Origin of the sequence: Ectothiorhodospira shaposhnikovii (assembly GCF_016584105.1) — a bacterium.
GTDB classification, from domain to species: domain Bacteria; phylum Pseudomonadota; class Gammaproteobacteria; order Ectothiorhodospirales; family Ectothiorhodospiraceae; genus Ectothiorhodospira; species Ectothiorhodospira shaposhnikovii.
Map to the genome: position 1 here is coordinate 1 of NZ_NRSM01000026.1, position 52,388 is coordinate 52,388.

Annotated in this window: 49 protein-coding genes and 2 tRNA genes; 17 read left to right on the top strand and 34 right to left on the bottom strand. The window is 63.0% G+C overall.

Annotated elements, in window-relative coordinates; translation table 11 throughout:
• From CKO35_RS13315 to CKO35_RS13325, 3 genes are all read right to left on the bottom strand, one after another.
• Positions 1 to 189 (bottom strand): transposase (locus tag CKO35_RS13315; RefSeq protein ID WP_200173378.1); only part of this gene is annotated, 189 nt, incomplete at its 3' end.
• 20 nt (positions 190 to 209) lie between these two features.
• A complete protein-coding gene (locus tag CKO35_RS13320; RefSeq protein ID WP_274600847.1) occupies positions 210 to 2,084 on the bottom strand; it encodes an efflux RND transporter permease subunit in 1,875 nt (624 codons plus the stop codon).
• Between the two features lie 16 nt (positions 2,085 to 2,100).
• Entirely contained in the window at positions 2,101 to 3,252 is a 1,152-nt protein-coding gene (locus tag CKO35_RS13325) for an efflux RND transporter periplasmic adaptor subunit (RefSeq protein ID WP_200176635.1), read from the bottom strand.
• A gap of 162 nt (positions 3,253 to 3,414) precedes the next feature.
• On the opposite strand from CKO35_RS13325, the gene CKO35_RS13330 reads away from it, so the two are divergent.
• The 3 genes from CKO35_RS13330 to CKO35_RS13340 all read left to right on the top strand — a co-directional run bounded on the left by CKO35_RS13330 (position 3,415) and on the right by CKO35_RS13340 (position 7,923).
• Positions 3,415 to 4,149, top strand: a complete 735-nt coding sequence (locus tag CKO35_RS13330) for a response regulator (RefSeq protein WP_200176636.1) — start codon at positions 3,415 to 3,417, stop codon at positions 4,147 to 4,149.
• Complete coding sequence (locus CKO35_RS13335) at positions 4,146 to 5,213, top strand: ATP-binding protein (RefSeq protein WP_200176637.1); 1,068 nt, start codon at positions 4,146 to 4,148, stop codon at positions 5,211 to 5,213. The genes CKO35_RS13330 and CKO35_RS13335 overlap by 4 nt, the downstream gene beginning before the upstream one ends.
• A 637-nt stretch (positions 5,214 to 5,850) precedes the next feature.
• A complete protein-coding gene (locus CKO35_RS13340) occupies positions 5,851 to 7,923 on the top strand; it encodes a TonB-dependent receptor (RefSeq protein ID WP_200176638.1) in 2,073 nt (690 codons plus the stop codon).
• A gap of 45 nt (positions 7,924 to 7,968) precedes the next feature.
• Here CKO35_RS13340 and CKO35_RS13345 read toward each other — a convergent pair whose 3' ends face one another.
• On the bottom strand, positions 7,969 to 8,904 hold the full coding sequence (locus tag CKO35_RS13345; RefSeq protein ID WP_200176639.1) for a helix-turn-helix domain-containing protein: 936 nt from the start codon (positions 8,902 to 8,904) through the stop codon (positions 7,969 to 7,971).
• A 306-nt stretch (positions 8,905 to 9,210) separates the two neighbouring features.
• On the opposite strand from CKO35_RS13345, the gene CKO35_RS13350 reads away from it, so the two are divergent.
• Positions 9,211 to 10,902 (top strand): ATP-binding cassette domain-containing protein, encoded by a 1,692-nt coding sequence (locus CKO35_RS13350; protein ID WP_200176640.1) that lies wholly within the window; start codon positions 9,211 to 9,213, stop codon positions 10,900 to 10,902.
• Entirely contained in the window at positions 10,886 to 12,649 is a 1,764-nt protein-coding gene (locus CKO35_RS13355) for an ABC transporter ATP-binding protein (protein WP_200176641.1), read from the top strand. The genes CKO35_RS13350 and CKO35_RS13355 overlap by 17 nt, the downstream gene beginning before the upstream one ends.
• Before the next feature lie 283 nt (positions 12,650 to 12,932).
• On the opposite strand, the gene CKO35_RS13360 is transcribed toward CKO35_RS13355, so the two are convergent.
• From CKO35_RS13360 to CKO35_RS13445, 18 genes are all read right to left on the bottom strand, one after another.
• A tRNA-Lys gene (locus CKO35_RS13360) sits at positions 12,933 to 13,008 on the bottom strand.
• A 158-nt stretch (positions 13,009 to 13,166) separates the two neighbouring features.
• Positions 13,167 to 14,435, bottom strand: a complete 1,269-nt coding sequence (locus CKO35_RS13365) for a YeeE/YedE family protein (RefSeq protein ID WP_200176642.1) — start codon at positions 14,433 to 14,435, stop codon at positions 13,167 to 13,169.
• 201 nt (positions 14,436 to 14,636) lie between these two features.
• On the bottom strand, positions 14,637 to 15,308 hold the full coding sequence (gene queC, locus CKO35_RS13370) for a 7-cyano-7-deazaguanine synthase QueC (protein WP_200176643.1): 672 nt from the start codon (positions 15,306 to 15,308) through the stop codon (positions 14,637 to 14,639).
• 152 nt (positions 15,309 to 15,460) lie between these two features.
• Positions 15,461 to 16,111 (bottom strand): 7-carboxy-7-deazaguanine synthase QueE, encoded by a 651-nt coding sequence (gene queE / locus CKO35_RS13375; RefSeq protein ID WP_200176644.1) that lies wholly within the window; start codon positions 16,109 to 16,111, stop codon positions 15,461 to 15,463.
• Entirely contained in the window at positions 16,108 to 16,938 is an 831-nt protein-coding gene (gene ybgF, locus CKO35_RS13380) for a tol-pal system protein YbgF (RefSeq protein WP_242467197.1), read from the bottom strand. The genes queE and ybgF overlap by 4 nt, the downstream gene beginning before the upstream one ends.
• An 8-nt stretch (positions 16,939 to 16,946) precedes the next feature.
• Positions 16,947 to 17,507, bottom strand: a complete 561-nt coding sequence (gene pal, locus CKO35_RS13385; RefSeq protein ID WP_420870764.1) for a peptidoglycan-associated lipoprotein Pal — start codon at positions 17,505 to 17,507, stop codon at positions 16,947 to 16,949.
• A 190-nt stretch (positions 17,508 to 17,697) separates the two neighbouring features.
• Positions 17,698 to 18,990 (bottom strand): Tol-Pal system beta propeller repeat protein TolB, encoded by a 1,293-nt coding sequence (tolB, locus tag CKO35_RS13390; RefSeq protein WP_200176646.1) that lies wholly within the window; start codon positions 18,988 to 18,990, stop codon positions 17,698 to 17,700.
• A gap of 23 nt (positions 18,991 to 19,013) precedes the next feature.
• Positions 19,014 to 19,994 (bottom strand): cell envelope integrity protein TolA, encoded by a 981-nt coding sequence (tolA, locus tag CKO35_RS13395; RefSeq protein WP_200176647.1) that lies wholly within the window; start codon positions 19,992 to 19,994, stop codon positions 19,014 to 19,016.
• 4 nt (positions 19,995 to 19,998) lie between these two features.
• The gene (gene tolR, locus CKO35_RS13400) at positions 19,999 to 20,454 is read right to left on the bottom strand and encodes a protein TolR (RefSeq protein WP_200176648.1); all 456 of its coding nucleotides are present in this window, start codon (positions 20,452 to 20,454) and stop codon (positions 19,999 to 20,001) included.
• A 46-nt stretch (positions 20,455 to 20,500) separates the two neighbouring features.
• Positions 20,501 to 21,202: a protein TolQ gene (gene tolQ / locus CKO35_RS13405; RefSeq protein WP_200176649.1), complete on the bottom strand. Its 702-nt coding sequence runs from the start codon at positions 21,200 to 21,202 to the stop codon at positions 20,501 to 20,503.
• Entirely contained in the window at positions 21,199 to 21,630 is a 432-nt protein-coding gene (gene ybgC, locus CKO35_RS13410) for a tol-pal system-associated acyl-CoA thioesterase (RefSeq protein WP_200176650.1), read from the bottom strand. Before ybgC ends, tolQ begins: the two co-directional genes overlap by 4 nt.
• Before the next feature lie 36 nt (positions 21,631 to 21,666).
• Entirely contained in the window at positions 21,667 to 22,749 is a 1,083-nt protein-coding gene (ruvB, locus tag CKO35_RS13415; protein WP_200176651.1) for a Holliday junction branch migration DNA helicase RuvB, read from the bottom strand.
• A gap of 9 nt (positions 22,750 to 22,758) precedes the next feature.
• Positions 22,759 to 23,367: a Holliday junction branch migration protein RuvA gene (gene ruvA, locus CKO35_RS13420; RefSeq protein WP_200176652.1), complete on the bottom strand. Its 609-nt coding sequence runs from the start codon at positions 23,365 to 23,367 to the stop codon at positions 22,759 to 22,761.
• The gene (gene ruvC, locus CKO35_RS13425) at positions 23,364 to 23,882 is read right to left on the bottom strand and encodes a crossover junction endodeoxyribonuclease RuvC (RefSeq protein WP_338031801.1); all 519 of its coding nucleotides are present in this window, start codon (positions 23,880 to 23,882) and stop codon (positions 23,364 to 23,366) included. Before ruvC ends, ruvA begins: the two co-directional genes overlap by 4 nt.
• A complete protein-coding gene (locus CKO35_RS13430; protein ID WP_200176653.1) occupies positions 23,879 to 24,625 on the bottom strand; it encodes a YebC/PmpR family DNA-binding transcriptional regulator in 747 nt (248 codons plus the stop codon). Before CKO35_RS13430 ends, ruvC begins: the two co-directional genes overlap by 4 nt.
• Before the next feature lie 108 nt (positions 24,626 to 24,733).
• On the bottom strand, positions 24,734 to 25,201 hold the full coding sequence (gene nudB, locus CKO35_RS13435) for a dihydroneopterin triphosphate diphosphatase (protein WP_200176654.1): 468 nt from the start codon (positions 25,199 to 25,201) through the stop codon (positions 24,734 to 24,736).
• Positions 25,191 to 25,793: a DedA family protein gene (locus CKO35_RS13440; protein WP_200176655.1), complete on the bottom strand. Its 603-nt coding sequence runs from the start codon at positions 25,791 to 25,793 to the stop codon at positions 25,191 to 25,193. Before CKO35_RS13440 ends, nudB begins: the two co-directional genes overlap by 11 nt.
• A 20-nt stretch (positions 25,794 to 25,813) precedes the next feature.
• Positions 25,814 to 27,178, bottom strand: coding sequence for an aldehyde dehydrogenase family protein (locus CKO35_RS13445; RefSeq protein ID WP_200176656.1), 1,365 nt, complete (start codon positions 27,176 to 27,178; stop codon positions 25,814 to 25,816).
• A gap of 227 nt (positions 27,179 to 27,405) precedes the next feature.
• Between CKO35_RS13445 and CKO35_RS13450 the strand changes: the two genes are divergently transcribed.
• Entirely contained in the window at positions 27,406 to 28,344 is a 939-nt protein-coding gene (locus tag CKO35_RS13450) for a complex I NDUFA9 subunit family protein (RefSeq protein WP_200176657.1), read from the top strand.
• Positions 28,345 to 28,346: 2 nt separating this feature from the next.
• A complete protein-coding gene (locus CKO35_RS13455) occupies positions 28,347 to 29,594 on the top strand; it encodes a multifunctional CCA addition/repair protein (RefSeq protein ID WP_200176658.1) in 1,248 nt (415 codons plus the stop codon).
• A 13-nt stretch (positions 29,595 to 29,607) separates the two neighbouring features.
• Here the strand turns inward: CKO35_RS13455 and CKO35_RS13460 are convergent, their stop codons facing one another.
• Entirely contained in the window at positions 29,608 to 30,798 is a 1,191-nt protein-coding gene (locus CKO35_RS13460; protein ID WP_200176659.1) for a class I SAM-dependent methyltransferase, read from the bottom strand.
• A gap of 129 nt (positions 30,799 to 30,927) precedes the next feature.
• Here CKO35_RS13460 and CKO35_RS13465 point away from each other — a divergent pair, with 129 nt between their 5' ends.
• Complete coding sequence (locus CKO35_RS13465) at positions 30,928 to 31,683, top strand: pteridine reductase (protein WP_338031802.1); 756 nt, start codon at positions 30,928 to 30,930, stop codon at positions 31,681 to 31,683.
• A 22-nt stretch (positions 31,684 to 31,705) separates the two neighbouring features.
• Here CKO35_RS13465 and folK read toward each other — a convergent pair whose 3' ends face one another.
• Both folK and folB read right to left on the bottom strand, forming a co-directional pair.
• A complete protein-coding gene (gene folK, locus CKO35_RS13470) occupies positions 31,706 to 32,197 on the bottom strand; it encodes a 2-amino-4-hydroxy-6-hydroxymethyldihydropteridine diphosphokinase (protein ID WP_200176660.1) in 492 nt (163 codons plus the stop codon).
• A complete protein-coding gene (folB, locus tag CKO35_RS13475; protein ID WP_200176661.1) occupies positions 32,197 to 32,553 on the bottom strand; it encodes a dihydroneopterin aldolase in 357 nt (118 codons plus the stop codon). The genes folK and folB overlap by 1 nt, the downstream gene beginning before the upstream one ends.
• A 128-nt stretch (positions 32,554 to 32,681) precedes the next feature.
• Between folB and rpmB the strand changes: the two genes are divergently transcribed.
• Together rpmB and rpmG are read left to right on the top strand one after the other, a co-directional pair.
• Entirely contained in the window at positions 32,682 to 32,918 is a 237-nt protein-coding gene (gene rpmB, locus CKO35_RS13480) for a 50S ribosomal protein L28 (RefSeq protein ID WP_008931019.1), read from the top strand.
• Between the two features lie 12 nt (positions 32,919 to 32,930).
• Complete coding sequence (rpmG, locus tag CKO35_RS13485; protein ID WP_008931018.1) at positions 32,931 to 33,098, top strand: 50S ribosomal protein L33; 168 nt, start codon at positions 32,931 to 32,933, stop codon at positions 33,096 to 33,098.
• Between the two features lie 81 nt (positions 33,099 to 33,179).
• Here rpmG and CKO35_RS13490 read toward each other — a convergent pair whose 3' ends face one another.
• Both CKO35_RS13490 and CKO35_RS13495 read right to left on the bottom strand, forming a co-directional pair.
• Complete coding sequence (locus CKO35_RS13490; RefSeq protein ID WP_200176662.1) at positions 33,180 to 33,395, bottom strand: DUF6967 family protein; 216 nt, start codon at positions 33,393 to 33,395, stop codon at positions 33,180 to 33,182.
• Between the two features lie 6 nt (positions 33,396 to 33,401).
• Positions 33,402 to 33,917, bottom strand: coding sequence for an Hsp20/alpha crystallin family protein (locus tag CKO35_RS13495; protein ID WP_200176663.1), 516 nt, complete (start codon positions 33,915 to 33,917; stop codon positions 33,402 to 33,404).
• Between the two features lie 265 nt (positions 33,918 to 34,182).
• On the opposite strand from CKO35_RS13495, the gene CKO35_RS13500 reads away from it, so the two are divergent.
• Together CKO35_RS13500 and mutM are read left to right on the top strand one after the other, a co-directional pair.
• Positions 34,183 to 35,172 (top strand): chorismate transformation FkbO/Hyg5 family protein, encoded by a 990-nt coding sequence (locus CKO35_RS13500; protein ID WP_200176664.1) that lies wholly within the window; start codon positions 34,183 to 34,185, stop codon positions 35,170 to 35,172.
• Positions 35,165 to 35,983 carry a bifunctional DNA-formamidopyrimidine glycosylase/DNA-(apurinic or apyrimidinic site) lyase gene (gene mutM, locus CKO35_RS13505; RefSeq protein WP_200176665.1) on the top strand — a complete coding sequence of 273 codons (819 nt, stop codon included), beginning with the start codon at positions 35,165 to 35,167 and terminating at the stop codon, positions 35,981 to 35,983. Before CKO35_RS13500 ends, mutM begins: the two co-directional genes overlap by 8 nt.
• Positions 35,984 to 36,064: 81 nt before the next feature.
• On the opposite strand, the gene CKO35_RS13510 is transcribed toward mutM, so the two are convergent.
• The 3 genes from CKO35_RS13510 to CKO35_RS13520 all read right to left on the bottom strand — a co-directional run bounded on the left by CKO35_RS13510 (position 36,065) and on the right by CKO35_RS13520 (position 42,803).
• Positions 36,065 to 39,907, bottom strand: a complete 3,843-nt coding sequence (locus CKO35_RS13510; protein ID WP_200176666.1) for a DUF3683 domain-containing protein — start codon at positions 39,905 to 39,907, stop codon at positions 36,065 to 36,067.
• Positions 39,908 to 40,082: 175 nt separating this feature from the next.
• Entirely contained in the window at positions 40,083 to 41,246 is a 1,164-nt protein-coding gene (locus CKO35_RS13515; protein WP_200176667.1) for a porin, read from the bottom strand.
• A 237-nt stretch (positions 41,247 to 41,483) separates the two neighbouring features.
• Positions 41,484 to 42,803, bottom strand: a complete 1,320-nt coding sequence (locus CKO35_RS13520; protein ID WP_200176668.1) for a sigma-54 interaction domain-containing protein — start codon at positions 42,801 to 42,803, stop codon at positions 41,484 to 41,486.
• A gap of 365 nt (positions 42,804 to 43,168) precedes the next feature.
• On the opposite strand from CKO35_RS13520, the gene CKO35_RS13525 reads away from it, so the two are divergent.
• A complete protein-coding gene (locus CKO35_RS13525; RefSeq protein WP_200176669.1) occupies positions 43,169 to 44,221 on the top strand; it encodes a porin in 1,053 nt (350 codons plus the stop codon).
• A 182-nt stretch (positions 44,222 to 44,403) separates the two neighbouring features.
• Here the strand turns inward: CKO35_RS13525 and CKO35_RS13530 are convergent.
• From CKO35_RS13530 to coq7, 4 genes are all read right to left on the bottom strand, one after another.
• A tRNA-Gln gene (locus tag CKO35_RS13530) sits at positions 44,404 to 44,477 on the bottom strand.
• 138 nt (positions 44,478 to 44,615) lie between these two features.
• On the bottom strand, positions 44,616 to 45,008 hold the full coding sequence (gene rpsI, locus CKO35_RS13535; protein WP_008931148.1) for a 30S ribosomal protein S9: 393 nt from the start codon (positions 45,006 to 45,008) through the stop codon (positions 44,616 to 44,618).
• Between the two features lie 59 nt (positions 45,009 to 45,067).
• Complete coding sequence (rplM, locus tag CKO35_RS13540; protein ID WP_200176670.1) at positions 45,068 to 45,496, bottom strand: 50S ribosomal protein L13; 429 nt, start codon at positions 45,494 to 45,496, stop codon at positions 45,068 to 45,070.
• Between the two features lie 83 nt (positions 45,497 to 45,579).
• Positions 45,580 to 46,221: a 2-polyprenyl-3-methyl-6-methoxy-1,4-benzoquinone monooxygenase gene (gene coq7 / locus CKO35_RS13545; RefSeq protein ID WP_200176671.1), complete on the bottom strand. Its 642-nt coding sequence runs from the start codon at positions 46,219 to 46,221 to the stop codon at positions 45,580 to 45,582.
• 260 nt (positions 46,222 to 46,481) lie between these two features.
• Between coq7 and CKO35_RS13550 the strand changes: the two genes are divergently transcribed.
• The 4 genes from CKO35_RS13550 (at position 46,482) to CKO35_RS13565 (ending at position 52,312) form a co-directional block, all read left to right on the top strand.
• A complete protein-coding gene (locus CKO35_RS13550) occupies positions 46,482 to 48,656 on the top strand; it encodes a type I secretion system permease/ATPase (RefSeq protein WP_200176672.1) in 2,175 nt (724 codons plus the stop codon).
• Positions 48,653 to 50,029, top strand: a complete 1,377-nt coding sequence (locus tag CKO35_RS13555; protein ID WP_200176673.1) for an HlyD family type I secretion periplasmic adaptor subunit — start codon at positions 48,653 to 48,655, stop codon at positions 50,027 to 50,029. The genes CKO35_RS13550 and CKO35_RS13555 overlap by 4 nt, the downstream gene beginning before the upstream one ends.
• 333 nt (positions 50,030 to 50,362) lie before the next feature.
• Positions 50,363 to 50,923, top strand: coding sequence for a hypothetical protein (locus CKO35_RS13560; RefSeq protein ID WP_200176674.1), 561 nt, complete (start codon positions 50,363 to 50,365; stop codon positions 50,921 to 50,923).
• A 51-nt stretch (positions 50,924 to 50,974) separates the two neighbouring features.
• A complete protein-coding gene (locus CKO35_RS13565; RefSeq protein WP_200176675.1) occupies positions 50,975 to 52,312 on the top strand; it encodes a hypothetical protein in 1,338 nt (445 codons plus the stop codon).
• The last annotated feature ends 76 nt before the right edge of the window (positions 52,313 to 52,388 follow it).

The following is a 52,388-nucleotide window of genomic DNA, read 5'->3' on the forward strand; positions in this document are numbered from 1 at the left end:
CTGGTCCTCCTGTTGGTCATGCTGGGGAGATTGCCGCTCACGTTCCTTGCGCAACCACCGATCCAACAGGCTGCGATTGATTCCCAGAGACCGGGCAGCTTCGGCCACCCCATACCCCTGGCGCTCAACCAACGCCACTGCCTCAGCCTTGAATTCCGCCGTGTATCGACGTCGTGCCTTCTTGCTCATGAACACCTCCAATGCATAGCCTACGAGGGCTTAACGGGGTGTCCGCTACAATTGGACCACTTCAAGCCCTGCACTACCAGGTTCGTATCAAGCGCTGGGCGTGAGGCCACGTGCGCCTCAAAGGCCTTAACCACGTCCAGGGTTCGTTCACTGGTGGCACCGGTGGGCAACTGGATGGAAGTCATGAAATAGCCTTGATCCTCATCGGGTAGAAAAGACGACGGTAACTGTCCGGCAGCAAAGGCCAGCACTGCGCAGAGCACCACGAATGCCGCCATCATCCGCCCGTTGCACTTCACCAGACGCGCCACGCGTTTACTGTAGCCCGCAGTAAGACGCTCGAAGCCGCGATTGAAAGCACCGAAGAAGCCGTGCTTGGCGTGATGATCAGGGCTGACCGGACGCAGCAATGTGGCGCACAGTGCGGGTGTCAGACTCAGTGCGAGGAAGGCCGAGAACAGGATCGACACTGCCATCGAAAAGGTGAACTGCTGGTAGATCACCCCCACCGATCCGCTCGCAAAGGCCATAGGGATGAACACGGCAGTCAGTACCAAGGTAATGCCGATCACCGCACCGGTGATTTCCCGCATCGCCTGCACTGTCGCCTCCCGTGGCGAAAGTCCGTGGCTGGCCATCTGCCGCTCGACGTTCTCCACCACCACGATGGCATCGTCGACGATGATGCCGATGGCCAGCACCATGCCAAACATGGTCAGCGAGTTGATCGAGAAACCGGCCAGCAGCATCACCGCGAAAGTGCCAAGCAGCGCGATGGGCGCGACGATGGCCGGGATCAGCGTGTAGCGCAGGTTCTGGAGGAACAGGAACATCACCAGAAACACCAGCACCATGGCCTCGAACAGGGTGTAGATGACCTTCTTGATCGACACCTTGACGAACGGCGCGGTATCGAACGGCACCGAATAGGCCATACCCGACGGCATGCTCGGCGCAAGCTCGGCCAAGCGCTCGCGCACGGCCGCGGCGGTACGCACCGCGTTGGCACCAGGCGACAGCTGAATCGCGGCACTGGTGGCCACCACTCCGTTCTCGCGGTTGGAAAAACCATAGGACTGCGCCCCCAGCTCGACCCTCGCCACGTCGCCGATCACCACCTTCGAACCATCGGCGCCAGCGCGCAGGACAATGGCGGCAAACTGTTCCGGCGTCTCCAACTGCCCCTCGACCGTCAGTGGCACGGTCAGGCGCTGGCCCGGTAATGCCGGCTCGTCGCCGATACGCCCCGGGGCGATCTGCGCGTTCTGCTGTTCGATGGCCTGGGCCAGTTCGCTCATGGTCAGGCCGTAGGCGGTGAGCTTGCTCGGGTCGACCCAGATGCGCATGGCCTGCTCGGCACCGAACAGCTGCACGCGCCCGACACCCTCGATACGACGCAACTCCTGAACGATATTGCGCGCCATGTAGTCGTTCAGCGCCACCTCGTCGTACTGACCGCTGGGCGAGGTCATGCCGATCATCATCAGAAAGCCGGACCCGGCCGATTCCACCTGCAGTCCGCTCTGGCGCACCGCATGCGGCAGGCGCGACTCCACCGCCTTGATGCGGTTCTGCACGTCGACCTGAGCCAATTCCGGATCGGTGCCGGGCTTGAAGGTGGCAGTGATCTGCGCCGTACCGGAGGTGTCCACCGAGGATTCGAAGTACAGCAGGTGCTTGACGCCGGACAGCTCCTGCTCGACCAGGCTCACCACCGAATCATTGAGCGTCTGCGGGGTGGCGCCCGGATAGGTGGCGTAAATGATCACTGAAGGCGGCGCCACCGAGGGATAGCGGGCGATCGGTAGCTGCGGAATAGCGATGACGCCGACCAGCACGATAAACAGGGCGATCACCCAGGCGAATACCGGGCGGTTGATGAAGAACTGCGGCATGACGGCTTCTCCGAACTCAGCGCGCGACGGTGCTGAGCTGTTCGCTAACGGCGGCGGGCTGCCAGGGACGCGCGGCGACCTGGGCGTCAGGGCTCAGGCGTTCGATACCCTCGACCACCACCTGCTGCCCGGCACTGAGTCCAGACACCACGCGGTAGCGGCGCTCAACCAGCTCACCGAGCTTGATGGGCACCGGCTGTGCCTGGCCCTGGGCATCCACCACCCACACGCTGGCCTGGCCCGCCGTGCGGGTTACCGCCTGCTGCGGCACACTCAGGGCGGCGTGGTAATGCGCCCGGGGAATCCTCGCCTGCACGTAGAGGCCGGGAAGCAGACGGCGCTGCGGGTTGTCCACCAGCACACGCAACAGCACATCGCCGGTACCGGCATCCACCTCGATACCGGAGAACAAAATGTGCCCGCGCATACCCAGAGGCTTACCATCACCACCGAGAATCTCCACGCTCAACTCCGGCGTCACCGAGCCAATCTGCTGACGCAGCGCCTCCAGCACCGAAGCGGACTGGCGCACGTCGACGTACACTTGATCGATCTGCTGGATTCGCGCCATGGGCGTGGCATCGGTCGGCGAGACCAGCGCGCCCTCGCTCACAAGCGCCTGGTCGATACGCCCGGCAATCGGCGCCTCGACACTGGTGAACTGCAGGTCCAGCCTGCGCCGCGCCAGCGTCGCCCTGGCTTGGGCCACGTCGGCGGCGGCCTGCTCGCGCAGCGCCACGGCATCGTCATACATCTGGCGACTGATCGCCCCGGCCAGCATCAGGGGAGTGAGTCGCTCGGCCTGCACATGTGCCCGCGCCAAAACTGCTTCGGCGCGCTGCAAGGCGGCGGCAGCGCTGTCGACATCGGCCTTGAACGGCGCCGGATTGATTTGGAACAGCACGGCACCGGCCGCGATCTCGGCGCCCTGCTCGAACAGACGGCGCTGCACGATGCCGCCGATCTGCGCGCGAATCTCGGCGTTGCGCACGGCGGCCACGCGTGCCGGCAGATCCTCGCTGACCGACAGCTCGTGAGCCTCCAGCGTCAGCACCGATACATGCACCGGCGCGGGTGCTTCGGATTCCTGTTGCGCCGTATCGCAACCTGCCAGTCCCAACACGGCAAGCCCTGCGAGTAGAATGCTCAGATGCCTCTTACTGCCCATAACCTGCTCCTCACTGAACACTGCTCCGTGGCAACCTGATGTCGACCAGGAACGGATCGAGACTACAAGTCTGGCGCGCAGCCATTGCGAATGATTCGAGGCTTTGTGGAGAAAGCATGGAGAGCACGATAAAATTCAGCACGATCAAATTCGGGACCTCCCATGTCCGATCTCAATGTGCGCCCCGGCCCCGTCCCTCCTGACCCGGCACTGGTGCTGATTGCCGAGGACGAAAGCGAGATCGCCGACATCCTTATCGCCTACCTGCAACGCAGCGGGCTGCGCACCCGGCACGCCACCGACGGCCACGAGGCATTGACCCTGCACCAGATGCTCAAACCGGATCTGCTGCTGCTCGACGTGCAGATGCCACACCTCGATGGCTGGAAGATACTCAGCGAAATCCGCTCCCGTGGCGATACTCCGGTGATCATGCTCACCGCTCTCGATCAGGACATCGACAAGCTGATGGGGCTGCGCCTGGGAGCTGACGACTACGTGGTGAAACCCTTCAATCCAGCCGAAGTGGTGGCACGCATACAGGCGGTGTTGCGGCGCACGCGGGCGGGCGGGCCCGCCGCCAAGCAGATACTGCGCGTCGGCCCGTTCCAGATCGACCTGGACAGCCACGAGGCCAGCGTGCAGCGTGATGGCCAGCGACAGACGCTGGAACTGACCCTGACCGAATTCAAGCTGCTCGCCTGCCTGATGCGCGCGCCGAAACGGGTATTCAGCCGCGCGGAACTGCTGGTCAACTGCCTGCCCGAAGGCGACACCCAGGAGCGCACCGTGGACAGCCACGTCAGCAAGCTGCGCAAGAAGCTCGAAGCCCTCGACATCCAGGGCACGCCAGCCAGCGTCTGGGGCGTGGGCTATCGCTTCGGCGCTGGCGCATGAGGCCGACACCAGGGCTGCGCCGGCAGATCATCCAATCTCTGGCGGTGATGGCACTGGGCATCACCTTCATCTCGGTGTTCGGCTCCTACGTGTTCTACGCCTTCGCCGTGGCCTACCTGCCGGACAGCATCTCCGAAACCTGGATACCCTCACGAGTGGAGATGATCTGGATCGTCTGCACCATCATCGCCGCTCTAGGCATGGCAGTGTTCGTCGCCATTCGCCTGTCGCAACGCCTGATCACGCCGTTGAAAGCGGTGGCACACAGCCTGCGCGAAGTGGCCCAGGGCAAGCTCGACGCCCGCGCGCCGCTGGATGAGCAGGCCACGGGCGAGACGGCGCAGCTGGTGCGCGACTTCAACACCATGGTCGACCGCCTGCAGAGCATGACCCGCGAGCGTGAGTTCTGGAACGCCGCCATCGCCCACGAACTGCGCACGCCGGTGACCATTCTGCGCGGCCGCCTGCAGGGTCTGGCGGAAGGCGTGTTCAGCCCCAGCGGCGAGATATTCGAGAGCCTGCTGCGCCAGGTGGAAGGTCTCAATCGCCTGATCGAAGACCTGCGCGTGCTGAGCCTCAACGACAGCGGCCAACTGGAGGTGCAACGGGTCACAGTCAGGCTAGCCGACGAACTCAGCTTCGTGCTGCAGGCCTTCGCTCCCCGCCTGGCAACAAAAGGGTTTCACCTACACAGCGAACTCGATGCCAACCTGCTAGTGGAGTGCGATGCGGTGCGTATCGGCCAGGCTCTGATGGCGCTCCTGGATAACGCCTTGCAGCATGCCGAGCCAGGTCACCTGCTGGTGCGCCTACACCAGGCAAACGGCCTCATCCATCTGACCGTAGAAGACGAAGGCCCCGGCATCGATAGCTCGCTGGCCACCAACATCTTCGAGGCCTTTCGCCGTGGGGACCCTACACGTTCACGGAAGAGCGGTGGCAGCGGTCTTGGTCTCGCTGTGGTCAAGGCCATCGCGGAGGCCCATGGCGGCCGTGTTGTCGTCCAACCATCTAGCGCGGGAAGTTCATTCGTGATTTCCTGGCCGGCCCGACTACGGGTCTAAGAAAGATAGCGAATTACCCCAGTGCCCGTTTTTGCGCTGAGGTCAGTCATGTTGTGGAGGCCGGGGGAGCCCCCCGGCATGACTTGCGCTACCCCTGGCCGCGGGGTGGTCTTCATCGTATGTCATGCCTTGATCTTTGCCAAAAGTCTGCCGCAACCACACTGGAACCGATAGTGCGTCACGGCTCCTAACCTTCCCATACCGTCCGTTCAGCGCAAGTCACGTTGCGCAGCATCGCTTCCAGTTGCCTTCAGCCAGACCTCTGTTCGATCACTCCGACGACAGTCATCAGTCATCGCGGTGACCAGCAACAAGCCCGGCTTCATTGCCACTTCCCACGCCTGCAGTGAATGGGCCCTGAACCGGAAACGCCTTGAATTACAGCAGCATCCACAAGGCTCTTGCCGCCGACAGTCATCTGCCTCCGTAGCGACGAGAATCCCGATCAGGGCAAGTCACGTCCCGATGCGGGGAGTTGCAACCATCCGGATAAATATAATTCTCATTTACACACAACAACCAATACCGACGTCTCTACGGTATGCAGGGGGGACCGTTTGTGCAGACACTGATGAGGAAACGAGTGGCATTAAGAGGCGCAACACTCCTTCTTGCCACGCAGATGCTGGGACCTGGTTTGGCCGTCGCCGAAGATACACCCAAGATTAACGGGGAAACCGGTGAAATCTACCAACTCGAAGCCGTAACCGTCACGGCGGAGAAACGCCCAGCAGCGCTACAGAACGTCCCGGCAAGCATCTCAGCGATCACCGGCGACCAGATCGACGATGCCGGCATCCAGAGCATCTCCGAAATCGCCAATCTGGTGCCAAACCTCCACATCTTCACCTGGGGTGGAAGACGCAACAACCACATCTTCATGCGCGGCGTGGGTGCCACCTACGGCGAGCCGGCAGTGGGCTTCTACGTCGATGGCGTCGGCTACACCAGTGACGGGATGTTCGACATGGACCTCTTCGATGTGGAGCGCGTCGAGGTCCTGCGCGGACCACAAGGGACACTCTACGGACGGAACGCCCTCGCCGGTGTGATCAATATCGTCACCCGGCAGCCCACGAACGAGACCGAGGCACGCGTAAGTGCAGGCGCCGGAAAGTTCGGTCAACGCGAACTCAAGGGCAGCCTGCGCACCCCGCTTGTGGAAGACAGACTGTTTCTCGGCCTGTCTGCATCCGCAACCAGGCACGATGGATATGTCGACAACATGCACCTTGGCAAAAAGGCTGACGACCGCAACGACCAGAGCCTGCGTGCCAGCCTGCGCTGGACTCCCACCACCAACCTCGACGCCACGTTGTCGCTGGATGCGGAACGATTCCGGGGTGGCGCCTACCCGCTGGGCCCGTTGCAGGAGATAAGTGATCACCCAGAACGCGTGCGCAACGACTTTGCCGGTCACGACAATCGTGACTCTTTCGGGAGCTCACTCAGCCTGAACTGGAATACCCCCCCCGATGTACGGGTAACCTCCATTACGGGCTGGCGCGACTGGGAAAACGACGGCGGCGGCGATACCGATGGCTCGCCGCTGGATATCGTTCGAGAAAGCACGCGGGAGGATCGAAAACAGCTGACCCAGGAGTTGCGGCTGGCATCCCCCGAAACGGAGAGCATGCTGCGCTGGATGGCCGGACTCTACTACTACCAGGAAGACAACGGGATTACGACGCGATCCAGATTCGGCAGCGACGCGGTCGCCATGGGGTTTGTTCCGGCTCCCATGGACAGCCTTCTGGTCGCTGACAAAGATGATCAGGGATACGCCGTGTTCGGTCAGCTTGACTACCGCATCACCGACCACATCACCCTTACCACCGGCCTGCGTCGGGACCATGACAGGCGCCGCGTCAGAATGCACACCCGAATGGAAATGGGTGGCACCCCGATCCCAGGCAGCGAAGGCGCTCTGAACGACCGCCGCATCTTCAAGGAATGGCTACCGAAGGTTGCCCTCGCCTACAAACCCGACGACAACACTCTCTGGTATGCCAACGCAACCAAGGGATACCGGGCCGGCGGCTTCAACACCTTGATGAACGTGGATCCAGACGACGCCAATTTCGATCCTGAACGCAGTATCAACTACGAGGCCGGACTCAAGTGGTCTGGATGGCAAAAGCGGCTGTCACTGAACCTGGCCCTGTTTCGCGTCAACCTGACCGACCAGCAAGTCATCCAATTGACACCCAACATTGGCAGCGTGGTTCGCAACGCCGGCGAATCCCACAGTCAGGGGCTGGAAGTCGAACTGATGCTGCGTCCCGCCCCGGGCTGGGACTTCAACGCAGGCTTCAGCCACACCAACGCCCGGTTCGATGAGTACCGCGATGATGTGCGCGGCGTCGACTATGCCGGCAACCGCGTGCCCCTCGTGCCCAGAGAGATGTTCAACTTGGCGTTGCAGAACCGCCGGCCACTCGGCGCCTCTGCCGTGCTGCTTTCCCGTCTGGAGTTGCAGCGCATCGGTGATTTCCACTGGGATACGGCCAACACCCTGAAGCAGGGTGCCTACAACCTGGTCAACCTGCGTCTCGGCGTGGAAGGTGACACCTGGGAGGCGTACCTCTGGGGCAGAAACCTGCTGGACGAGGGCTATGCCGAGTTCGCCTACGACTTCCCGGGGCTCGGTCCGCGCGCCCAGGCCGGAAGGCCGCGCACCGTCGGCGTGACCGTCAATGCACGCTTCTGAAGCGGCGATAATCACACCCCGAAAAACGGAAGGGAGCATAGCGGCTCAGGTGTACCGACCCTTGCGCACCTCGCTAGGCAGCACGCCAAACTGCTTGCGGAACGCGGCGCTGAAGTGGCTGATATTGCTGTATCCCAGAATCAGTGCGGTTTCCGTCACGTTGTGGTGGCATAGCAACTCCCTTGCCCGCTCCATGCGGTGGCACTGAAACAGTGAGTAGATACCCATACCGAACATCAACCTGAAACCCCGTTTCAGCTTCAGTTGGTTGAGTCCCACTTCCTTGGCCAATTCTGTGATTGTCGGCGGCGCACTCAAGTCTTCGAGTAGCCGTTCCCGCGCCGCAAGAAGGCGCTTGCGCTCTCGAAGCGGCACGGCGCCTTGCAAGCCGTTGCGGTTCAATCCCTCAAGATGCCACCCGAGAAACTCCAGCACAGCCGCATGCAACAGCAACGACGATACCCCTGGGGTTTCGACGCGTTGCGCCAATCGCATCGCAGCGTCAATGGTCCTGCTGCCCGGTGGCGTTGCCCGCATGATGAAACCGCTCTCGATATCACCGATACGCTCGAACTCATCACCCACCAACTCGCCCAGCACCTCAGGAGTCAGCATAAGCTCCAGATGACGGTAGTCAGGGCTATACCACACCGAGAACCGCTCTCCCGGCGCATATCCAATATGTCCTTCCCCTACCCGGGGAGCGACCGAGATTCCTCTTACCGTCCCTCTCAACGTCCCGCAGAGAAGGCAGGAGAAATGCACATAGCAACTGTCATTGAGCAGGTCGACCTGCAATCCGTTGCGTCCATTGCCGTTGTACAGACCCACAACCATTCCCGGCTGAGGCTCGACCAATGCGGCCTTGAACGCGCAATGCCCATCGGTTTCAGGCTGCTCAGCAAGGTGTTCTCCACCAAAGAGCTTCGAAGTCCGCAACGGGGTCGAGATTTCAGCGGGTTGTGTGACCACACAGTGCATGGGCTCCTCCTGGACGACAGCGAAATCATCAAGTACCCCATGCTTATACGACAAATGCGACTCATTCGCAAAAATGGGTGCCCGTGACACTGTGTCCATTCCTGGATAAATGACTTCCGATCCGGACAGTCTCGCTCCCGATGCGGGGAGTCGCGAGAGTGGCTTGATGGATAAGCTTGTTTTCCTGGTTCGAAGTAAACCCGTGGAAGAGGAAACATGATGATCGACCCTCCCCACCCAGCGCTCTGGCGCGTACTGTTTGGCTTGCTTCATGACGAAAGAGGCCCCCTGCTGGCAGCCTTATCGGTGGCCGTCATAGCCGCCCTGTTCGAGCTGCTGCCCTATTGGCTGCTCTATCAGTCCATCGTCCTGGTACTGTCCGGTACGCAGGTTGCCGATGGACTGACCCGCCTCGCGGGGTGGATGGCCGTGGCGCTGGTGGCCAAGTACGGGCTGTATTCCTTCGCCTACTACCTCAGCCACCGCGCGGCCTATCAAATCCTGGCAAACCTGCGGCGGGACTTGGCCCGGCGCCTGGTGTGGGTTCCCCTCACCGAGCTGCAAGGCTACAGTTCGGGCGAGCTGAAGAAAATCGTCATGCACGACGTGGAACGGTTGGAACAGTTCATCGCCCACCACTCGGTGGAGTTCATCGCCGCACTCGCCGGCCCCCTGTTCGTGGCGCTGTTTCTGCTGTGGCTGGACTGGCGTCTGGCGCTCGCGGCCCTGGCGGTGGTGCCCTTGGCGGCCCTGGCGCAAAGCCTGTTCATGCGCGGTGCCAGCAACCGCATCGAGGACTTCGACAATGCCGTCGGCGAGCTGAGCGGGTCAACGGTCGAGTACGTGCGAAACATCCCGGTGATGAAGGCCTTCCGTCAGGAGGTGGGCTCCTTCCGCCGCATGCGACGCGTACTGGAGCGTTACCATGGCCTCGTCACCGCAGTCATCCGACAGACCATACCGGGCTGGTCGGTGTTCACGGTGCTGCTGAGCGCCAATATCTTATTCATCCTGCCGACGGGCATGTGGCTGGTGAGCCAGGGTGCTCTGGACCTGCCGGACCTGATCCTGGCACTGATGCTGGGAACGGGTATGCTCAAACCGCTCTTCAAGGTAGTACGTTTCTCCTCCGAGACTCGTGAGATCCTGGGCGGTGTGCGCCGTATCGCACCCTTCCTCACCTGGTCGTCACCTGCCCCACAATCTCCGGTTACATTGACTGCCACGCCAGGGGTCAACTTCGACGCAGTCTCCTTTGCCTATGACGACACGCCGGTGTTGCGTGATCTCAGCTTTGAGCTGCCTCCCGGCAAACTGACGGCCATGGTAGGCCCCTCTGGGGCGGGCAAGTCCACCGTTGCCCATCTATTGGGTGGACTGGCCCGACCGCAACAGGGGACTATCCGATTGGACGGCATTTCACTGGATTCGCTCGACGAAGCGCAGCGGGCCTCGCTGGTATCGGTGGCCACTCAGGAGGCCTTTCTGTTCCGCGGCACGCTGATGGACAACCTGAAACTGGCGTCCCCCGACGCCGACGAGGCGGCTGTTCGACGGGCTGCCCGCGTCGCCCAGGCCGATGCATTCATCTTAGCGCTGCCCGAAGGCTACAACACGCGCATCGAAGAGCGCGGGGTTCGCCTTTCCGGCGGGGAGCGCCAGCGCATCGCTATCGCCCGCGCCCTGCTAGCCGACACACCCGTGCTGGTGCTGGACGAGGCGACCGCCTTCGCCGACAGCCTGACCGAACGTGCCTTCTACAACGCGCTGCATGAGGCGTATCCGCACAAAACACTGCTGGTGATCGCGCACCGCCTCTACACCATCGAACAGGCAGATCAGGTACTGGTCATGGAAGGTGGACGACTGGTGGACGCGGGCCGCCATGATGAGCTCATCACCAGATGCGGGCTCTATCAGCGACTGTGGCAACGGCAGAGTGTCGGCGAGAGCTGGACTATCGGAAAAAAGGAGGTGGTCGATGCGGGCGTTTCTTGATCTCCTGAACCGTGTAATTCGGGCGGGCAATCAACGCCCACGGCGATTCTATTGGGGATTGTCATTGCGGGTATTGGAACGCATTTTTTCCATCGCCCCTTTCTTCCTCGCCTATGTCTGGCTCGATGATCTGTTACAGAAGAGCGGCACAGGTCTGGAGTTCGCGGAAATTATGGCCAACGATGGCCAGATTCTGACGTATGGGATGGCATTGGGTGCCCTCCTGGCGGGGCAACTCCTTTTCTCCTACCTGGGTCAATTGCAGAGTTTTACCGGAGCCTACGAACTCACGGGTTCCTACAGGGAAACATTGATTGACCATGTGCGGCGTCTGCCCCTGGGCACCCTGCAACAGGAAAGTTCCGGGCGCTTGGCCTCGGTACTCACAGATGATGTGAACCGGGTGGAAAAGATCTTCACCCACCTGACGGCTGAATGGGTGGCTGCTGTAGCCGTACCGTTGCTGTTCGTGATCGCACTGGTCTGGATCGACTGGCGCCTGACATTGAGCCTGCTCGTCACGCTGCCGCTGGCCGTGGCGGCGCTCAATGCGGCCCGCCGTTTCTTCCTTGCCCGCGCCGATCGCAAGCAGGAGCAGTTTCTGGATGTGTCCGGCCTGCTGGTGGAGTTCATCACCGGCATTCGGACGCTGCGACTGTTCAATCGCGCCAAAATCTGGTGGGAGCGGCTGGACCGGCGCTTCGAGGCGATTCGCCACAGCAGCATGGGGGTCGAGGCGTGGGCTGGCGGCTCGGTGCAACTCTATCGCCTCTGCCTGGAGCTGGGATTGGTGGCACTACTGCTGTGCGGAGCCTGGCTGGCCAAGAGCGACGGACTCGCGCCGCTGCACTGGCTCCTGTTCGCCATGGTCGCCTACAAGCTACTCGACCCCCTGCTGGACGCCGCCGCTTTTCTCACAGAAATGCGGGCCATGGCCAGGAGCGAGGCCCGCGTTCAGGCGCTGTTCGATCGACCGCCCCTCCCCGAGTCGTCCGCACCAACCGAACCCGACGGGTTCGAGCTGGCCTTCGAGGGTGTCAGCTTTCGTTATGATACCGGCACAGCGTGGGCGCTCAGGGATGTCTCCTTCCGCGCACCCCAAGGCCGGATCGTCGCCGTAGTCGGCCCATCGGGCGGCGGCAAGAGCACCCTGCTCAATCTGTTGGCCCGCTTCTTCGACCCACAGGAGGGCCGAATCACCCTCGGCGGCGTCGATCTTCGCGATCTGGGTCCGGACCAGCTCTACGACTATCTGAGCTTCGTATTTCAGGACGTCCAGCTATTCGATGGCAGCGTCCTGGAGAATGTACGGATCGGCTGTCCCGAGGCCACCGACGCCGAGGTGATGGACGCCTGCCGTGCCGCTTGGTGCGACGAATTCATCCAGCGGCTTCCACAAGGGTATGAAACCCTCATCGGCGAGAACGGCCAGCGCCTGTCCGGCGGCCAGCGCCAGCGGCTCTCCATTGCGCGCGCCCTACTGAAGGACGCCCCTGTGCTGCTGCTTGACGAGTCCACCGCCTCGGTGGATCCGGAAACTCAGCATGAGATACAAGGGGCGATCTCGCGCTTGATCAAAGGGCGCACCGTCATCGTAATCGCCCATCGGCTACACACCATCCAACACGCCGACCAGATACTGCTGCTCACGCAGGGGCGGATCATCGAACGTGGCTCCCACGCCGAACTCCTGGGAGCTGGGGGGCTGTATCGCGACATGTGGGCCTTGCAGACGATCACGCAGTGAATCGTCATTTCGTGAAGGGGCGTGCTTCGCTAGAGTTCACCATGCTCCTTCCCCGCCTTCGGATCCTGCCGACCTTCCCGGCGGAGCCATTCGGGGGAACGGTATCTCCGAGCTGAATAGGTGGTTTGCCGCAGCGATAGGTAAGCCGCTAGCGTGGGCGCAGGCGCAGTCCTGCAAGAAGCCGTCGGGCTGGGGGGATGCAGATGAGGAGCCCCGGGGGTGCACGTGAGTAAAGGGCGAGAATCCGTGAAAACGGAAAACCAGCGCAAGACACTGATTTGAATGGTGGGTCGTGTAGGATTCGAACCTACGACCAATGGATTAAAAGTCCACTGCTCTACCAGCTGAGCTAACGACCCACGAAGGGAAGTGATATCCAGTGACTGTTGGTCGCCCCTGGAAAGGGCAGGTATGTTACTGGATTTTTCAAGGAGTGCAAGTATTTTTTGCGGGGTCGGGCGCCCTCCCCCATCCCCGGCCCTTCTCCCCCAAGGGGAGAAGGGAGGAAAAATAACGGCTACATGGCCTCCAGCTTTCTGAGCCGGGCGGGCAGCAGGCGCAGATCCACCAGGCCGGTGACGAAAGCCTTGAAGAAGGTGGCTTCGTCCTCGTAGAGCATCTTGTAGTACTGGATCTTCATGGTCATGGCCGCGCCCAGGACGATGGCGCCAAAGGTGAGAAAACCGCCCAGGGCCAGGGTGGAGATGCCGGTGACACCCTGGCCGATGGTGCACCCCATGGCCAGGACGCCGCCAAAGGCCATCAGGACGGCGCCGATGAGGTGGTTGAAGAAATCCCTCACCGAGGCAAACCATTCCACCCGGAATGCGCCGGAGACCATGGCCCAGAAGAAGGAACCCAGGACCACACCCACCAGGGCGATGACGCCGATGTACAAAAGACTGGTGTCGAAACCGCTCCCCACATAGCGCAGGGTCTGCCCCATGGGGTTGATGAAGGTGAAGGACTGGGTGGCCCAGGGGGCCGCCTCGCCGGGACGGCCGTCCGGGTCATCGGCCAGGAAGTCCCAGTCCTGGACATAGGCCTGGAGACCGTGCCGACCGTCCATGCCGTCGTCGATCTGGACCGTGCTGGTGACATACCAGGCCCCCACCACCACCAGGCCCACCACGAGACCGCCCAGGATGTGATCGAAGCTGCCCCGGAAGTCCGCCTTGCGGAAGATCAGGAACAGGGCTACGGCGCCGATCACCAGCCCGATGACGAGCCGTGCCACGGCTCCATGCTCATTGCCGGCCACCAGGGAGCCCAGGTCCTGCTGGGACCACAGACCGATGCTCATGGGATTGGTCCAGGGATAGAACAGCAGTGAATATAGGGTGTGGGCGGTGCCCGGGAAGGGGTTGATCATGAAGTAGGCGATCAGGGCGATGATCATCAACACCATGATGGACTTGATGTTGCCGCCACCGATACGCACCAGGGTCTTGTTGCCGCAACCGCTGGCCAGGGTCATGCCGATGCCGAACATCAGGCCGCCCAGCAGGTGCTCCACCCAGGCCAGCTGGGATGAGCGGTAGGGGGGGAAGGCCCCGTCCGCGCTGATGAGTCCGAAGGCCTCGAACAGGATGACCCCCAGCATGGCGACGGTCATGGCCAGAAACCAGGATTTCATGCGCCCGGTGTCCCCCATGTTCACCCAGTCGGAGACGGCGCCCATGGTGCAGAAGTTGGTCTTGTTGGCCACCGCGCCGAGGATGAAGGCGAGGACGAAGATGGAGGCCAGTGCGGCGGCGGCGGCGGTGGGAAAGCTCTCGAACAGCATGGATCTCCTCCTGGGGCCGGGTGTGGTGCTGCCCCGGTCCGGCTGTCAGCCCGGTGGCCGGGCTTGCCTTTGGCGACGGGTCGGTCTTGTTCCGAATCGGACGGCCGACTTGATTCTGTCATTGTGCAACAGGCCACTGACCGGGACATTCAGTGTTTTGTATGTCCGGATCAGTTTTCCTGGTGTGGAAGTCGTCGGATTTCAGGAGCGATAGCGGGTGACGTCGGGGATGCCGGCGTCGGCGAAGCCCTTGGCCCGCAGGCGGCAGGCATCGCAGGTGCCGCAGGCGCGTCCCTCGGCGTCGGCGCTGTAGCAGGAAACGGTACGGGAGAAGTCCACGCCCACGGCCACGCCGCGACGGATGATCTCGGCCTTGCTCAGGTCGATGAGGGGAGTACGGATGCGGATGCGCTCCCCTTCCACGCCGGCCTTGGTGGCCAGGTTGGCCATGGTCTCGAAGGCCTGGATGAACTCGGGGCGGCAGTCCGGGTAGCCGGAATAATCCACCGCGTTGACGCCGATGAACAGATCCCGGGCCTTGAGTACCTCCGCCCAGGCCAGGGCCACGGCGAGAAATACGGTGTTGCGGGCCGGGACATAGGTGACGGGGATACCGTCGGAGAGCTGGTCCGGGATCTGGATGGTATCGTCCGTGAGGGCGGAGCCACCGAACAGGCCCAGATTCAGGTCCACCACCCGGTGATCCGTTGCGCCCAGGCTGTGAGCCAGTTCCAATGCCGCCGCCAGTTCGGCGCTGTGGCGCTGGCCGTAGCGGAAGCTGAGACAGTGACAGGCAAAGCCTTCGGCGCGGGCCAGGGCCAGGACGGTGGCTGAGTCCATGCCGCCGGAGAGCAGGACGACTGCGTTATTCATGGGTGGTTTCTCCGAAATTCTGGACTCCCGCTTTCGCGGGAATGACGAAGTTACTTATCGGAAATGACGAGGCTACTTATCGGGAATGACGAAGCGACTTACCGGGAATGACGGTGTTCATTATCGGGGATGTCGGATCCCGGGGGGGACTTTCAGCGCCCCCGGGCGTCATCCCATAACCATTTGTGAAGCTGGATCTGGAAACGGACCGGCAGACGGTCCGTCAGGATCCATTCAGCCAGGTCTCGGGGCGACAGACGGCCGTGCACGGGGGAGAACAGGATTTCCGCCCGGGCCGCCAGATTGTGGGCCTGGAGACTGTCCCGCGCCCACTCGTAGTCGGCACGGTCGCAGAGGACGAATTTGATCTGGTCCGCGGGGACCAGATATTGCAGGTTCTCCCAGCAGTTGCGCCCCGACTCTCCGGAGGCCGGGGTCTTGAGGTCCATAACCTTGATGACCCGGGGGTCAACCAGGGCAAGATCCAGCGCGCCGCTGGTCTCCAGGGATACCTCGTGCCCGGCATCACACAGGGCAGTGAGCAGGGGCAGGCAGTCCGGCTGGGCCAGGGGCTCGCCTCCGGTCACGCAGACATGGCGCACGCCGTAACCCGCCACCTGCTCCAGAATCTGCGTCAGGGTCATCCAGGCGCCGCCGGTGAAGGCATAGGCGGTATCGCAATAGCCGCAGCGCAGGGGGCAGCCGGTCAGGCGCACGAAGACCGTGGGCCAACCCACGCTGCGGGACTCCCCCTGCAGGGAGAGAAAGATCTCGGTAATGCGCAATCGACCCGTCGCGATCACGGACGCCCTGCCTCGTTCATGCGCCGCAACCGCTGCTCCGCCAGCCGGGCCACCGAGCTGCTGGGGTTCTGATCCCGGACCTGGGTGAGCACACGCCGGGCCTCGGCCCATTGCTCCAGTTCGTAGTGGGTGAAGCCCTGCTTGAGCAGGGCGTCGGCCTGCTTGTTGCTGCCCTGATAGCGCTCGTTCACCAGCTTGAACTCCGCCAGGGCGCGGGGAAAGTCGCGGGTTACGTAATAGGCCTCGGCAATCCAGTACTGGGCGTTGGATGCCAGGTTGCCATCGGGGAAACGCTCCAGAAACCTGCGAAAGGCAGTGATGGATGGCTCATACTGCCCTTGTCGGAGCAGTTCGAAGGCGGCCTGATAGGCCGCCTGCTCCGACGCAGGATCAGCGTCGACACCAACGATCACTTCGCCGAAGGCCGCCCCATCGCCCTGATCCGCGGCAGCGGCAGCACCATCCGGTAATGTGACGGGTGCCGCCCCGGAGGTGGGCGCCGGCGCGGAAACCCCGCCCCGCTCCAGGTTTTCCAGGCGTCCATCCACGTCCAGATACAGTTCCCGCTGCCGGGTTCTCAATCCTTCCAGTTCATGACGCAGGGCTTCGGATTCCCCCCGAAGCTCCCTCACATCCCGGTCCATGGCATCCACCCGCTGCATCAACTCCAGCAGCGCTTCGCTTTCCAGCAGCCGTTCCAGACGCTCCAACCGGGTGTCAAGCTGCTGCATGCGCTCCTCCAGCGCCGCGGCCTGACCACGGCTCTGGGCCTGAACGGAGGAAAACGGCGCCGCGAGCAGCGCCGTTGCGACCAGTACAGCGGTCATCGTTATCTTCATCTACGGTGGCCCTCATAGATCAGTTCCACCCGGCGGTTCTGCTGCCAGGCCTGTTCGTTGCTGCCCATGGCGGCGGGCATCTCTTCACCATAGCTGATCACCTGGATCTGGTCACTGGACGCCCCCTGCAGCATCAGCATGCGGCGCACGGACTGGGCACGGCGCTCACCCAGGCCCAGGTTGTATTCACGGGTACCGCGCTCGTCGGTATGGCCTTCCAGGCGGATGCGGGTCTGGGCATTGCGGGCCAGATAGGCACCATGGGCGGCCACCACGTCCACATAATCGGCACGGACATCGTCACGGTCGAATTCAAAGTAGATCACCCGCTGGGACAGTGGGCTGGAGGGATCGGACAGGGCATCGGCGGTCAGGCGGCCATCACGACCCAGGGGCGTGGTTTCGACCCCGGGGTAACGGTCGTCCTGGGCGCGGTCATCGCCATGAACATCGCCCACCACCACGGGATCGGTGGTGGCGGTCTTGTCCACCGAGGCACAGGCGCCCAGGGTCAGGAGAACGATGGCCATCAGGACGAACAGCAGGGAACGGCTAATGACAGGGGAACTGCGCATTGAGGTGATCCTCGGGTATCAGTTGGATTAAAAGCCTTGATCCCTGAGGATCAAGGCGTACTGCTTTCGCCGGCAGGCCGGCCCCCACGAGATCCCACTTCCCGCGGGAGCGGCCTCCGGCCGCGAAAACGGATGCCTGGTTTTTACGGCCTCACTGCCGCAGGCCGGCGACTCAATCCCGGAACGGCGACCAGGCGGGTTCACGCACTTCGCCCTCCTGCAACACCAGGCGCTGATGGACCCGGCCATCCACGCTGACTGCCGCCAGAATACCCCGGCCACGCTCGGAGGTGGCGTAGATGATCATGCTGCCGTTGGGGGCAAAGCTCGGGGCTTCGTCGGCACGACCGTCGGTCAGCACCCGGAACTGGCGGGTCTGCCGGTCCAGGAGGGCGATGCGAAAGCCGCCGCCGACACCATGCACCATGGCGACACGACGCCCATCGGGGGAAATGCTCGCGCCACCATTGTAACGGCCTTCAAAACTCAGGCGCCGGGGCTGACCGCCGGTGACCGCCACCTCGTAGAGCTGGGGCTGCCCGGCCCGGTCCGAGGTGAAGATCAGGGAACGGCCGTCGGGCATCCAGACCGGTTCGGTGTCGATGGACCGGCTCTGGGTGACCCGGGTGACCGAGCGATCGGAGAGGTTCATGACATAGATGTCAGGCGCTCCGTCCCTGGACAGGGTCAGCGCCAGACGCCGGCCATCCGGAGACCATGCAGGGGCGCTGTTGATGCCCTCGAAGGCGGCCAGGCGGGTGCGGTCACCGCCGTCCACGTTCTGCACGAAGACCTCGGAACGGCCATTTTCGAAGGACACATAGGCAATCCGCCTGCCATCGGGGCCCCAGGCCGGCGACATGATGGGCTGGGCGGAACGGAAGATGGTGCGCGGATGATGGCCGTCCGCATCGGCCACCTGCAGGGCAAAGCGGCGTTCACTGCCCTGCCCCGTGACACTCACATAGGCCACCCGGGTATCGAACGCGCCACGCTCACCGGTCAGGCGCTCATAGACGATGTCGCTGATCATGTGGGCGGCCCGGCGCAGATCGGCCCGTTCCACCGGGATGCTGTAACCGGTCAGCTGACGCCCGCCGGCCACGTCGAAGAGCTGGAACTGGACGGAAAAACGATCGGCACCGGTAGGCTGCAGGCGACCGATGACCACGTAATTGCTGCCCTGGCCGCGCCAGGCCGGGAAGTCCAGTTCATCGGCTCGGGTGGGTCGCTGGGGCATGGCCTGCCGCTCCACCGGGGCAAATCGCCCGCTGCGGTGGAGATTGGCGCCGATGATGGCGGCCAGGTCCTCGGGGACCTGGGCCTCTCCCTGCCAGCCGAAGGGCACGATGGCAATGGGCAAAGCCCCTTCCACGCCCTGGGTGATGCGGATCTCCAGGGCTGCCTGTCCCGCCAGGGGCAGACAGAGCAACAGCAGAAGGATGACGTGTCGGATCTGAATCATAACCGGTATCTCATGGCCCCCGTTCAGGCGGGCTCGAAGGTGAATCGGATCTCGCGGGCAAAGATATCGGGACTGGGCGGACTGGGCAGAGGCTCGGCCCCGCGCACTGCCCGTTCCACCGACTCGCAGAAGGCCCGGTCGCCGGTGCATTGTTCCACCCGGACCTCGTGCAGGTACCCCCCCGGAGCCTGGCGAATGAAGACCACGGCACGGTAGCCGGGCTGATGATCACTGGAGCGGATCCAGCGGCTTTCCACGGCGCCGCGGATGGCGGCCACATAGGCATTCTGCTGGTCCTGCCGGATCGCGGCCTGGCGACGGGCGGTCTCTTCCGCCTGCAGGCGGCGCTGTTCGGCGGCGGCGGCTTCCTGCCGACGGCGCTCCTCGGCGGCCCGCTCTTCCGCCAGCCGTTGCTGGCGCGCCTCTTCGGCACGACGCTGTTCTTCCGCCTTGCGCTGCTCCTCGGCACGACGCTGTTCTTCCGCCCTGCGCTGTTCCTCGGCACGGCGTTGCTCTTCCGCCTTGCGCTGCTCCTCGGCACGGCGCTGCTCTTCCACCTTGCGCTGCTCCTCGGCACGACGCTGGCGTTCCGCTTCCTGCCGCCGGGCTTCTTCCTGGCGACGCGTCTCTTCAACCCGCCGCTGCTCTTCGGCGCGCCGCTGCTCCTCCGCCTGCCGTGCCTGCTCCTGGCGCCGACGCTCGGCTTCCGCCTGGCGTTGCCGTTCTTCCTGTTCCCGCCGCAGGGCCTCCTGACGCTGGCGTTCCGCCTCTGCCCGGGCGCGTTGCTCTGCCTGCCGTTGCTGCTCTTCGACCCGATCGAAGGTGCGGCCATCCACTACCACCGCCTCAATGACCTCCAATGGCGCATCCGGACTGACCTGCAGTCCCCCGTCATCTTCACGGGACTTGAAATGAATGTTCAGCCCCAGCAACACGAACAGCAGGAGATGGATGCCGAGGATGCCCCCGAACAGACCATAATGACGGCGCAGCAGCAACCACATGGCATCAGCGGTCCCGGGCCGCGGTATCGGGCGGATCGGTGATCAGCCCCACCCGCTGGGCACCGGCGGACTGGACGCTGACCATGGCGTCCACCACCCGGCCGTAATCCACGAACCGGTCTCCCCGCACATAGACCTGGGTGCCCGGATGCTGGGACAACAGATCGGCCACGATCTCCCGCAACGCATCCCGGTCCAGGGAGACCCCCACCTGGGGACCCTGGTTGAGGCTCAGCTGTCCGTCGCGGGTGACGGTGACCACGATGGCCTCCCGCTGACTTTTCTCGTCCTGCAGCGGCTGTGCGTCAGCCTCCGGCAGGTCCACCTCCACCCCCTGCTGCAGCAGGGGGGCGGTGACCATGAAGATGATCAGCAGCACCAGCATCACGTCGATGAAGGGCACCACGTTGATCTGGGACATGGAGCGACGCCGCCCCGTGCGACGGGAAGTTACCGCCATGGCGGCCCCCAGCTGATCACGTACACCGGACTCGGGGATGGCATGCTCATGCCTCCACCTCGTCCCGGTCGCGACCACCCACCTGGCGTTGCAGCAGGGTGGCCAGTTCCTCGGAGAAGTTGTCGTAACGGGCCAGAAGGCGATCGATGTCCGAGGAGAAACTGTTGTAGGCGATCACCGCCGGGATGGCGGCAAACAGGCCCAGGGCGGTGGCGATCAGGGCCTCGGCAATGCCGGGGGCCACCATGGCCAGGGTCGCCTGCTGGGCACCGGACAGCCCCATGAAGGCGTGCATGATCCCCCATACCGTGCCGAACAGGCCGATGTAGGGACTGGTGGAACCCACCGTGGCCAGGGCGTTCAGGTAGGACTCCAGCCCATCCCCTTCCCGTGAGATGGCCACCCGCATGGATCGTTCGGTGCCGCCGGCCACCAACACACCGGCGGCGGGATCACGCAGCTGCTTGCGCCCCCGCAGGAATTCCTTGAATCCGGCGGCAAACACGTGCTCCAGCCCGGAGACCTCGGTCTTGCGCCGGATTCCGTCATACAGGTGGGTCAGGTCCACGCCGGACCAGAAGCGCTCCTCGAACTCGTCCGCCACCCGGCGGGCCTCCCGCAGTACCCGCCATTTGAGCACGATGATCATCCATGAGAACACCGAGGCCAGTACCAGGATCAGCATTACCAGCTGGACGATGAGGCTGGCGTCCGCAATCAGGCGATAAAGGGAAAGATCGACACTCACTGCTCAGAGTCTCCGGCGGTCATGGCGTCCACGATCAGGTCAGGGATGGGTCGAGGCGTAAATTTCCCTGCATCAAGACAGGCTATCTTGACCTCGCCCCGGTTCAACAGTTCCGATGTTCCGGCCTCGTCATGGCGCCGGATCTCATGTCCGATCACCAGACTGGCCCGGCGTCGTTCCGTCACGCGGGCGGTGACATGCAGCAGGTCATCCAGCACCGCCGGGCGCAGATACTCCAGGGAAGCGGCGCGCACGGCAAAGATCACCCCCTGCTCCCGACGCAGCCGTTCCTGGCCGATCCCCAGATGGCGCAGCCATTCGGTGCGGGCACGCTCCATGTACTTGAGGTAGTTGGCATAGAACACCACGCCGCCGGCATCGGTGTCTTCGTAATAGACGCGGACAGGCCAGGTAAAAACGGCGCTCATGGTGGGGGATGGAGAGGCATCAGACACGGAGATCGGTCACAGTTTGGGGTTTTCAGGGCCTGGTTCCGCCCCGGTGACGGCGGGCGAAAACAGGTCCGGCTGGGCGACCCGGGCCTCCAGGGCCGTGGGCACTCTCAGACCGAAGTGCCGATAGGCGTGACTGGTGGCCATGCGGCCGCGGGTGGTGCGCATGAGAAAGCCCTGCTGGATCAGATAGGGCTCGATCACGTCCTCGATCGTCCCCCGCTCCTCTCCCAGGGCTGCCGCCAGGCTGTCCAGCCCCACCGGGCCGCCATCGAATTTCTCGATCACCGACAACAGCAGCCGCCGGTCCTGGGCATCGAAGCCATGGGCGTCCACATCCAGCAGGTTCAGGGCACGATCCGCCACCTGGGCGCTGATAATGCCATCAGCCTTGATCTGCGCATAGTCCCTGACGCGCCGCAGCAGACGATTGGCGATTCGGGGCGTGCCCCGGGCACGCCGGGCAATCTCCACGGCCCCTTCCCCGTCCAGCTCCGCCCTCAGGATGCGGGCGGAACGGCGCACGATGTGGGCCAGGTCTTCGGTGGAATAGAACTCCAGGCGCTGGACGATGCCGAACCGGTCCCGCAGGGGCGAGGTGAGCAGGCCGGCGCGGGTGGTGGCGCCCACCAGGGTGAACGGGGGCAGATCCAGCTTGATGGAGCGGGCCGCCGGGCCTTCACCGATCATGATGTCCAACTGGAAGTCTTCCAGGGCCGGGTACAGCACCTCCTCCACCACGGGGGAGAGCCGGTGGATCTCGTCCACGAACAGCACGTCATGGGGTTCCAGATTGGTGAGCAGGGCCGCCAGGTCCCCCGGACGCTCCAGCACCGGACCGGAGGTCTGGCGCATGTTCACCCCCAGCTCCTGGGCGATGATATGGGACAGGGTGGTCTTTCCCAGCCCCGGCGGACCGAAGATCAGCACATGGTCCAGGGCCTCGCCACGGGCGCGGGCGGCGGAGATGAAGATCTCCATCTGTTCCCGGGCCACCGGCTGACCCACGTAGTCCGCCAGACGCTGGGGACGGATGGAGCGTTCCAGGGCTTCATCGTCGGGGGTGGTGTCGGCACTGATGATGCGCTCGGACATGTCACATCACTACTTGTTGAGGGTGGACTTGAGGGCCAGCCGGATCAGCTCTTCGCTGGTGCGGGCCTCCTCTTCCACCAGACTGACTAGGCGGCTGGCTTCCTGGGGCTTGTAGCCCAGGGAAATGAGGGCCGCCACCGCGTCGGAGACCGGGTCCGCCGGACGCGCCGGCGCGCCGCCGCCGGTCACACCGGGCAGGAATGCCCCTTCCCCCAGCGCCGCCACCCGGTCACGCATCTCGATCACCAGCCGTTCCGCCGTCTTGCGGCCGATACCCGGCAGGCGGGTGAGCTGGGTGATGTCATTGTCCATCACGCAGCGGCTGAAGGCCTCGGTGGTCATGCCCGAGAGGATGGCCAGGGCCATCTTGGCGCCGACCCCGTTGACCCGGATCAGGCTGCGAAACAGGGCCCGCTCCTGGGCACCGGCAAAACCGTAGAGGACATGGGCATCCTCGCGCACATGCATATGAGTGTGCAAGGTCACCTCGGCCCCTTCCGCCGGCAGGTCATAGAAGGTGGACAGGGGGGCCTCCAGCTCATAGCCCACGCCCTGCACGTCCAGCATCAGATGGGGCGGCTGTTTGTGGATGAGCACGCCGCGCAGTCGTCCGATCATCGGGATCTCCTCACATACCCCGCCGGCAGGCGGGACAGGGTGGCCTGGGTGTGGGCGTGGCACAGGGCCACCGCCAGGGCATCGGCGGCATCGGCGGCGGGCTTGGCGGCCAGCCCCAGGATCATGGTGACCATGTGCTGCATCTGGGTCTTGTCGGCGGCGCCGGTCCCGACCACCGCCTGCTTGATGGAGCGGGGGGCATACTCGGCCACGGACAACCCGCCCTGCACCGCCGCGCAGATGGCCGCCCCCCGTGCCTGCCCCAGCTTGAGGGCGGAGGCGGCGTTGCGGGAGACAAAAACCTGCTCAATGGCCATCACCTGGGGCTGGTGGCGGCCCACCAGTTCGGTGACCGCGGTCAGAATATGCCCCAGCCGGGCGGGCAGGTCCTCGCCCCTGACCCGGATGCAGCCGCTGTCCACGTGGGTGCTGCGCCGGCCGTCGGTGTCGACGATGCCGTAGCCGGTGACCACCGAGCCCGGGTCGATCCCCAGGATGCGAATGGGTGCCGTCACAGGGCCTGCATGACCTCGTCGGGGAAGTCGGCGTTGGTGTAGACGTTCTGCACGTCGTCCAGATCATCCAGCATATCCAGCAGTTTGAGCAGGGCCTTGGCCGTGTCCGTGTCGTCCACGCTGCTGCCGGTGGCGGCACGCATGGTGACCTCGCTACGCTCGGGCTTGAGACCGGCGCCGGTCATGGCTTCGCGCACGGCATCGTAGTCCTCGGGACTGGTCAACACGTCGATGGAGCCGTCATCGTTCACCAGCACGTCATTGGCGCCGGCCTCCAGGGCGGCCTCCATGACCCGCTCTTCGTCGCTGCCGGCGGGATAGCTGAGAATGCCGGTTTTCTCGAACAGGTAGGCCACGGAGCCGTCGGTGCCCAGGTTGCCGCCGCACTTGCTGAAGGCGTGACGCACTTCGGAGACGGTGCGATTGCGGTTGTCGGTCATGCAGTCCACCATGATGGCCACACCGCCCGGACCATAGCCTTCGTAACGCAGTTCCTCATAGTTGACCCCTTCCAGCTCACCGGCGCCCCGTTTGGTGGCCCGTTCGATGGTGTCCTTGGTCATGTTGGCGTCCAGTGCCTTGTCCACCGCCAGGCGCAACCGGGGATTGGTGGACGGGTCGGACCCGCCCATGCGGGCGGCCACGGTGATTTCCTTGATGAGCTTGGTGAAGAGCTTGCCGCGCTTGGCGTCCTGGGCATTCTTGCGATGCTGGATATTCGCCCACTTACTATGTCCGGCCATGTGATGTCTCGTTGTCTGGTTCGATCGAAAAAGGCGGGGCGAAAAGGATACTGGAATAGCGGCACCGATGCACCGCGCTCCCGCCCGGGGCGGGTGGCCGATGGCCCGTCACGCCGGGGGTGATGCCGGCACGAAGTCCAGGATGGCCCGCGCATTGCTCCAGGATGTAGCCAGACGGGCCGCCTCGGCCCGGGGCAACCAGCGACATTCCAGATGTTCAGACGGGTTCAGATGGATCGGGACCGGGGCCGCCAGGCAAAGGCTGAACTGGTGCTCCAGATTGTCCTCCACGCCGGGGGCATAGCGCGATCGCCAGGGCGGGACGATGGGGAAACGGACCTGATGGCGGTGATCCTTCAGCCCGTCGGCGGACAGGCCGGTTTCTTCCTGCAATTCGCGGCAGGCGGCCTGGACGGGGGTCTCGCCCCACTCCAGGCTGCCGGTGACGGACTGCCAGAAGTCATCGGGCTGACGGCGGCGCAACATCAGCACCTGCCCGTCCCGGGCATGGACCACCACCAGCACCGACTCAGGGCGCTTGAATCCGGCCGGATCAGGGTGTTTATCACCGTCCATCACGCCAGACTTCCCCCAGGCGCCGGGCCATGAAGATGGCCCCGACCGCCAACACCAGCACGAAGACCAGGGAACCGTAGAAGCCCAGGTAGGGCTCCAGCAGACTCCACTTGGCGCCCAGGGCGTAGCCGGTCAGGGCCAGCACCGTATTCCAGGCGAAAGTGCCCAGGAAGGTCAGGCCGACGAAACGGGCCAGGGGCATGGGCAGCAGACCGGCAGGAATGGACACCAGACTACGCACGGTGGGAATCAGACGACCGCCCGCCACGATCCAGGTGGCATGCCGACCGTAGACCGCCAGCACCCCGTCCAGGTCCGATTCCCGCACCAACAGCCAGCGGCCGCGACGCCGCAGCATGCCACGAACCCGGGCCTCCCCCACCCGGCGCGCCACCAGGTAGATCAGCGTGGACCCCACTGTGCCGCCCAGACTTCCCGCCAGCACCGCCCACCAGAGTCCCACCATGCCCTCATGGGCCAGGAAGCCGGCGAAGGGCATGAGGGTTTCCGGAGCCAGCACGATCAGGAACAGACCCAGGGCCCAATACCCGTAGGTCTGGATGGCATCACCCACCAGATCGGTCACTTCCATGGCGCGGGCTCAGGCACGGCTCAGCGAATGACCAGGGTCTTGGCATTCATAAAGGTACGGATGCCGGGACGGGCCAGTTCCCGACCAAAGCCGGAATCCTTGATGCCGCCGAAGGGCAGGCGCGGATCACTCTTCACCATGGCATTGACGAAGGCGCTGCCGCAGGCCAGGCGACGGGCAAAGGCCTCCCCCCGGGCGAGGTCACGGGTCCATACGCTGCCCCCGAGGCCGAAACGGGTGTCGTTGGCCAGGCGCAGGGCGTCGTCTTCGTCCTCAGCCCGCAGGATACAGGCCACCGGCCCGAAGATCTCCTCGTCATAGGCCCGGGTGCCGGGAACTACCCGGTCCAGAATGGAGGGGGCATACCAGGCCCCCTTGCCCGCCAGCGGTTCACAGCCCATGATGGGGACCGCGCCCTCGGCAATGGAGTCCCGCACCTGCTGATGCAGTTCGTCACGCAGATCCATTCTGGCCATGGGGGCGATGCCGGAGTCCTCTTTCATGGGGTCCCCCGGGCGAATCGCCGCCACCGCGTCCTTGAGCCGGGACAGGAAACCGTCCACCACCTGGGGCACCAGGATGAAACGCTTGGCGGCAATGCAACTCTGGCCCGCGTTGCGGTAACGGGACACCACCGCCTGCTCCACCGCCCGGTCCAGGTCGGCGTCTTCCAGCACCACGAAGGGATCGGACCCGCCCAGTTCCAGGACACAGGGCTTGAGCACGCCGCCGGCGACGGCGGCCACGGCCCGCCCGGCGGCCTCGCTGCCGGTCAGGGTGACGCCGTGGACGCGACGGTCCTCAATCACGCGGCCCACCTCGTCCGAGGTGATCATCAGGGTCTGGAAGGCGCCCGCGGGGAATCCGGCATCGCGGAAGACTTCTTCAATGGCCAGGGCGCAGCGGGGTACATTGGAGGCATGCTTGAGCAGCACCGTGTTACCCGCCATCAGTGCCGGCGCGGCGAACCGGAACACCTGCCAGAAAGGGAAGTTCCAGGGCATCACCCCCAGGATGGTGCCCAGGGGCTGGAATACCAGCCGGGCCTCGAACTCACTGACGGGCATGGGCTCATCGGCCAGAAATTCGGCGGCATGATCGGCATAGTAGTCACAGACCAGGGCGCAGCGGTCGATCTCGGCCCTGGATTCGGTCAGGAGCTTGCCCATTTCCTGGGTCATCATGACGGCAAAATGATCCCGGCGATGACGCAGCACATGGGCGGCCTGACGCACCAGTCCGGCACGCTGATCCAGGGGGATCTCGCGCCACTCGGGGACGATGCGGGCGGCCTGGCTCAGGGCCTTGTCAATGCGCGGCCGGTCCCAGGTTTCGAACACATGCAGTACGGAACCGTTGGCGGGATTGACGGAACTCAGGGGCACTGGGGGAACTCCTTTGGATGCAGAGGGCGCATACAATAGTATATTCAGCCCTGGAACAGGAGCCTGTTTGCAGGATCTGCAGGGGCCTGTTCCGGGCATTCACGGGTTGGACATCGGCAAGGGGATATTGTCCCCGGCAGGTACCGCATGTGTCCGGCACAGGCACAATCCAGATCACAGCACTCGACGGCGCTTGCATGCATTCGTCACATAGGATAATCCGAACAATGAACATCCGGACGATATGTGTCCTGGGAGGCACAGGCTTCGTGGGCACCCACGTCGTGGCCAAACTGGCCACCGGCGGCCGCCAGGTCAAGGTCATCACCCGCCATGTCAGCCGTCACCGGCACCTTCTGGTGGTCCCCGGGGTACGGCTGGTGGAGGCGGACTGCCACGATCCGCAAGTCCTGCGGCAGCATTTCAGCGACTGCGACGGGGTTATCAATCTGGTGGGCATCCTGAATGAGCGGGGACGGGACGGCAGCGGCTTCCGTCATGCCCATGTGGATCTGGCCCGCAAGGTGATCGAATCCGCCCGGGAGGCCGGAATCAGGCGCCTGCTGCACATGAGCGCCCTGAACGCGGATGCGGCCAGCGGACCCAGCCATTACCTGCGCACCAAGGGCGAGGCGGAAAACATCGTCCATACCATGGCGGGCAACGTGCGGGTCACCAGCTTCCGGCCCTCGGTGATCTTCGGCCCCACGGACAGCTTCTTCAACCGTTTCGCCGGCCTGTTGCGGCTGAGCCCCGTCCTGCCCCTGGCCTGCCCCGATGCCCGCTTCGCGCCGGTCTACGTGGGCGACGTGGCACAACACTTCGTCGACGCCCTGGAAGACCGTGGCACCTGGGGTCAGCGCATCGAGCTGTGCGGCCCCTCCGTCTACACCCTGAAGGAACTGGTGAGCTATACCGCCCAGGTCATGGCCCGACGCCGCCTGATCCTGGGCCTGTCGGATGGCCTGTCCCTGTGGCAGGCCCGGATCATGGAATACGTCCCCGGCAAGCCCTTCAGCCTGGATAACTACCATTCCATGAGTCGGGACAGTGTCTGCCGCGGCGGCGGCTGCTGTCCCACTGCCATCGAGTCCATCGTCCCCGGCTACCTGGGCGACCGGGAACGCCATGCCCGGCTGCAGCGCCTGCGCAGCGGGCCGCGCTGACCATGGACATCTATCTGGTCGGCGGCGCGGTCCGGGATGCCCTGCTGGGACTGCCGGTGCAGGAACGGGACTGGGTGGTCGTGGGCGCCACGGTGGAGGAGATGCTGGCCGGGGGTTACCGGCAGGTGGGGCGGGATTTCCCCGTCTTCCTGCACCCGCAGACCCACGAAGAACATGCCCTGGCCCGCACCGAGCGCAAGACCGCCCCCGGTTACCGGGGATTCGAGGTCCATGCGGCGCCGGATGTCACCCTGGAAGAGGATCTTGAACGGCGGGATCTGACCATCAATGCCATGGCCCGGGATGACCAGGGCCGGCTCATCGACCCTTTCGGCGGTCAGGCAGATCTTCAGGCACAGCGGCTGCGCCATGTCTCCCCGGCCTTTGCCGAGGATCCGGTACGGATCCTGCGGGTGGCCCGCTTCGCCGCCCGCCTCGGCCCCCTGGGCTTTAGCGTCGCCCCCGAAACCATGGACTTGATGCGCCGCATGGTGGCCGCGGGCGAGGTGGATGCCCTGGTGCCGGAACGGGTCTGGCAGGAGACGGAGCGGGCATTGGCGGGCCCCGGCCCCTCCCGGTTCTTCCAGGTGCTGAGGGAATGCGGCGCGCTGGCCGTGCTGTTCCCCGAACTGGACCGCCTCTACGGCGTCCCCCAGCCCCCCCGACATCACCCGGAGGTGGATACCGGCATCCATACCTTCATGGTGCTGGACCAGGCCGAACGGCTCTCCCGGGACCCGGTGGTACGATTCGCCGCCCTCACCCATGACCTGGGCAAGGGCAACACTCCCCGGGACATCCTGCCCAGCCACCATGGCCATGAGCAACGGGGCGTGGTGCTGATCGACCAGCTCTGTGACCGCTACCGCATCCCCAACCGCTACCGGGAACTGGCCCGGCTGGTGGCCGGCTATCACGGCCACATGCACCGGGTCTTCGAGCTGCGCTCGGACACCCTGGCCAAGACCCTGGAAGGACTGGATGCCTATCGTCGACCCGAGCGCGTGGAAGGGATCCTGCTGGCCTGCGAGGCCGATTACCGGGGCCGGACCGGGTTCGAGGAACGGCCCTATCCCCAGGCCGACTATGTCCGCCGGGCCCATGCCCGCTGCCTGGACATCCAGGCCCGGGAACTGGTGGAACAGGGCCTCAAGGGACAGGCCATCACCCAGGCCCTGCGTCGGTTGCGCATCGAGGCACTGACCGAACTCAAACAGGCCCACGAGGCCCGGGCCGCCGGCGATTCCTGAATCGACCAACGGGTCAGAGGCGGTGACTCAGATCCTGTAGGGCAAACCCCATCAGGGGCGTCTCCACCCCCCGGCCCAGGGCCATGACCTGAAACCGTTCCCCCATTTCTCCCGGCAGGGTGAGCATGCGCACCTGGGAGGCCAGCGTCAGCTGGGTCTTGAGATCCTCGGAGCAGCGGGCCTGAAAGGCCGCTTCCAGTCCCGTGCCGAACAGGAACCAGGCCTGGCTGGTGTAGCCCAGCAGGGACAGATCCGCCGCGGCACCGGCCTCGGCCACCGCCGAGAAGTCCACGTTGGCGGTGATGTCCATCAACCCCGGCCACAACAGGGGGTGCTCAAGCATGCGGTGGCGGTAATGGGTGATCAGGGTGCCCTGACGACGCTCGGCACTGTAATACTCCCGCCGGGGATAACCGTAGTCCACCAGCAACAGCACCCCGGCCGCCATGGCCCCGGACACCGCCGCCAGCCAGGGGGCCAGCCCCGGATTGAATTCCGACAGGTACCCCTCCCCCCAGCACGCCCCCGTCGCCTGGTACAGTGACCTCACCTGCCGCTCCAGCCGGGCATCGGCGGGTCGGTCGGCCCATTCCAGACCCGAGGCCGACACCTGCACCCCCCGGCGCAGCGCCCCGTCCTTGCGCCAGACGAACAGCTCCACCGGCATGGCATCGAGCACTTCATTGGCCAGCATCACCCCCCGGAAGCCGGCGGGCTCGGGCAGAGCGTCCAGCCAGCGGACCCGGCTCGACAGTGCCCGCGGCAACACGGACAGGGCGGCCTGCTGACGCTCCCGCAAATCCGGGCTGGTCTCCAGGATCAGGTAACGATCCGGCAGCGCGTCCATCCCGGCCAGGGTGTCCAGCACCCGGGCCGCCAACCGGCCGGTACCTGCCCCGAACTCCAGGATGGCCCCGCCCCCCAGGGCGTCCAGCACCTGGGCACACTGACGGGCCATGCAATCACCGAACAGGGGAGAGATCTCCGGCGCGGTGACAAAGTCCCCGGCCGCGCCCAGTTTGTGGCTGCCCGCCGCGTAATAACCCAGGCCGGGGGCGTACAGGGCCAGTTCCATGTAGCGATGGAACGATAGCCACCCCCCGGTTGCGCGACTCTCGTGATGCATCCGCTGCAACAGGCGCTCACTCAGGGCCAGGGCCTCGGGCACGGGTGAAGGCAATCGGGAATCCTTGGTCAGCGGCATCGTCGAAGCTTTTGATAAAGTCGGGCAGGAGGGTTAGGTTAACTTAACCCGGTCACGAGAGGGACGGCCCGGATACGGCGCTGCCTCCCCTCATGGCGCCGGATCATCACACAGGCAGAAGGAAGCAGCGTGGAACAAGAGACACCGTCACTTCAGGGCAGAACCGTGTTCATCACCGGCGGCGCCCGGCGCATCGGCGCCTGCATGGCGCACCGTCTGCACGCCCAAGGCATGAATCTGGTCATCCATTATCGGCATTCCAGCGACGATGCCCTCGCCCTTCAAAAGGCGCTGGAAGCCCGGCGGCCGAACTCCGTGAAACTGGTAGGGGGGGAATTGCTGGAACCGGGCGCACCAGAGCAACTGGCCCGGGAGGCGGTTGCGGCCTTCGGTGGACTGGACGTGCTGATCAACAATGCCTCCACCTTCTACCCCACCCCGCTGGGCAGCATCACCGAGGCCCAATGGGACGATCTCATGGGCACCAACCTGAAGGCCCCCCTGTTCCTGTCCCAAGCCCTGGCGCCGGCCCTGACGGAGCGGAGCGGCTGCATCATCAACATCGTCGACATCCATGCCCTGCGCCCGCTCAAGGACTATCCGGTGTACTGCGCGGCCAAGGCCGGACTCTGGCTGCTCACCCAGTCGCTGGCACGGGAGCTGGGACCCCGGGTACGGGTGAACGGAATTGCGCCGGGAGCGATCCTGTGGCCCGAGGCGGAGGAAAACGCGGCCAGCCATGAGGAGATGATCCAGCGCACAGCCCTCAAGCGGGAAGGCGGCCCGGATGATATCGCCCGCACCGCCCTGTTCCTGATCCGTGACGCGGATTACATCACCGGGCAGGTGATCGCGGTGGACGGCGGGCGCACCACGGCACAATAGCGCCGGTGGTGATAGAGCGCTGCTACCAGGGGAAATCCACCGGCCGTAGCCACTGACCGGGGTCGTCGAACCCGGCCCAGAGTGCTTTCATGGTCTGCTTCAATAGCGGGTGCTCCAGATCAGGGGCCAGGTCCGCCAGGGGCCTGAGCACAAAGGCATGGCGGGTGATCTCCCGCCGGGGCAGGTGCAGACGCCCGGATTCCAGAACGCAGTCCCCCAGCAGCAAAAGATCCAGATCCAGGGTGCGGTCCGAATAGGGATCTCCGCCCCGCTGCCGGCCATGCCGGTCCTCGATGGCCTTGAAGCAGGCCACCAGCGACTCCGGCGGCAACGGGGTATCCACCGCCGCCGCCAGGTTGTAGAACGCACGCCCGGCAAACCCCACGGACCCCGCCTCGTACACCGGAGAGACGTCCACCGGGCCGAAGGCAGTCCTGAGTTCATCCACCGCGGCCCTGACGTGACGCTCCCGATCCACGTTGGTACCGATACTGATGTAAGCCCGGCGCAACATCAGTTCCGCGCGCCCCGCTCGATGGTGACCCCCACTTCCGAGGCCCCCCGCACCGCACCGGGCTTGCCCAGGGTGAGCCGGAGCCAGGGCACGGCAAATTCCTCCATGATCATCCGGGCGATGTCCTCGGCCATGGCCTCCACCAGCCGGCGTTGATTGCCTTCCACAAGATCGACCACCCGCTTGGCCACCTCCTTGTAGTTCAGCACATCCTCGATGCGGTCACTGTGCGCACCCTTGCGAATGTCGTAGCCCAGTTCCAGATCCAGACGCACGGTCTGCTGGATGCTTTGTTCCCAGTCAAAGATGCCGACCGTGGTTTTGACCCTGAGGTCGCGAATGTAGACGATATCCATGGGGAGCGACTATAAAGGCATGCCGGGATGCAGGGAAGGGACCTGCCTTCAGGCTTGAGACTTCCCCCCCCTTCTGCTATCGTTCCCGGCTTTATTCAAATCAGCCTGGTTTTTCCGGAGAATATCCAATGGCCCGAGTCTGTCAAATTACGGGTAAGCGTCCAGTGTCTGGGTTCAACGTATCCCACGCCCACAACAAGACCAAGCGTCGCTTCCTTCCCAATCTGCATGAACACCGCTTCTGGGTCGAGAGCGAAAATCGCTTCGTCAAGCTCCGGACCAGCAGCAAGGGCATGCGCATCATCGACAAGAAGGGGATCGACGCGGTCCTCGCCGAGCTGCGCGCCCGCGGCGAAAAGGTCTAAGGAGACGCAACCATGGCAAAAGGTGTTCGCGAAAAGATCCGCCTGGTGTCCAGCGCCGGAACCGGCCACTTCTACACCACCACCAAGAACAAGCGCAACATGCCCGACAAGATGGAGATCAAGAAGTTTGATCCCGTCGTGCGTCAGCATGTGATGTACAAGGAAGCCAAGATCAAGTAGTACCCGGCACGACCTGGCTGATGGCCTCGCCCCGGCGAGGTCCTGTGCACGAGGCCCGACATCCGGGCCTCGTGCATTTTCCTATTCTTCCGCCGGATGCTCGCCCAACCGCTCCACCGTCTCCCGGGCCCAGACCTGCATCACATGGCCCCAGCGATCCGCCGTGGCCGGGTCCAGATCCAGATGGGTGTAGCGCCCGCCGTCCCTGATCAGGACCCGCAACAGGGGCACACCGGACTCGTGCAGCACCTGTCGCAGCTCGATCACTTCCCCCATGGGGGCCTGAATCTGCTCCAAGGCGGCCTACCCCACGCTCACGGGGATCCGCTGCCCCACCCGATCCGTCAGGCGCGGCAGTTCGATACGCAGCACCCCATGTTCATAGGTGGCCCTGGCCTGCTCCGTTTCCACCGGCCCGGGCAGGGGAATCGCCCGTTCAAAACGACCGTAGGCGCACTCGGCGATGTGGTAGCGTCCGTGGGTGTGCTCCTTCTGCACGATTTTCTCCCCGCGGATCACCAGATGATCGTCGATCACCTGGATATCGAAGGCAGCCTTGTCCATGCCCGGGGCCTCCAGGCGTACCACCACCTTGTCGTCGTCGTCGAACACCTCGGCGGCCATGACCCCCCAACCCACGCTGCGGGCCATGAGTTCATGTTCATCCCGATCTTCCGCCTCCCCTCCCCGGCTGCCCCGCTCCCCGGCACTGAAGCGGGTGATGGCACCGGCAGCGCGGCCGTAGAGCCGCTGCCAGCCCTCCAGCAGACTGTCCCAGGCCTCACTCATACCCTGACGTAACTGACGCAGACTGGACATGATGTTCTCTCCTCCTCGTTGTTTTAACCTGCCTTCTCAATCTGACGTGAGAAGGTCATGAACTTGTCCCGCCTTCCTGCCCTGACCTCCTGCAAACATACTTCCAGCGGCCGAAGATGGTAAAGTTCCCGCCTTGTCCGACAGGCGATGACCAACACGCCATCGCACGTCACCAAACCAGTGAAGGTGCCACCGGCATCAACACCAACGCCTTTTCATGGATTTCATGATACGACGAAGCCGGATGATCCGGTAACATAGCCCCATGGCGCAAAACCCCCATTCCATACCCCTGACGATTCGCTTCCAGCACGAGGCGGAGATTCCCCAGCAGGATGCCCGCCGTCTTGCCCTGATCCGCTTCGGCCAGGCAAACCACGCAGATCCCGCACGCCCCATGGAACTGACGCTGGCCCTGCCCCCGCTCGCGACACCCGCCCCCCCCGAACTGTGGCTGGCCGATGAGCCCGTGGCCGCGGGCTTCGAGGACGGCATCGGCTACAGCCTGACCGGCAAGGTCCTGTTCGGCTGGATACTGGTGGATGAAGCGGATTTCGATCACGACATGAACCAGGCCGCCGAGTATGTATATGAACGGCTGCTGGCCTTTCACCGCGCCAAGGGCTTTCCCCATCTGCTGCGGATCTGGAATTACTTTCCGGACATCCATCGGGAATCGGATGGCCTGGACCGCTATCAGGCCTTCTGCCAGGGACGCCACCGGGCCCTTGAAAGGGTGCCGCTGACGGAAGGGGAACTACCCGCGGCCACGGCCATCGGCACCACGGCACCGGGCCTGCTGGTCTATTTCCTGGCTGGGCGTGAGCCGGGCATTCAGATCGAGAACCCCCGTCAGGTCAGCGCCTTCCATTACCCGCGCCGCTACGGACCCAAGAGCCCATCCTTTTCCCGGGCCACCCTCAAGCCCTGGTCCGCGCAATCCCACCTGTACATCTCCGGCACCGCCAGCATCGTGGGCCACGAGACCCTGCACACCGATGTCCTCACCCAGCTGGACGAGATCATTGAAAACCTGCGCGCACTGATCCGCTCCGCGGGAAACGGCATCAGCGACCGGATCAAGGATCCGGGCGAACTGTCCATGCTCAAGGTCTACGTCCGCCATGCCGGGGATACCGCGGCCGTCAAGTCCCGCCTGGAAGCCGCCCTGGGCAGCCAGGCGCCCGCCGTGTACCTGCGCGGAGACATCTGTCGGGATGACCTGCTGGTGGAGATCGAAGGCCTGTATGCCTGAACTGCCGGAGGTGGAAACCACCCGCCGCGGAATCGAGCCTCACATCAAGGGACGCCGGATTACCCGGGTTGTCGTTCGCCAGCATCGCCTGCGCTGGCCGATACCCGACACTCTGCCGGCACAGGTCAGTGACCGGCGGATTGTGGACGTCAGCCGGCGCGGCAAGTACCTCTTGCTGGACTGCGCCTCCACGACCATCCTCATGCATCTGGGCATGTCCGGCAGCCTTCGCATCGTCGATGCCGATCTGGCGCCCCGCCCCCATGACCATGTGGACCTGGTGCTGGACTCAGGCCAGGCCCTGCGCCTTCATGATCCCCGCCGTTTCGGCGCGGTACTCTGCTTTGATCCCAGGGAAGGTCCTCACCCCCTGCTGGCAAAACTCGGCCCGGAACCGCTGGGAGAACAGTTTGACGGAGCATACCTCCACCGGCAGACCCGCCTTCGGCGCACCACCATCAAGAGCGTGATCATGGACAGTCACGTGGTGGTGGGGGTGGGAAACATCTACGCCTCCGAATCCCTTTTCCTGGCGGGTATCCGCCCCCGACGGGCGGCGGGGCGCATCAGCCGCGCCGAAGCCTGCAGACTGGTGGACTCGATCCGCGCGGTACTGCGGGCTGCCATTGAGCAAGGCGGCACCACGCTGAGGGATTTCGTGCATGAGGACGGCAGCCATGGCTACTTCAGCCAGCAACTGCGCGTGCACGGCAGGACCGGCCTCCCCTGCCTTCGCTGCGGCACGGCGGTGCGGCACGTCGTGGTAGGACAGCGGTCCACGTTCTATTGCCCCGTGTGCCAGAAGCGCTGACGGGAACACGTTGACGGAGCAGGGCCAAGAGCCCTGCTCCGAACACCGGTCATCGGAAGATATCCCGGATTTCAGAATGGATCAGAGCAGCACTTTCTCGATACCCCCGCTGCGGGCCTGTTCGATGAAGCGGGCCTGCCACTGATCCCCCAACAGGGCGTTGGCCATTTCCACCACGATGTAGTCCACCGCCGTCCCTGTGTCTTCCCGGTAACGGGACAGCCCCTGCTGACAGGCCGGGCAGGAGGTCAGCAGCTTCACATTCCCGCCGACCGCCACCAGCGCGCCGGTCAGCGATGTGACGCCCTTGTGGATCTCCTCCTGCTTGCGGAACCGTACCTGAGTGGCCACATCCGGGCGACTCACCGCAAAGGTCCCCGCCTCGCCGCAGCAGCGATCCGACAGGGTCACCGGCCGGCCCAGCAGATTCCCCGCCACCTGCAGCGGCGCGTGGGTCTTCATGGGGGAATGGCAGGGATCGTGATACAGGTATTCCACCCCCGGCGCGGCCTCCAGCGTTACCCCCTTCTCCATCAGATACTCATGGATATCCAGCAACCGGCAACCGGGGAAGATGCGCTCGAACTCGTATTTCAGCAGCTGGTCCATGCAGGTGCCGCAGGACACCAACACCGTCTTGATATCCAGATAGTTCAGGGTATTGGCCACCCGGTGGAACAGCACCCGGTTCTCGGTGGTGATCGCCTTGCCCTTGGCCTCCTCGCCAGCGGATTCCTGGGGATAGCCGCAACACAGATACCCCGGCGGCAACACCGTCTGGGCACCAGCGCGGTAGAGCATGGCCAGGGTGGCCAGGCCCACCTGGCTGAACAGGCGCTCCGAGCCGCAGCCGGGGAAATAGAACACCGCATCGCCCTGCTCCGGCGCCACCGCCGGGTCCCGCACGATGGCCACGTGACTGGGGTCTTCCAGCCCCAGCATGGCCCGGGTGGTGCGCGAGGGCAGACCCGCCGGCAGGGGCTTTCTCACCATGTGGATGACCCGGGCAGGGATCGGTGCCGGTCCGGTGGTGGCGGCGGGCCGACCGCCGTCCAGCAGGCCCAGACGCTGGAACATCCGGTGCCCCAGGCGCTGCCCGGCAAAGCCCCACTGGGCCAGGGCGGTGCGCATCAGCTTGATGGTGGCCGGGTCCTTGATGTTGAGGAAGGCCATGGAGACCTTGGCCGCCAGACTGGTCCGGCGCTGGCCGCGGGCCTTGAGGATGCGTCGCATGCGGGCCGTCACGTCACCGAAGTCGATGTTCACCGGACAGGGCTTGAGGCATCGGTGACAGATGGTGCAATGGTCCGCCACATCGTTGAGCTCATCGAAATGACGCAGGGACAGGCCGCGGCGGGTCTGCTCCTCGTAGAGGAAGGCCTCGATGATCAGACCCGTGGCCAGGATCTTGTTGCGGGGCGAGTACAGCAGGTTGGCCCGGGGCACATGGGTGGTGCAGACGGGCTTGCACTTGCCGCAGCGCAGGCAGTCGCGGATGTCGTCGTTGAGCGCCCCCAGTTCGCTCTGCTCCAGGATCAGGGCCTCCTCCTGCACCAGACGCAGGGAGGGAGTATAGGCCCGGGACAACCCGGAACCGGCCTGCAGCTTGCCCCGGTTGAAGCGGTCCATGGGGTCCACCCGGCGCTTGTAGTCGGCAAAGGCCTTCAGCTCCGGCTCGCCCAGGTACTGGATCTTGGTCAGGCCGATGCCGTGCTCCCCGGAGATGACGCCGTCCAGCTCGCGGGCCAGCGCCATCACCTGGTCCACGATGCGCTCGGCCTCGTGCATCATGGCGTAGTCGTTGGAGTTGACCGGGATGTTGGTGTGCACGTTGCCGTCACCGGCATGCATGTGCAGGGCCACGAACAGGCGGCTGGTGAGCACCCGGTCGTGGATGGCCTGGATGCTCCGGCGCACCGGTTCCAGGTCGCGGCCGTCGAAGATCTCCCACAACCGGGCCTCGATCTCCCGCCGGTAGGAGATCACCAGGCTGCGACGCAACAGCAGCTGGATCAGCCGGTCGCCGGGGCGGCGGTCCGCCCGGGACGGCGCGTCCAGCAGGTCGTCCATGGCCACGGCGTCGCTCTCCAGGTGATCCAGGATGGCCTGCCAGCGCTCCCGCACCGCCTGCACATGGTCTTCCGCGGCCCGGCGCAGCCCCTCGAACCAGCCCCGGGCCTCCTCGCTGCCCAGGGCCAGGGAGTCCATCAGTGCGCGATGATCCTTGCCCAGGCAGGCCAGGATCTCGTCGGCCATGCGCAGCTTGTTGGTGAGGGACTGGTGGATGTTGATGCGCTCGATCCCTTCGCTGTACTCCGCCAGCCGGTCCAGGGGGATCACCACGTCCTCGTTGATCTTGAAGGCGTTGGTATGGGCGGCGATGGCGGCGGTCCGGCTGCGGTCGGCCCAGAACCGCTGGCGGGCTTCGGGGCTCACGGCGATGAAGCCGTCGCCGTTGCGGGCATTGGCCAGACGCACCATTTTCGAGGCGGCCAGGCCCACCGCCTCCTCGTCGTCACTGGCGATGTCCGCCAGGAGCACCATCTTGGGCCGCTCCCGTCGCGCCCCCTTCGGGGTATAGCCCACGGCGCGCACATAGCGCTCGTCCAGGTGTTCAAGCCCGGCCAGCTGCACCTTGGGATCGGCCTCCAGGGCGTCCTTGATCTCGACGATGGCGGGCACCGCCTCATGCAGATCGGTGCCGTAGAACTCCAGGCTGATGGTGCGCATGTGGGCCGCCATGCGATGGACCACGAACACGGCGGAGGTGATCAGGCCGTCGCAGCCTTCCTTCTGAATCCCCGGCAGGTCCTGCAGGCGTTTGTCGGTGACGTCCTTGCCCAGCCCCACCTTGCGGCAGACACGACCCGGGAAGGAGATGACCTGGGGTTCTCCGTCGGGGGTCACGCCGTCGGTCTGGAACCGGGTGATGCGGAAGCTCACGGTTTCCTGATCGTGGATCTTGCCCAGGTTGTGATTGAGGCGTTCCACCTGGATCCAGCGGGCCTCCGGGGTGACCATGCGCCAGGACACCAGATTGTCCAGGGCCGTGCCCCAGAGCACCGCTTTCTTGCCGCCGGCGTTCATGGCGATGTTGCCGCCGATGGTGCAGGCATCCTGGGAGGTGGGGTCCACGGCAAACACATGGGCGGCGCGCCCCGCGGCCTCGGACACCCGGCGGGTCACCACCCCGGCCTCGGCGCGGAGGGTGGCCACGGGGCCTTCCACCCCGGGCAGCTCCACGAACTCCACCTCGCTCAAGGCTTCGAGCTTTTCCGTGTTGATGACCGCGGCATCGGCGGTCAGGGGTACGGCGCCGCCGTTGTAGCCGGTGCCGCCCCCCCGGGGAATGACGGTCAGACCCAGTTCGAAGCAGGTCTGGATAACCCCGGCCATCTCCGCCTCGGAATCCGGGGTGATGACCACGAAGGGCAGTTCCACGCGCCAGTCGGTGGCGTCGGTGACATGGGAGACCCGGGCCAGACCGTCGAAGTGGATGTTGTCCTTGCGGGTGACCTTGCCCAGCAGGCGGCGGGCACGGGCGCGCAGGGCCTTTTGTTCCGGGAACCAGGCCTCGAAGCGGCGTACCGCCTGACGGGCCTGTTCCGCCAGGTCCAGGGCCAGCTGATTGCCCTCGGCCCGGGCGATGATCTGGTCCACCCGGTGATCCAGGGCGTGGATCAAGGCGGTGAGTCGCTTCTGGTTGCCCAGCAGGTCGTCCTGGATATAGGGGTTGCGGGTGACCACCCACATGTCCCCCAGCACCTCGAACAGCATCCGGGCGGAGACGCCGGTCCGTCGGCGGGCGCGCAGTTCGTTGAGCACGTCCCACATGCCTTCGCCGAGGAAGCGGATGACGATCTCGCGGTCGGAGTAGGAGGTGTAGTTATAGGGGATTTCGCGGATGCGGGTACTTGCGGTCATGGCTGGCGGGGATCACTGCGGGAGGGGCACATATTCTAGCACCCCGGCCGGGATGAGGTGAGAGGCGGGGAAAAGCAAAAAGGGTGCGGAGGTTTCCCTCCGCACCCTTTGAACTTCCAGTGCATGCCTTCCGGTCAGGCGACCTTGGGCAATGCCATCGGTATGGGACCGATGATTAGAAGTTGTGGGTCACGCCGACCTGGAAGCCCTTGACGTCCTGATCATAGCCAAGGGGGGCAACACCCTTGCCCTTACCGGAGCCATTCAGGCCATAGGTACCAAAGTCATCGTTATTGACTTGGGCATAAACAGCATAGATACCAGTACGACGGGACAGATTGTAGCCACCACCCAATGCAAACATCTGAGCACCGTCATCTTCGATAATCTCGCCTGCGTTGGTGTAGGAGGCCATCACATAGGCTTGACCAAAGCTGTAACGAGCACCCAAGTGGAAGACATCGCGATCCTCGTCGGCCACTTCAATGTTTTCGTACATTGCTGCCAAAGTCAGATCCTGAATCTGATAGGTACCACCGATCTTCCAAGCCTTGGCATCATCCACTTCACCCATGAAAGAAACGGCATCATTCAGCTGCTCGTAAGCGACGGTCACATACATGGGCCCCTGAGTGAAGCTAGCCGCCAAGGAAAAGGCATTGGCATCATTCGCTGCAGCAGAGGGACGATCGCTGCCAGTATCCGTAGTGTAGGAGGCCATGAACTGCATGCCGCCAAAATCCGGACTCATGTACAGAACGGTGTTATCCAAACGATTGTAGAAACCAGGCAGACTTGCGTCATTATAGAAATCAGCCACCTCATTTCTGAGAGCAATAGCTTCCGCAGGAGTCAACAAACCCGCTTCAAGAGCCTCGTCGATAAGAGCATTGTCGCCTGCTCTCATAGCGGACAAATTGCCAACACGGCTAGTTACATGATTCACGTCACCCAGCGTATCAGCAAAGAAGTTCAGACGCAGGGTGGACAGCTTGTAAGGAGTGTCGTGCTTACCGATACGCACCTCACCGAAACCGCCGGCCAGACCTACATAAGTGTTACGAGCAGTCAGGTTGCTGCCATCAAATGTCTGATCAGGATTGCCACTCTGCAGCGCAGCCTCAATCTGGAACACGCCACGCAGGCCGCCGCCCAGGTCCTCGGAACCGCGAACGCCCAGGCGGGAGGAGTTGGAGGCCAGCTGGTGGGAGCTTTCTTCGCCGTTGTCCACATAATCCATGGACAGATTCATGCGGCCGTACAGGGTGGTGTCGGCCATGGCGGCGGCGGGCAGGCCCATGGCCGCGGCTACTGCGAATACGAGTACTTTCTTTTGCATGTTTACGTTCCTCTGCAGAGCTTTGTTGTATTAGGGTCTGACCGTGTCAGCCAATTAGCTCTAAGCAGAAGGCGTGCCAAACACTAACACACTGATTTTGCTAGTGTAAAAAAACAACAACTCATGACATGCCGCCTGACTTTGTCATGACACCGTCATGACAAAGGAGGGATTGTTGTTTTTTTGGGACACCCCGACGGGATGAGCACAACGGTGGATACGACTGAAGCCGATTGCCTATACCCGGATCTGGAATTTTTCCAGATAACGATAGAGGGTGCGCTCGCTGACACCCAGATGCCGGGCGGCTTCGGCGCGGTGGCCGCCGGTGGCCGCCAGCGCCGCGCGGACACCGGCTTCGGTACAGACTGCGCGTGAACCCCGGCGCAGCGAGGGCACCAACACCTCCTCGCCGGCCTGGGACTGAAAGGCAATGTGCTCGGGCAGCAACGGCCCGGTGCCGGCCAGGATCGCCGCCCGGGTCATGATGTTCTTCAGCTCGCGAACGTTGCCCGGATAGCGATAGGACACCAGCAGGTCCGTCACCGGCACGGACAGGGGCAGATGCAGCGAATCGCCGTCCACCTGCCGCAGGAAATGCTCCGCCAGCGCGAGGATGTCTTCCCGCCGCTCCCGCAGCGGAGGGATGAAGACCGGGAAGGCAGCCAGACGGTAATAGAGGTCCTCCCGGAACCCGCCCTGGGCCACCATGGCCGCCAGATCCCGGTGGGTGGCGGCCACCACCCGGGCATCCACCGGGATATATTCGGTGCCGCCCACCCGGCGAATGCGGGAGGTTTCCAGCACGCGCAAGAGCTTGCTTTGCATGGACAGGGGCAACTCCCCCACCTCGTCGATGAACAGCGTCCCTCCCTGAGCGGCCTCGAACAGACCGATCTTGCGCCGGTCCGCGCCGGTGAAGGCACCTTTTTCGTAGCCGAACAGCTCCGCCTCAATGATCTGCTCCCCCAGGGTGGAACAGTCCACCACCACCAGCGGCCCCTGAGCGCGACCGGAGCAATGGTGGAGATAATCCGCCACCCTTTCCTTGCCCACGCCGCTCTCTCCCAGCAGCAACACGGTGGCACTGGTGGGCGCCACCCGTTCCACCATCCGCATCAGTTCCAGCATGGGCGCGGACTGCCCCACCAGGCGGGTGCCCTCCGGCAACACGGAAGCCGCCTCCGTTTCGGGATGCAGCAACATCCCGAAAAAATCGCCGTGATCGCCCTGCCCCCGGGAAATCCGGACGCGCATACGCCGCCGTCCTCGCCCCCCGGGGATCTGCACGGAAAGGGGCCGCGACGCGGAGTCCACAGCGAGCAGATGGCACCGCCCTTCCCCGGCGCAGTCACCCGGCACCCCCTGAAAGAACTCATGACAGCTCATCCCCTGCAGATCTTCGCGGGAGAGGGACAGACAGCGCAGGGCCGCTGCGTTGGCGGCCAGCAGGCGATGATCGCCGTCGAAGACCACGAAGGCATCGGGAATCAGTTCGACCACCTGTTCGAGGGTGGGCGCGGCAATGGGATTGGGGCGGTTGTTCAGGGTCAGCATGCGGGGGGGCTTGCTCCATCGGATGCCAGGGTATTAGGCAGTCTACCATCCAGGGCCAATGTTCAAACGGCATCGGCAACACAGGGTGTGTCCCTTGGGCTCCGTCATTCCCGCGCAAGCGGGAATCCAGTCCCGGACGCTAAACACTGGGCTCCCGCTTTCGCGGGAGTGACGGAGCAGTGCCATTTTCGGCAATGACGATGCTGCCACCTCTTCCCGGCCAAAGGCTGCCCCCACCGTTGGCTGTTCATCAGATCTTCACCGGATTTTCACGCCCGTTTAATAACCAAAATACATAGTCGCCCCGGGTTTAGAGGCACAGGACGATGTCTCTTTTTTACAACACAATCCGGGGAGTTTATTCCATGCAACACAAGAAGCTTATCGCGGCGATGGTCGCCGCCGGCCTGTCCATGCCCGCCCTGGCGGTTGCCGACATGACCATCTACGGTCGTGCCCATCTGTCCGCCGACATTCTGGACGACGGCAATGACTACAACGAGTTCAACGTCTCCAGCAACTCCAGCCGCCTGGGTTTCAAGGGCGAGCGGACCTTTGCCGACGGCCTGACGGCCATGTTCCAGATCGAGCAGGAGATCAACTATGACACCTCCGGCAGCAGCTGGGCCAGCCGCGACACCTTCGCCGGCCTGAAGGGCGACTGGGGCATGCTGCGCATCGGCAAGTTCGACACCCCCTTCAAGCTTGCCCGCGGACCGGCCAACTTCTTCGGCGATCAGGCCGGCGACCTGCGCAACATCACCCGCACCAACGATCATGGCCGCTTTGACGAGCGCTTCAACAACAGCATCCACTACCGCACCCCCAGCCTGAGCGGCCTGGTGTGGGATATTCAGTACTCCAACGAAAATGGCGGCTCCAGCACTGTGGAAGACGCCAAGAACAAGGCCGTGAGTACCTCGCTGGGATACAGCAACGGGCCGTTCAATGTGGTCGTTGCCTATGAAAGCCAGGATATTTACAGCACCGATAACTATGATTACACGGCGGACGCCTGGCGCCTGGCGGCCGCCTACCGCATTACCCCGGACTTCCGTCTGGCCGGCTTCTACCAGCAGACGGAAAACACCCGTGGCGTGGAAGGGCAGGAAGCGGATGTCTTCGGCATTGCCGGTCAGTACCGCATCAGCCCCTCCGTGTACCTGAATGCCCACTGGTTCACCCTGGACTCCGACCTGGAGAAGCGGGATGCCAATCTCTATGCCATCGGTCTGGAATACCGGGTGGACAGCGCCCTGCGCTTCTACGGCAATCTGGCCTTCATGGATAACGACGACAATTCCAGCCTGACCCCCTGGGGTGCAGCCCGCAGCGCCACTCCTTCTGCCGCGGAGGGCGTGAACGCCCGCGGCGAGACGGCTACCGCCTTCTCTCTGGGCATGCGATACGACTTTTAAGGGATGATGCCTTTTCGGGCAGGGATGCCCGCCTCTGCTCCAGCATGCATGTGACACGCTTGCCCGGATTCCATCCGGGCTTTTTTTCGCCGCACACGTCGAACCTTCCAGGTCTGAACCCCGGTGGTTCCTTGAATCACACCCATGAAAAAGGCCCCGCGAGGGGGCCTTTTTCATGGATATGGCTGGGGGACCAGGATTCGAACCTGGGTTGACGGAGTCAGAGTCCGTAGTCCTACCGCTAGACGATCCCCCAATAAAACCGAGGCGTAAATCTACAGCATGACGGGGTGTTGAAGCAAGCCCCGAAATAAAAGCTGAAACACCGTTCCCCACGAGGCCATCCTGATGGATAGCCCCAGGGGTGACTGCAAGCCGTTCCCGTCGCCGGGGATCAGCGCTTGCTGAACTGAGTCGCGCGACGTGCCTTGCGCAGACCGACCTTCTTACGCTCGACCTGACGGGCGTCACGGGTCATGAAGCCGTGGGTGCGCATGGCGCCACGCAGCTTCTCGTCGTATTCCACCAGAGCGCGGGCAATACCCAGACGGATGGCACCGGCCTGACCGTTGGCGCCGCCGCCCTTCACCGTAGCCACGATGTCGAAACGATCCAGGCTTTCGGCCACTTCCAGCGGCTGACGGACCACCATGCGGGAGGTCTCACGCCCGAAGTAGACGTCCAGGGGCTTGTTGTTGACGGTGATCTCGCCCTTGCCGGGGCGCAGAAAAACCCGCGCAGAAGCCTCTTTGCGGCGTCCGGTTCCGTAGTTCTGGGTTGTTGCCATCTCTTGACCTGCTCTATGTGCTGCCCGGCCACGCAATGGTGACCGGATCAGGGTGTTGTTCAGATTTCCAGCGGCTGGGGCTGCTGGGCGGCGTGGCTGTGTTCGGCTCCGGCATACACCTTGAGCTTCTTGAACATGGCCCGGCCCAGGGGGTTCTTGGGCAGCATGCCCTTCACCGCGATCTCAATGAGGCGCTCGGGCGCGTTTTCACGGATCTGCCGCGCACTGGCGGACTTCATGTGACCGACGTAACCGGTGTGCCGGTAGTACATCTTGTCGGCTTCCTTGTTGCCGCTGAGGCGCACCTTGGAGGCATTCACGATCACGATGTAGTCACCGGTATCCACGTGCGGGGTATACACGGGCTTGTGCTTGCCGCGCAGGCGGCGAGCCACTTCGCTGGCGAGCCGGCCGAGGGTCTTGCCGGAGGCATCAACCACGTACCAGTCGCGGGTGACTTCAGCGGGCTTGGCGCTAAAGGTCTTCATTCCTGAACTCCAGGGTGCACATGAATCACGGAAAGCGCGCAATGATAACGGGGAAGTGCCCGGGTGACAAGGGGTGTTTCCGTTCAAATCCACCAGGTCGTCCCGGTCATCACCTTGGCGGTCACCGGCATCACCAGCTTGCGCAGGGGCCAGGGCAGGACTTCCCCGCCCAGGGACATGGCCAACTCGCCATGATGGGCCTCGTCGATCTTCATCTGTTCCAGTACCGCCCGGGTTGGGCTGTCCTCGGGGACGACCCGGGCCAGATGCTCGTCCAGATGGCGGATCACCTGCTGCTCCGTCTCGTGCACGAAACCCAGGCTCCACTTGTCGCCCGCCGCTCCGGCCAGGGCACCGATGGTGAAGGCGCCGCTATACCACAGGGGGTTAAGAAAGCTCTTGTGGGTGCCCAGGGCTTCCAGGCGGCGTTCGCACCAAAGCAGGTGATCGTTTTCTTCCCGGGCGGAGCGCTCCATGCGCTCGCGCACTTCGCCGCTACGGGCGGTGAGGGCCTGCCCCTGGTAGAGCCCCTGTGCGGCCACCTCCCCCGCATGATTGATGCGCATGAGACGGCCGGAAAGGACGCGGGCGTTGTCATCCAGTTCCGCTTCCGGTGCCGACCGGGCCGGGTCCGGGCGCTCGGTGGCTCGGGGACGGCCGAACAGGGTACACAGACCTTCATCAATGGCAGACAGCAGGCGATCGGTGGGGCTCAGTTGGCGCATGGTGGGCTGACACGGGTAGTGAAAACATTATTGAAGATACTGTAAGCACGACAACATGCAAGCGTATTGAGCGCAGGACGTCATCCTGTCACTGGGGCAGCAGCGCCAAGATGCCCGACATTTGCGTGGCCTCACCCGCAATCACGTGATACAAGTCGCATTTCAGAATCAACGGCACCGATTCCCGAAGAAAAATGCTGGCCAAGTCTCACGAAATGGATTCCAATCCAGCTTGATCACAAGCTGAAAGCACGACGCTCATGGATGAGTCGCTGTTCAAAGACCATGGACCGGAAGTCCTCTCCCTCATTGCCCGTTTCCACGGCATCTCCGCGGATCCCGTTCAAATTCGCCACCGCAGTGGCGAGGGCAGCGGCCCACTCGAAGTCGCACAGATCGTCCGCGCGGCTCGGGATCTGGGGCTTCGCGCCCGCGCCATCCGACCCGCCATCTCCGAACTCGCCCGCTTACCCCTCCCGGCCGTGGCCCGGCATAAAGACGGCCACTATCTGGTTCTGGCGCGGGTGGAGGGTGACAATGCCCTTATCCACGACGTACGCATTGGCCGCCCGATCCAGCTCTCTCTTGAGGATCTTGAGACTCAACTCAGCGGTGAGCTTGTCTTGGTCACCCGCCGCGAGGCGCTGTTAGACACCACACAGCGCTTTGGACTGCGTTGGTTCGTCCCCGTGATCATGCGCCATAAACGCCTGCTGGGCGAAGTACTGCTGGCCTCCCTGTTCATCCAGCTCTTCGCACTGATCACCCCCCTCTTCTTCCAGGTCATGATCGACAAGGTTCTGGTTCATGAGGGCCGTTCCACCCTGCATGTGCTCGCAATCGGTCTGCTGGCCGTGTCACTGTTCGATGTGCTGCTCAACATCCTGCGAAGCTATGTCTTCTCGCATACCACCAGCCGTATCGATGTGGTACTGGCCGCACGATTATTCGACCATCTGAGCCGTCTGCCCATCAGCTATTTCAAAGCCCGTCGAGTGGGTGACACTGTAGCGCGTGTCCGCGAACTCGACACCATACGCGAATTCATAACCGGCTCGTCGGTGACACTGGTCATCGACCTTCTGTTCACCGTCGTCTTCTTCGCGGTGCTCTTTCTTTACAACACCACACTGGCCCTGGTGGTGCTGGCCTCCATCCCTTGCTATGTGCTGCTGTCAGTCGCTATCACCCCAGCCCTGCGCGTCCGGATTGAGGAGAAATTTCGCCGGGGCGCAGAAAACCAGGCATTCATCGTGGAAACGGTGACCGGGATGGACACACTGAAGAGCATGGCGGTGGAACCCCAGATGCAACGCCGCTGGGAGGATCAGATCGCCGCCTACGTCACCGCCTCCTTCCGTGCCATGAACCTGGGCAACATCGCGGGTCAGACCGCCTCGTTCATCAACAAGGTGGTCACGGTACTCATCCTCTGGATCGGCGCCGGGCTGGTCATGAGTGGCGCCATGACCATCGGCATGCTCATCGCATTCAACATGATCGCTGGACGCATCAGCGGTCCCATCCTTCGACTCGTTCAACTGTGGCAGGACTTCCAGCAGGCCGGCATCTCCCTGCAACGCCTGGGTGACGTACTCAATGCCCCAACCGAGCCGGGTCACGACCCCAACCGCACCTCCCTGCCCGACCTCAAGGGGGAGATCCGTTTCGACCATGTCACCTTCAGTTACCACCCCGATCGCCCTCCCGTACTGCAGGAAGTGGATCTCACTCTCCGCGCCGGAGAAGTCATCGGCATCGTGGGTCGCTCAGGCTCCGGGAAAAGCACCCTCACCCGTATGGTGCAAAGACTCTATGTGCCGAATGCCGGCCGCGTACTGGTGGACGGCGTGGACCTCGCCTTGGTGGACCCGGCATGGCTACGCCGTCAGGTGGGTGTGGTACTGCAGGACAGTTTTCTCTTCAACCGCTCGGTTCGTGACAACATCGCCCTTGCCGAACCTGGCGCACCGATGGAGCGAATCATTCATGCAGCCAAGCTGGCCGGCGCCCACGAATTCATTCTTGAGCTACCACAGGGTTACGACACCCCGGTAGGCGAACAGGCAAGCCTGCTCTCCGGCGGCCAACGCCAGCGTATCGCCATCGCCCGAGCCCTGCTCGCCAACCCGAGGATCCTCATCTTCGATGAGGCCACCAGCGCGCTCGACTATGAATCAGAACACATCATCCAGCGCAATATGGCCCACATTTGCCGGGGCCGCACGGTACTCATCATTGCTCACCGCCTTTCCACCGTACGCCAGACTAACCGCATCGTGGTCATGGACAGAGGGCGCATCGTAGAGACCGGAAACCACGACACCCTCCTGGCAAACAAGGGTCTCTACGCCCACCTTCACGCCCTCCAGAGCGGCCACCCGTCGCCCGTGCCACCACCACAGGGAGCCACCAGCACGGAGATCGCGTCATGAATCCTCCGGAGAAGCGGGTGATCCCGATGCGAAAGCACCACATGGAGTCTGTGCAGCGCGAATTCCTTCCCGCCGCCATGGAATTGGAGGCAACTCCGGCAAACCCCATCGGGCGCACCATCATATGGCTCATTGTCACGCTCTTCGTAGCCACCATTCTCTGGGCATCCATTGGCAAGGTGGACGTGATTGCCGTTGCCGAAGGAGCCATAGTGCCCAGCGGCAAGTCCCGCATCGTGCAACCCACGATGCTGGGCGTGGTCGCGGAAATTCACGTGGAAAATGGAGATCACGTCAAGGCTGGTCAGCCACTCATTGTGCTTGATTCCACCATGACCACCGCGGACGTCAGACGTCTGCTCGAATCGATCCGCAAACGAAAACAGCATGCGGCCCGCTTGGAGAATTTCGTTCAATCCCTTCACGCGGAGACCGAGGCGCTGTATGCCCGCCATACCGAGGGCTTGCGGAGCGTATCCCTGGATTACGGGCCAAACGACCCGTTGCTCGCTACCCAGATACAGATGTTCCGAGCCATGGATATGGCCCTGCAACAACAAAAAAGTGCCCGCGAAGGGGAATTGGCATCAGCCAGCGCCCTTGTCAGGCGTCTTGAACAGATGCTGCCCTTGATGCAGGAACGTACCGATGCCTTCAACACACTCCAGCGCCAGGGCATGGCAGCCCGATTGCAGTGGCTGGAGTTGGAACAAAACATCATTGATACCCGAGGACAACTTGAGGCTGAACGCCATCGCTTGGAGCAATTACGCTCCGAGATCGGCGAACTCAAGCACCGTCGGGAACAACTTCATTTGGAGACACGCCACGACGCCCTCACCGGGCTGGAGCAGTTACACAGCGAGCTCGAAGAGCTTGCGCAGGAACTCAGCAAGGCACAAGAGCTTGACCGACAGCAAGTCTTGTCCGCCCCCGTATCCGGCATCGTCCATGAACTTCACGTCAACACCTTGGGTGCTGTAGTCCAACCCGCCGAACACCTGCTCGAAATTGTCCCTGACGGTGAAGAACTGATCGTCGAAGCATGGATCCTGAACCGCGACATTGGTTTTGTACGCGAAGGCCAGAAGGCCTCCGTCAAGGTAAACACCTTTCAGTTCACAAAATACGGGACAGTCCCAGGTGAACTCATGCGTATTTCACGCGACGCGGTTATAGACGAAATCGCCGGCCCTCGTTATCTCGCAAGAATCAGGATGGAGCGGGACTGGATGGATATCGAGGGCGAGCGGATTGGATTGGCGCCGGGGATGGTCGCTTCCGCCGAAGTGACCATTGGAAAACGGCGATTGATTGAGTTCTTTGCGGCGCCCATTTTGTCAGCTCTGAATGAAACGGGCAGGGAAAGGTAAAAAATGGAACTACAGAAATGCGGAAAATTATAGACTTCTTTACGGATGTTCCAGCTTCATAATTACAGGAAACCACGAAAAGCAGAACAGTCATGCCCGTAGTTATTGGGCTATCAATACTGTACTACGCCACACACTTCTGGATACTCTTCCTGATAGACCCTAAAGAACACCATGACGCATGGATAAATCTCATAGAAGTAGTTCAGAATCACCTTCCAGCGGTTGATGCATGGGCAAACACAAGCCACGCCCTGCGCTCACAATTTCCAGCACTAAATGAAGGGCGAAAGAGCCAACACTATTTGAACAGTTATTCATGAGAGGCGCGCCATGAATTTAAATAGCATCACACCCACCATTAAAAACAAAAACCACCAAATCACATGCACTGCATCAGCACTATTCATATTAGTCATGACGATTTTAGTTTACTTGTTGCCAGAGGACATTATCGAGCGCAGCTCTATCGTGCAATCAATCATCAACCACACCGCATCAATTGTACCCAGCATGTCCCGACTTGCCGCCCTATCCACTTTTAGCCAGCCCGCTCAAGTCACATACCTTATAGAACTAATCTGCATCCCATTAATTATTTTACTATTCACTCGCTACGATGGAGTTAATGTAGAAAAAACCAAATACGGCTACTCCCATGCCCGCGCAATTCTTGCAATCACAATATTACCAATGGTGATAATATTTTTTTTAATTCATTTCCCATTCGACCCTAACGATAATACAAAATCAGGCCGCTTAAGCCGATCAATAATAGAGTCAAAACTCGCATTCGGAATATGGAGCGCAATCCTTATAACAGGCATATCCGCTTCAATTCTTGCGACATACAAATGGCTCGCAGCATTAGTCCGGGCAATTAAATACGCATAACAGAAGCACCGCAATCACAACCAACCCCGACAAACACTGCCAGGAGGCAACATGACTGAGCACACCGCTTCGTCTACATTTGCAATGGAAGTGCAGAATTTCCTGAATAGCGCAAACAACACGGCAACCAGCGCACTGTCATCATTTCTCGACCAAGTTAAGCACATCCCTTCATCAGCAAACCTGAATGAAGCCGAGCGGTTATTGAAGTATGCCAATATCATAGAGGAGGAGATAAGGGAGTTTTCTCGCGTCGCCGAAAAATATTCTGAAAGGGCTGTCTCAACAAACGATCCTGCGCGTGCAGAAATATGGCAAAGAACCAGTGACTGGCTTACCGATCGCGCGAATGAGCGTGTAACCATGAGCAATGAAGCGTGGTTAAGAAGCATTGAGACCCGATTACAAGGGAATCTCGGCAAGGTATTCGGGCCAATAGGTGACAGCTTGTCGCTACTGGAAGGTGGAACAGCCGCCTATAATGGCGATTGGGATCGTGTAGGAGAAATTTCCGCGGGAATAATTGGAGGAATCGTAGGAGTTGCTGCGGCAGCAGCAATTTTCTCATCGGCAGCGGCCTTGATTGCTGGCTCAGTAGTACTTGGTGTTGTCGGTAGCAAACTCGGGGGTTGGTTTGGTGAATCAATCGCGATCCCATGGGGTAGGGACAAATTAGATGGCGTGATATCTCGCGTTCAAGATTACTTTGGGCAGGCAGGGACACAAGCCTCCCCCATCATCCTCGATCTGGACGGCTCCGGAATCAACACCGTCGGTTTCGATTCGGATATTTACTTCGATCATAACGGTAACGGATTTGCTCAACTTACCGGCTGGGTGGGCACCAATGACGGGCTGCTGGTCTTGGACCGAAATGGCAACGGCATCATCGACAATGGCGCGGAACTCTTTGGTAACAACACGGTGCTTACCAATGGCATGACAGCTGTCAATGGCTTCGCCGCGCTGGCAGAGCATGATTCAAACGGCGACGGAGTAGTCGACGCCGATGATACCATCTGGGCTGAACTGCGCGTATGGCGTGATCTTTCCCAGGATGGGGTCACCCGGGAAGGTGAACTGATCACACTCGACGAACTGGGCATTGTCTCCATCAATCTCGACTATGCCAATTCGTCCTATGTGGATGAGCACGGCAATGCTCACAAGCAGGTGGGCAGCTTCACTTGGTCTAACGGTGCCGAAGGGATCGCCACGGATGTGTGGTTCGCCAGCGATAACGCCCGCACCCGTACTATCGATCTCATCGACATTCCTGAAAATATCGCCGCCCTTCCCGACTTACAGGCTTTCGGAAATGTGCATAGCTTGCATCAGGCCATGCGGCGGCTGTCAAGGTGGTTGGAACCCGGGTCATGCAGCCTCTAATGAAGCACGAGGATCATTTTGAATTTCAGGGTTGAGCCACACCGGACCCACCGGCGTCCAGTTACGGGTCTCACCG

What these genes read in the sequence shown, in the direction of transcription:
- CKO35_RS13525 (WP_200176669.1), top strand. Translation starts at nt 43,169, where the DNA reads ATGCAACACAAGAAGCTTATCGCGGCGATGGTCGCCGCCGGCCTGTCC.
- tolA (WP_200176647.1), bottom strand. Translation starts at nt 19,994, where the DNA reads ATGTGGTTGCTGCTGCGCCGTCATTATGGTCTGTTCGGGGGCATCCTC.
- CKO35_RS13325 (WP_200176635.1), bottom strand. Translation starts at nt 3,252, where the DNA reads ATGGGCAGTAAGAGGCATCTGAGCATTCTACTCGCAGGGCTTGCCGTG.
- mutM (WP_200176665.1), top strand. Translation starts at nt 35,165, where the DNA reads ATGCCTGAACTGCCGGAGGTGGAAACCACCCGCCGCGGAATCGAGCCT.
- CKO35_RS13455 (WP_200176658.1), top strand. Translation starts at nt 28,347, where the DNA reads ATGGACATCTATCTGGTCGGCGGCGCGGTCCGGGATGCCCTGCTGGGA.
- rpsI (WP_008931148.1), bottom strand. Translation starts at nt 45,008, where the DNA reads ATGGCAACAACCCAGAACTACGGAACCGGACGCCGCAAAGAGGCTTCT.
- CKO35_RS13450 (WP_200176657.1), top strand. Translation starts at nt 27,406, where the DNA reads ATGAACATCCGGACGATATGTGTCCTGGGAGGCACAGGCTTCGTGGGC.
- folK (WP_200176660.1), bottom strand. Translation starts at nt 32,197, where the DNA reads ATGTTGCGCCGGGCTTACATCAGTATCGGTACCAACGTGGATCGGGAG.
- CKO35_RS13565 (WP_200176675.1), top strand. Translation starts at nt 50,975, where the DNA reads ATGACTGAGCACACCGCTTCGTCTACATTTGCAATGGAAGTGCAGAAT.
- CKO35_RS13520 (WP_200176668.1), bottom strand. Translation starts at nt 42,803, where the DNA reads ATGCTGACCCTGAACAACCGCCCCAATCCCATTGCCGCGCCCACCCTC.
- CKO35_RS13365 (WP_200176642.1), bottom strand. Translation starts at nt 14,435, where the DNA reads ATGCTGTTCGAGAGCTTTCCCACCGCCGCCGCCGCCGCACTGGCCTCC.
- tolR (WP_200176648.1), bottom strand. Translation starts at nt 20,454, where the DNA reads ATGGCGGTAACTTCCCGTCGCACGGGGCGGCGTCGCTCCATGTCCCAG.
- queC (WP_200176643.1), bottom strand. Translation starts at nt 15,308, where the DNA reads ATGAATAACGCAGTCGTCCTGCTCTCCGGCGGCATGGACTCAGCCACC.
- CKO35_RS13335 (WP_200176637.1), top strand. Translation starts at nt 4,146, where the DNA reads ATGAGGCCGACACCAGGGCTGCGCCGGCAGATCATCCAATCTCTGGCG.
- tolB (WP_200176646.1), bottom strand. Translation starts at nt 18,990, where the DNA reads ATGATTCAGATCCGACACGTCATCCTTCTGCTGTTGCTCTGTCTGCCC.
- ruvA (WP_200176652.1), bottom strand. Translation starts at nt 23,367, where the DNA reads ATGATCGGACGACTGCGCGGCGTGCTCATCCACAAACAGCCGCCCCAT.
- CKO35_RS13345 (WP_200176639.1), bottom strand. Translation starts at nt 8,904, where the DNA reads ATGCACTGTGTGGTCACACAACCCGCTGAAATCTCGACCCCGTTGCGG.
- ybgC (WP_200176650.1), bottom strand. Translation starts at nt 21,630, where the DNA reads ATGAGCGCCGTTTTTACCTGGCCTGTCCGCGTCTATTACGAAGACACC.
- CKO35_RS13330 (WP_200176636.1), top strand. Translation starts at nt 3,415, where the DNA reads ATGTCCGATCTCAATGTGCGCCCCGGCCCCGTCCCTCCTGACCCGGCA.
- CKO35_RS13515 (WP_200176667.1), bottom strand. Translation starts at nt 41,246, where the DNA reads ATGCAAAAGAAAGTACTCGTATTCGCAGTAGCCGCGGCCATGGGCCTG.
- rpmG (WP_008931018.1), top strand. Translation starts at nt 32,931, where the DNA reads ATGGCAAAAGGTGTTCGCGAAAAGATCCGCCTGGTGTCCAGCGCCGGA.
- ruvB (WP_200176651.1), bottom strand. Translation starts at nt 22,749, where the DNA reads ATGTCCGAGCGCATCATCAGTGCCGACACCACCCCCGACGATGAAGCC.
- CKO35_RS13440 (WP_200176655.1), bottom strand. Translation starts at nt 25,793, where the DNA reads ATGGAAGTGACCGATCTGGTGGGTGATGCCATCCAGACCTACGGGTAT.
- folB (WP_200176661.1), bottom strand. Translation starts at nt 32,553, where the DNA reads ATGGATATCGTCTACATTCGCGACCTCAGGGTCAAAACCACGGTCGGC.
- CKO35_RS13510 (WP_200176666.1), bottom strand. Translation starts at nt 39,907, where the DNA reads ATGACCGCAAGTACCCGCATCCGCGAAATCCCCTATAACTACACCTCC.
- CKO35_RS13560 (WP_200176674.1), top strand. Translation starts at nt 50,363, where the DNA reads ATGAATTTAAATAGCATCACACCCACCATTAAAAACAAAAACCACCAA.
- coq7 (WP_200176671.1), bottom strand. Translation starts at nt 46,221, where the DNA reads ATGCGCCAACTGAGCCCCACCGATCGCCTGCTGTCTGCCATTGATGAA.
- CKO35_RS13355 (WP_200176641.1), top strand. Translation starts at nt 10,886, where the DNA reads ATGCGGGCGTTTCTTGATCTCCTGAACCGTGTAATTCGGGCGGGCAAT.
- CKO35_RS13430 (WP_200176653.1), bottom strand. Translation starts at nt 24,625, where the DNA reads ATGGCCGGACATAGTAAGTGGGCGAATATCCAGCATCGCAAGAATGCC.
- rplM (WP_200176670.1), bottom strand. Translation starts at nt 45,496, where the DNA reads ATGAAGACCTTTAGCGCCAAGCCCGCTGAAGTCACCCGCGACTGGTAC.
- CKO35_RS13495 (WP_200176663.1), bottom strand. Translation starts at nt 33,917, where the DNA reads ATGTCCAGTCTGCGTCAGTTACGTCAGGGTATGAGTGAGGCCTGGGAC.
- CKO35_RS13550 (WP_200176672.1), top strand. Translation starts at nt 46,482, where the DNA reads ATGGATGAGTCGCTGTTCAAAGACCATGGACCGGAAGTCCTCTCCCTC.
- CKO35_RS13500 (WP_200176664.1), top strand. Translation starts at nt 34,183, where the DNA reads ATGGCGCAAAACCCCCATTCCATACCCCTGACGATTCGCTTCCAGCAC.
- CKO35_RS13460 (WP_200176659.1), bottom strand. Translation starts at nt 30,798, where the DNA reads ATGCCGCTGACCAAGGATTCCCGATTGCCTTCACCCGTGCCCGAGGCC.
- CKO35_RS13320 (WP_274600847.1), bottom strand. Translation starts at nt 2,084, where the DNA reads ATGCCGCAGTTCTTCATCAACCGCCCGGTATTCGCCTGGGTGATCGCC.
- CKO35_RS13555 (WP_200176673.1), top strand. Translation starts at nt 48,653, where the DNA reads ATGAATCCTCCGGAGAAGCGGGTGATCCCGATGCGAAAGCACCACATG.
- ybgF (WP_242467197.1), bottom strand. Translation starts at nt 16,938, where the DNA reads ATGACCGCTGTACTGGTCGCAACGGCGCTGCTCGCGGCGCCGTTTTCC.
- nudB (WP_200176654.1), bottom strand. Translation starts at nt 25,201, where the DNA reads ATGGACGGTGATAAACACCCTGATCCGGCCGGATTCAAGCGCCCTGAG.
- rpmB (WP_008931019.1), top strand. Translation starts at nt 32,682, where the DNA reads ATGGCCCGAGTCTGTCAAATTACGGGTAAGCGTCCAGTGTCTGGGTTC.